Source organism: Pseudomonas putida (genome assembly GCF_002025705.1).
Taxonomy (GTDB): Bacteria; Pseudomonadota; Gammaproteobacteria; order Pseudomonadales; family Pseudomonadaceae; genus Aquipseudomonas; species Aquipseudomonas putida_J.
On record NZ_CP018846.1, the window covers coordinates 115181 to 172570 of the forward strand.

Annotated in this window: 47 protein-coding genes and 1 tRNA gene (2 of these 48 only partly in view); 18 read left to right on the top strand and 30 right to left on the bottom strand. The window is 62.5% G+C overall.

Going from position 1 to position 57390, the window contains the following annotated elements; genetic code table 11:
* Positions 1-1655, top strand: the 3' portion of a protein-coding gene (locus tag BUQ73_RS00530) for a phenylacyl-CoA dehydrogenase (RefSeq protein WP_079226293.1). Its footprint begins 151 nt before the window's first position; the window shows 1655 of its 1806 coding nt (coding positions 152-1806); its start codon lies beyond the left edge, outside the window; it ends in the stop codon at positions 1653-1655.
* On the opposite strand, the gene BUQ73_RS27750 is transcribed toward BUQ73_RS00530, so the two are convergent.
* Entirely contained in the window at positions 1652-1936 is a 285-nt protein-coding gene (locus BUQ73_RS27750; RefSeq protein ID WP_152031490.1) for a hypothetical protein, read from the bottom strand. The two genes, BUQ73_RS00530 and BUQ73_RS27750, sit on opposite strands and share 4 nt — an antisense overlap.
* A gap of 277 nt (positions 1937-2213) precedes the next feature.
* On the opposite strand from BUQ73_RS27750, the gene BUQ73_RS00535 reads away from it, so the two are divergent.
* From BUQ73_RS00535 to BUQ73_RS00545, 3 genes are all read left to right on the top strand, one after another.
* On the top strand, positions 2214-4301 hold the full coding sequence (locus BUQ73_RS00535; RefSeq protein ID WP_079226294.1) for a cytochrome-c peroxidase: 2088 nt from the start codon (positions 2214-2216) through the stop codon (positions 4299-4301).
* Between the two features lie 284 nt (positions 4302-4585).
* Positions 4586-5869, top strand: coding sequence for a sensor domain-containing diguanylate cyclase (locus BUQ73_RS00540; RefSeq protein WP_079226295.1), 1284 nt, complete (start codon positions 4586-4588; stop codon positions 5867-5869).
* 134 nt (positions 5870-6003) lie between these two features.
* A complete protein-coding gene (locus tag BUQ73_RS00545) occupies positions 6004-7782 on the top strand; it encodes an acyl-CoA dehydrogenase C-terminal domain-containing protein (protein WP_079226296.1) in 1779 nt (592 codons plus the stop codon).
* Positions 7783-8072: 290 nt separating this feature from the next.
* Here BUQ73_RS00545 and BUQ73_RS00550 read toward each other — a convergent pair whose 3' ends face one another.
* Positions 8073-8996 (bottom strand): LysR family transcriptional regulator, encoded by a 924-nt coding sequence (locus BUQ73_RS00550; protein ID WP_079226297.1) that lies wholly within the window; start codon positions 8994-8996, stop codon positions 8073-8075.
* Positions 8997-9208: 212 nt separating this feature from the next.
* Between BUQ73_RS00550 and BUQ73_RS00555 the strand changes: the two genes are divergently transcribed.
* On the top strand, positions 9209-10489 hold the full coding sequence (locus BUQ73_RS00555; protein ID WP_079226298.1) for an aspartate aminotransferase family protein: 1281 nt from the start codon (positions 9209-9211) through the stop codon (positions 10487-10489).
* Positions 10490-10628: 139 nt separating this feature from the next.
* Positions 10629-10787, top strand: a complete 159-nt coding sequence (locus BUQ73_RS00560) for a YqaE/Pmp3 family membrane protein (protein ID WP_033696002.1) — start codon at positions 10629-10631, stop codon at positions 10785-10787.
* A gap of 53 nt (positions 10788-10840) precedes the next feature.
* On the opposite strand, the gene BUQ73_RS00565 is transcribed toward BUQ73_RS00560, so the two are convergent.
* From BUQ73_RS00565 to BUQ73_RS00610, 10 genes are all read right to left on the bottom strand, one after another.
* Complete coding sequence (locus tag BUQ73_RS00565; RefSeq protein WP_079226299.1) at positions 10841-12664, bottom strand: S9 family peptidase; 1824 nt, start codon at positions 12662-12664, stop codon at positions 10841-10843.
* Positions 12630-13778: a pyrroloquinoline quinone biosynthesis protein PqqE gene (gene pqqE / locus BUQ73_RS00570; RefSeq protein ID WP_027917492.1), complete on the bottom strand. Its 1149-nt coding sequence runs from the start codon at positions 13776-13778 to the stop codon at positions 12630-12632. The genes BUQ73_RS00565 and pqqE overlap by 35 nt, the downstream gene beginning before the upstream one ends.
* Positions 13750-14025, bottom strand: coding sequence for a pyrroloquinoline quinone biosynthesis peptide chaperone PqqD (pqqD, locus tag BUQ73_RS00575; protein WP_079226300.1), 276 nt, complete (start codon positions 14023-14025; stop codon positions 13750-13752). The genes pqqE and pqqD overlap by 29 nt, the downstream gene beginning before the upstream one ends.
* Positions 14022-14759 carry a pyrroloquinoline-quinone synthase PqqC gene (pqqC, locus tag BUQ73_RS00580; protein WP_192858704.1) on the bottom strand — a complete coding sequence of 246 codons (738 nt, stop codon included), beginning with the start codon at positions 14757-14759 and terminating at the stop codon, positions 14022-14024. The genes pqqD and pqqC overlap by 4 nt, the downstream gene beginning before the upstream one ends.
* 27 nt (positions 14760-14786) lie before the next feature.
* Positions 14787-15698 carry a pyrroloquinoline quinone biosynthesis protein PqqB gene (gene pqqB / locus BUQ73_RS00585; RefSeq protein WP_079226302.1) on the bottom strand — a complete coding sequence of 304 codons (912 nt, stop codon included), beginning with the start codon at positions 15696-15698 and terminating at the stop codon, positions 14787-14789.
* A gap of 80 nt (positions 15699-15778) precedes the next feature.
* A complete protein-coding gene (pqqA, locus tag BUQ73_RS00590) occupies positions 15779-15850 on the bottom strand; it encodes a pyrroloquinoline quinone precursor peptide PqqA (RefSeq protein WP_003243383.1) in 72 nt (23 codons plus the stop codon).
* 169 nt (positions 15851-16019) lie between these two features.
* Positions 16020-18299, bottom strand: coding sequence for a pyrroloquinoline quinone biosynthesis protein PqqF (gene pqqF, locus BUQ73_RS00595; RefSeq protein WP_079226303.1), 2280 nt, complete (start codon positions 18297-18299; stop codon positions 16020-16022).
* 155 nt (positions 18300-18454) lie between these two features.
* The gene (locus tag BUQ73_RS00600) at positions 18455-19249 is read right to left on the bottom strand and encodes a carbon-nitrogen hydrolase family protein (RefSeq protein ID WP_079226304.1); all 795 of its coding nucleotides are present in this window, start codon (positions 19247-19249) and stop codon (positions 18455-18457) included.
* Positions 19250-19264: 15 nt separating this feature from the next.
* The gene (locus BUQ73_RS00605; RefSeq protein WP_079226305.1) at positions 19265-20947 is read right to left on the bottom strand and encodes a flavin monoamine oxidase family protein; all 1683 of its coding nucleotides are present in this window, start codon (positions 20945-20947) and stop codon (positions 19265-19267) included.
* Positions 20948-21140: 193 nt separating this feature from the next.
* The gene (locus BUQ73_RS00610) at positions 21141-21602 is read right to left on the bottom strand and encodes an Lrp/AsnC family transcriptional regulator (RefSeq protein WP_079226306.1); all 462 of its coding nucleotides are present in this window, start codon (positions 21600-21602) and stop codon (positions 21141-21143) included.
* 190 nt (positions 21603-21792) lie between these two features.
* Between BUQ73_RS00610 and BUQ73_RS00615 the strand changes: the two genes are divergently transcribed.
* Positions 21793-22464: a hypothetical protein gene (locus BUQ73_RS00615; protein WP_079226307.1), complete on the top strand. Its 672-nt coding sequence runs from the start codon at positions 21793-21795 to the stop codon at positions 22462-22464.
* A 47-nt stretch (positions 22465-22511) separates the two neighbouring features.
* Here BUQ73_RS00615 and BUQ73_RS00620 read toward each other — a convergent pair.
* The 5 genes from BUQ73_RS00620 to rpsU form a co-directional block, all read right to left on the bottom strand.
* A tRNA-Ile gene (locus BUQ73_RS00620) sits at positions 22512-22588 on the bottom strand.
* Positions 22589-22604: 16 nt separating this feature from the next.
* Positions 22605-26348 (bottom strand): EAL domain-containing protein, encoded by a 3744-nt coding sequence (locus tag BUQ73_RS00625; protein WP_079226308.1) that lies wholly within the window; start codon positions 26346-26348, stop codon positions 22605-22607.
* A gap of 118 nt (positions 26349-26466) precedes the next feature.
* Positions 26467-28317: an RNA polymerase sigma factor RpoD gene (gene rpoD / locus BUQ73_RS00630; protein WP_079226309.1), complete on the bottom strand. Its 1851-nt coding sequence runs from the start codon at positions 28315-28317 to the stop codon at positions 26467-26469.
* 67 nt (positions 28318-28384) lie between these two features.
* A complete protein-coding gene (gene dnaG, locus BUQ73_RS00635; protein ID WP_079226310.1) occupies positions 28385-30367 on the bottom strand; it encodes a DNA primase in 1983 nt (660 codons plus the stop codon).
* Positions 30368-30652: 285 nt separating this feature from the next.
* The gene (rpsU, locus tag BUQ73_RS00640) at positions 30653-30868 is read right to left on the bottom strand and encodes a 30S ribosomal protein S21 (protein ID WP_003255575.1); all 216 of its coding nucleotides are present in this window, start codon (positions 30866-30868) and stop codon (positions 30653-30655) included.
* A 205-nt stretch (positions 30869-31073) separates the two neighbouring features.
* Between rpsU and tsaD the strand changes: the two genes are divergently transcribed.
* Positions 31074-32099 (top strand): tRNA (adenosine(37)-N6)-threonylcarbamoyltransferase complex transferase subunit TsaD, encoded by a 1026-nt coding sequence (gene tsaD, locus BUQ73_RS00645; protein ID WP_079226311.1) that lies wholly within the window; start codon positions 31074-31076, stop codon positions 32097-32099.
* Positions 32100-32114: 15 nt separating this feature from the next.
* On the opposite strand, the gene plsY is transcribed toward tsaD, so the two are convergent.
* Positions 32115-32684: a glycerol-3-phosphate 1-O-acyltransferase PlsY gene (gene plsY / locus BUQ73_RS00650; protein WP_079226312.1), complete on the bottom strand. Its 570-nt coding sequence runs from the start codon at positions 32682-32684 to the stop codon at positions 32115-32117.
* 74 nt (positions 32685-32758) lie between these two features.
* Here plsY and folB point away from each other — a divergent pair, with 74 nt between their 5' ends.
* Together folB and folK are read left to right on the top strand one after the other, a co-directional pair.
* Positions 32759-33115: a dihydroneopterin aldolase gene (gene folB, locus BUQ73_RS00655; protein ID WP_027917471.1), complete on the top strand. Its 357-nt coding sequence runs from the start codon at positions 32759-32761 to the stop codon at positions 33113-33115.
* Positions 33106-33615, top strand: a complete 510-nt coding sequence (gene folK, locus BUQ73_RS00660; RefSeq protein WP_079226313.1) for a 2-amino-4-hydroxy-6-hydroxymethyldihydropteridine diphosphokinase — start codon at positions 33106-33108, stop codon at positions 33613-33615. The genes folB and folK overlap by 10 nt, the downstream gene beginning before the upstream one ends.
* A gap of 109 nt (positions 33616-33724) precedes the next feature.
* Here folK and BUQ73_RS00665 read toward each other — a convergent pair whose 3' ends face one another.
* From BUQ73_RS00665 to BUQ73_RS00715, 11 genes are all read right to left on the bottom strand, one after another.
* A complete protein-coding gene (locus BUQ73_RS00665; protein ID WP_079226314.1) occupies positions 33725-34819 on the bottom strand; it encodes a multifunctional CCA addition/repair protein in 1095 nt (364 codons plus the stop codon).
* Positions 34820-34873: 54 nt separating this feature from the next.
* The gene (locus BUQ73_RS00670; RefSeq protein ID WP_079226315.1) at positions 34874-36442 is read right to left on the bottom strand and encodes a SpoVR family protein; all 1569 of its coding nucleotides are present in this window, start codon (positions 36440-36442) and stop codon (positions 34874-34876) included.
* Positions 36439-37710, bottom strand: coding sequence for a YeaH/YhbH family protein (locus BUQ73_RS00675; RefSeq protein ID WP_079226316.1), 1272 nt, complete (start codon positions 37708-37710; stop codon positions 36439-36441). Before BUQ73_RS00675 ends, BUQ73_RS00670 begins: the two co-directional genes overlap by 4 nt.
* A 141-nt stretch (positions 37711-37851) precedes the next feature.
* The gene (locus BUQ73_RS00680) at positions 37852-39774 is read right to left on the bottom strand and encodes a PrkA family serine protein kinase (RefSeq protein ID WP_060484777.1); all 1923 of its coding nucleotides are present in this window, start codon (positions 39772-39774) and stop codon (positions 37852-37854) included.
* Positions 39775-40056: 282 nt separating this feature from the next.
* Positions 40057-40386, bottom strand: a complete 330-nt coding sequence (gene glpE / locus BUQ73_RS00685; RefSeq protein WP_027917465.1) for a thiosulfate sulfurtransferase GlpE — start codon at positions 40384-40386, stop codon at positions 40057-40059.
* Between the two features lie 41 nt (positions 40387-40427).
* Entirely contained in the window at positions 40428-41267 is an 840-nt protein-coding gene (locus BUQ73_RS00690; protein ID WP_079226317.1) for a symmetrical bis(5'-nucleosyl)-tetraphosphatase, read from the bottom strand.
* Positions 41267-41647, bottom strand: coding sequence for a Co2+/Mg2+ efflux protein ApaG (gene apaG / locus BUQ73_RS00695; RefSeq protein WP_027917463.1), 381 nt, complete (start codon positions 41645-41647; stop codon positions 41267-41269). Before apaG ends, BUQ73_RS00690 begins: the two co-directional genes overlap by 1 nt.
* Positions 41648-41851: 204 nt before the next feature.
* Entirely contained in the window at positions 41852-42652 is an 801-nt protein-coding gene (rsmA, locus tag BUQ73_RS00700) for a 16S rRNA (adenine(1518)-N(6)/adenine(1519)-N(6))-dimethyltransferase RsmA (protein WP_079226318.1), read from the bottom strand.
* Positions 42649-43638 carry a 4-hydroxythreonine-4-phosphate dehydrogenase PdxA gene (pdxA, locus tag BUQ73_RS00705; RefSeq protein ID WP_079226319.1) on the bottom strand — a complete coding sequence of 330 codons (990 nt, stop codon included), beginning with the start codon at positions 43636-43638 and terminating at the stop codon, positions 42649-42651. Before pdxA ends, rsmA begins: the two co-directional genes overlap by 4 nt.
* A complete protein-coding gene (locus BUQ73_RS00710) occupies positions 43635-44954 on the bottom strand; it encodes a peptidylprolyl isomerase (protein ID WP_079226320.1) in 1320 nt (439 codons plus the stop codon). The genes pdxA and BUQ73_RS00710 overlap by 4 nt, the downstream gene beginning before the upstream one ends.
* Positions 44935-47745: an LPS-assembly protein LptD gene (locus tag BUQ73_RS00715; RefSeq protein ID WP_079226321.1), complete on the bottom strand. Its 2811-nt coding sequence runs from the start codon at positions 47743-47745 to the stop codon at positions 44935-44937. The genes BUQ73_RS00710 and BUQ73_RS00715 overlap by 20 nt, the downstream gene beginning before the upstream one ends.
* A 130-nt stretch (positions 47746-47875) precedes the next feature.
* Between BUQ73_RS00715 and BUQ73_RS00720 the strand changes: the two genes are divergently transcribed.
* Genes BUQ73_RS00720 through BUQ73_RS00730 form a run of 3 tightly spaced genes read left to right on the top strand, consistent with a single transcriptional unit; the run spans position 47876 to position 50329 of the window.
* Positions 47876-48895, top strand: a complete 1020-nt coding sequence (locus BUQ73_RS00720; protein ID WP_079226322.1) for an aminoglycoside phosphotransferase family protein — start codon at positions 47876-47878, stop codon at positions 48893-48895.
* Positions 48892-49563 carry an N-acetylmuramate alpha-1-phosphate uridylyltransferase MurU gene (murU, locus tag BUQ73_RS00725; RefSeq protein ID WP_079226323.1) on the top strand — a complete coding sequence of 224 codons (672 nt, stop codon included), beginning with the start codon at positions 48892-48894 and terminating at the stop codon, positions 49561-49563. Before BUQ73_RS00720 ends, murU begins: the two co-directional genes overlap by 4 nt.
* Before the next feature lies 1 nt (position 49564).
* A complete protein-coding gene (locus tag BUQ73_RS00730) occupies positions 49565-50329 on the top strand; it encodes a TerB family tellurite resistance protein (RefSeq protein WP_079226324.1) in 765 nt (254 codons plus the stop codon).
* Positions 50330-50432: 103 nt separating this feature from the next.
* Here the strand turns inward: BUQ73_RS00730 and BUQ73_RS00735 are convergent, their stop codons facing one another.
* Complete coding sequence (locus tag BUQ73_RS00735; protein WP_079226325.1) at positions 50433-51431, bottom strand: alpha/beta hydrolase family protein; 999 nt, start codon at positions 51429-51431, stop codon at positions 50433-50435.
* Positions 51432-51526: 95 nt separating this feature from the next.
* Between BUQ73_RS00735 and BUQ73_RS00740 the strand changes: the two genes are divergently transcribed.
* From BUQ73_RS00740 to BUQ73_RS00760, 5 genes are all read left to right on the top strand, one after another.
* Positions 51527-53914 (top strand): PAS domain S-box protein, encoded by a 2388-nt coding sequence (locus BUQ73_RS00740; RefSeq protein ID WP_079226326.1) that lies wholly within the window; start codon positions 51527-51529, stop codon positions 53912-53914.
* A 10-nt stretch (positions 53915-53924) separates the two neighbouring features.
* Positions 53925-54554, top strand: coding sequence for a response regulator transcription factor (locus BUQ73_RS00745; RefSeq protein ID WP_027917453.1), 630 nt, complete (start codon positions 53925-53927; stop codon positions 54552-54554).
* A 293-nt stretch (positions 54555-54847) separates the two neighbouring features.
* Positions 54848-55972, top strand: coding sequence for an ABC transporter ATP-binding protein (locus BUQ73_RS00750; protein ID WP_079226327.1), 1125 nt, complete (start codon positions 54848-54850; stop codon positions 55970-55972).
* A gap of 40 nt (positions 55973-56012) precedes the next feature.
* Positions 56013-57047, top strand: coding sequence for an ABC transporter substrate-binding protein (locus BUQ73_RS00755; RefSeq protein WP_079226328.1), 1035 nt, complete (start codon positions 56013-56015; stop codon positions 57045-57047).
* Positions 57048-57257: 210 nt separating this feature from the next.
* A protein-coding gene (locus tag BUQ73_RS00760) for an ABC transporter permease (protein WP_027917450.1) crosses the window boundary here: on the top strand, positions 57258-57390 show its beginning. It continues 1115 nt past the right edge of the window; only the first 133 of its 1248 coding nucleotides appear in the window; it begins with the start codon at positions 57258-57260; its stop codon lies off the right edge, out of view.

A 57390-nucleotide genomic window follows, 5' to 3' on the forward strand; every position in this document is an offset into this window, starting at 1 on the left:
AGCAGGTGCTGTCGCCGCTGAACCGTGTCGGTGACCAGGAAGGCTGCACCTGGAGCGAGTCGGGCGTGAAGACCCCGACCGGCTTCAAGGCGGCTTACGAGCAGTTCGTGGAAGGCGGCTGGCCAAGCCTGGCGCATGACGTCGAGCACGGCGGCCAGGGCCTGCCGGAGTCTCTGGGCCTGGCCCTGAGCGAAATGGTCGGCGGTTCGAACTGGTCGTGGGGCATGTACCCGGGCCTGTCCCATGGCGCGATGAACACCATCTCCGCACACGGTACCGCCGAGCAGCAGCACACCTACCTGACCAAGCTGGTGTCCGGCGAGTGGACCGGCACCATGTGCCTGACCGAGCCACATTGCGGTACTGACCTGGGCATGCTGCGCACCAAGGCCGAGCCACAGGCCGACGGCAGCTACAAAGTGTCCGGTACCAAGATTTTCATCTCGGCCGGCGAACACGACATGGCCGACAACATCGTCCACATCGTGCTGGCGCGCCTGCCGGACGCTCCGGCGGGCACCAAAGGTATCTCGCTGTTCATCGTGCCGAAGTTCCTGCCCAACGCCGAAGGCGGTGTGGGTGAGCGCAACGGCGTGAGCTGTGGTTCCATCGAACACAAGATGGGCATCCACGGCAACGCCACTTGCGTGATGAACTTCGACAGCGCCACCGGCTACCTGATCGGCCCGGCCAACAAGGGCCTGAACTGCATGTTCACCTTCATGAACACTGCACGCCTGGGTACCGCGCTGCAAGGCCTGGCCCACGCCGAAGTGGCGTTCCAGGGCGGCCTGAAGTATGCCCGCGAGCGCCTGCAGATGCGTTCCCTGACCGGCCCGAAAGCACCGGACAAAGCCGCTGACCCGATCATCGTCCACCCGGACGTGCGTCGCATGCTGCTGACCATGAAGGCCTTCGCCGAGGGCAACCGTGCGATGGTGTACTTCACCGCCAAGCAGGTCGACATCGTCAAGTACAGCCAGGACGAGGAAGAGCGCAAGAAGGCCGACGCACTGCTGGCCTTCCTGACCCCGATCGCCAAGGCGTTCATGACCGAAGTCGGCTTCGAGGCCGCCAACCACGGTGTGCAGATCTATGGCGGCCACGGCTTCATCGCCGAGTGGGGCATGGAGCAGAACGTGCGCGACAGCCGTATCTCCATGCTGTACGAAGGCACCACCGGCATCCAGGCACTCGACCTGCTCGGTCGCAAGGTACTGATGACCCAGGGCGAAGCACTCAAGGGCTTCACCAAGATCGTGCACAAGTTCTGCCAGGCGCAGGAAGGCAATGATGCGGTCAAGGAGTTCGTCGAGCCATTGGCAGCACTGAACAAGGAGTGGGGCGAGCTGACCATGAAAGTGGGCATGGCCGCGATGAAGGACCGTGAAGAAGTGGGTGCCGCCTCGGTGGATTACCTGATGTATTCCGGTTACGCGTGCCTGGCCTACTTCTGGGCTGACATTGCACGCCTGGCTGCTGAAAAGCTGGCTGCCGGCACCAGCGAAGAAGCCTTCTACACCGCCAAGCTGCAGACCGCGCGCTTCTACTTCCAGCGCATCCTGCCGCGTACCCGCACTCATGTGGCCACCATGCTGTCGGGCGCCAACAACCTGATGGACATGAAAGAGGAAGACTTCTCGCTGGGTTACTAAGCCTGGTTGAGTTGCCGAGTAAAAAGCCGCTCCCCAGGGAGCGGTTTTTTTCGTTTTAATTTTCTTGCGGCCGAGCAACTTCTTTTGTTGGTGGCAGAGGAAAGCGTCAATAACTTGCGCAGCACAACTTTAATGCGCGGGCATTTTTTGTCGGCTTTGGTCAGCCAAGTTTTAAGGGCTCCGCTAAATAACTGGCCCCGCTCATCAAGTATTAGCAAATACACTGCCAATTTTTGCTCAGTGGCGCTCAACCCCTTCTCTGCGGGGTTTTGCGCGGTCATCCAGCAGCCTGGTGGGGAATGGAACCCATAAGTGGGGGTAAGTTAACACCAGAACTGAGTAACTTTTGAGGTCAGCATTTATTGGCATGACTCTCTAAGTAAACTGATATAAAAAATATTGAATGTTTCCCGTCGACATACTTTGTTACAGCTATCGTGGCATTAAGCGCACTCAGTGGCGTGAACGATCAGTCTGTAAACCTGAGCCGTCGGGAAGTCCATCATGGTCAAGTATCCTGGTAACTTGCGAGTCCCCCATCTGGCCTGTGCGGCAGCGATGACCCTCTGCGCTGCCGGCTTGCCTTTCATGAGCGTTCGGGCAGCGGACCCGGCCGAGCCCGCGCCGGTCGTGCCGGATGTGCCCAGCCTGCAGTCACTGCGTGGCATGACGCCGCCGGACCCTTCAGGTACCGAGGGGGGACGCAAGGTCGACCTGATGTCCGATTATGTGATCAACCGCGGTGCGGTGGTGCTGTTGGGCAAGGCCCTGTTCTGGGACATGGCGGTCGGCAGTGATGGCGCCACCGCCTGCGCTTCATGCCACTACCACGCAGGTGTCGATCATCGGATCACCAACCAGATCAACCCTGGCCAGGCCAATACCAATGCCAACGTGGCGTCGATCTTCAACAAGCCGTTCACGGCCGCCGATATTCCTGGCGACGTGCCGAGCTACGCCATGCGCTCCACAGGCAAGGGCGGCCCGAACTACACGTTGAAAAAAGGCGACTTCCCGACCCACGTGCTGGCCAACCCGCTGGATCGCAACTCGGCGATCGTCTATTCGAGCGATGACGTCATTGGCTCACAAGGTGTGTTCGACGCCAACTTCGTCAAACCCCGTCAATCGCGCTTCGACAAATGTACCCAGCAACCGGACGGTATTTTCCAGGTGGGCGGCATCAACGTGCGCCGCGCCACCGGGCGCAATGCGCCGTCGGTGATCAACGCGGCATTCAACGTGCGCAACTTCTGGGATGGCCGGGCCAACAACGTGTTCAACGGCCTGTCGCCGTTCGGTAACCGCGACCCTGACGCGGGGATCTTTGTCACCAAGGATGCCAGCGGCGTGGCGGTGAAGGTACGCCTGGCCCTCAAGGATGCTTCGGCGGCCTCGCAAGCCGTCGGCCCACCCGGCAGTGCCGTGGAAATGTCCTGTGGCGGGCGCACCTTCGCCGACATTGGCCGGCGCATGCTCGACACCATGATGCTCAAGGGGCAGAAAATCTCGCCCACCGACTCGGTACTCGGGCCAGTCTCCAGTGCCCGTCGGCCGACCTACCGCGAACTGATCAGGAACGCCTTCCAGCCACGCCTGTGGAATGCCACGCAACAGGTCTTGCTGGGCGGTGAACCCTACAGTCAGATGGAGGCCAACTTCCCGCTGTTCTTCGGCTTGGCAATTCAGATGTATGAGTCCACGCTGATCTCCGACCAGGCGCCGTTGGATGCCTATCTGCAGGGCGATCACACCGCCATGAATGCTCAGCAGGTGCAAGGCATGCAACTGTTCCTGGGCAAGGGCAAGTGCATCGCCTGCCATGGTGGTGCGGAGTTGACCAACGCCGGCAGCCGGCTGCTGTTCCAGCCGCGTGAGCGCATCGAGCGCATGGTCATGGCCGACGGCCTGACCACGCTCTATGACAACGGCTTCTACAACACCGGTGTACGCCCGACCTCGGAAGACCTGGCGCTGGGCGGTTCGGACGCCTGGGGCAATCCGTTGTCCTTCACCCGCCAGTACAACACCCAACTTCAAGGCGGGAATATTCCTGACCCTCTGGATGTCGATGTGTGCACCTTCGAGGCACCGCTGAGCGCAGCGGTCCCCTGCGACTCGACTCTCAAGCCCAGTGTCGGTTTCCGCGACTCGGTCGATGGCGCCTTCAAGACGCCTACCCTGCGTAACATCGCGTTGACCGGGCCGTACTTCCACAATGGCAGCCGGGCAACGCTGCAACAGGTGATGGAGTTCTACAACCGTGGCGGCGACCGGCGTGGTGAAGATGCAAGCAACACCAGCGGCTTCGAACACCCGGCAGTCAATCAGCACAACGGCTCCAACCTTGACCCAGACATGACCCCGCTGAACCTGACCCCGGATGAGGTGGATGCACTGGTCAAGTTCATGGAGGTCGGCTTGACCGACCCGCGCGTTGCCTGGGAACGGGCACCGTTCGATCACCCGTCATTGGTACTGCCACAGGGTGAGAAGGGGGATGAAAACTCGGTCGGCCAAAAACCGGCCAGTGCACAGATCACATCTCGGCAAGCGCAAGACGCCGAATTCCAGCTCAATGCCGTCGGTGCTTCGGGTCGCTCCACGCTGCAAGGACCGCTGCAGCCATTCAACAACGACCTGTAGCCGCTTCTCTGTGGGAGCGGCCTTGCGTCGCGATAGGGTCGCAGAGCGACCCCTGGATATCAGCCCTGGTGCATGAATCGCCGGGGCTGCTACGCAGCCCTTTCGCGACACAAGGCCGCTCCCACAACGATCGCAGTGGCCCCAAGCCATACGTAGTTACAAGAAAAGCTCAAGCCCTCCACCCTCGCTGCCGTTAACCCACCGGTGTACTCATCTATTCACGTGTGCTGCCGATGAAGTAAAGGCACAATGCTATTATTGATCTGCCGGGTCGGAGATTGCCCTTGTTTCGTCTAAATGCTGTTCGCGCGAGCCATTTCCTGCCTTCGCTGTTTCTGTTGCTGGCTGGGCTTGCGGCGGCTTATGTAAGAGACCTCAGCGTCTTCTTCACGTCACTGTTCAACGTCCTCCCCACGTTGGTTCTGTTGCTGGGTGGTGCCTACTGCGCTGTCTACCGTCGCCAGCGTGAGCTGTTCCTGATGGTCACGGTGTACATCGCCTATTTCCTGCTCGACACGCAGACCGACTACTACCGCGACAACGGCCGTGTGCGTGAGGATGCGGCAGTGATCTTCCACCTGGTATGCCTGTTGCTGCCCGCCCTGTACGGGCTATTCGGTGCATGGCAGGAACGCACTCACCTGGCCCAGGACCTGCTGGCCCGTTTCGCCGTGCTGTTCGCCGTCGGCAGTGTGGCGGTGGCACTGGAGCAAAGCTTCCCCGAGGCGCTGCTGAGCTGGCTGGCAGAGATTCGTTGGCCGTCGCTGCATGGCCAGTGGATGAGCCTGATCCAGATGGTCTACCCGGCGTTCTTCGTGGTGTTCGTCCTGCTGGTGGTGCAATACCTGCGCGAGCCTCGGCCATTGCACGCGGCGCAGCTGATTGGCCTGGTCGGCATCTTCTGGATGCTGCCCAAGACCTTCATCCTGCCGTTCACCCTGAACATCATGTGCAGCCAGGTGATGCTGATGATCGCCGCTGCGGTATCGCACGAGGCCTATCAGATGGCCTTCCGTGACGAGCTTACCGGGCTGCCCGGGCGCCGTGCGTTGAACGAGCGCATGCAGCGCCTGGGGCGCAACTACGTGATCGCCATGACCGACGTAGACCACTTCAAGAAATTCAACGATACCCACGGCCACGATGTCGGCGACCAGGTGTTGCGCCTGGTCGCCAGCCGGTTGTCCAAGGTCACTGGCGGTGGCCGTGCCTATCGCTACGGCGGTGAGGAGTTTGCCCTGGTGTTCGCCGGCAAGACCGCCGAAGAGTGCGTGCCACATGTGGAAGCGGTACGCGAGATGATCGCCAACTACACCATGCACCTGCGGGACCAGAACAGCCGCCCGCAGGACGATACCGCCGGGCGCCAGCGCCGCAGCGGCAGCGCCAGCGGTACGGTATCGGTGACCATCAGCATCGGTGTGGCCGAGCGCCAAATCGACCATCGCAACCCGGAACAAGTGCTCAAGTCCGCCGACCAGGCGCTTTACAGCGCCAAGAGCGCCGGGCGCAACTGTGTCATGGTCTATGGGCAACAATCCCAGCGCGGGGCAGTGCGGATGGCGTGACCAGAATAGACCATGCGGTCGCGTGATGACCCTATGTCTCGCAAAAGTTGTTCGGTTACACTGGTTTCAACTCCGGGTTTCAACCCGTGCCGCGGTCCGTGTGGCCGCCCCGACCCGACCAGCGAGAGGTTGTCATGGCTGACTATAAAGCGCCCCTGCGCGACATGCGCTTCGTACTGAATGAAGTCTTCAACGTGGCCGAGCTGTGGGCGCAACTGCCCGCACTGGCCGAGGCGGTCGACGCGGAAACCGCCATGGCCGTGCTGGAAGAGGCCGGCAAGGTCACCAGCAAAAGCATCGCCCCGCTCAGCCGCGCTGCCGATGAAGAAGGCTGCCACTGGGACAACGGTGCCGTGCGTACGCCCGCCGGTTTCATCGAGGCCTACAACACCTACGCCGAAGGCGGTTGGGTGGGCGTGGGCGGTGACCCGCAATTCGGCGGCATGGGCATGCCCAAGGCGGTCTCGGCCCAGGTTGAGGAAATGGTCAACGCCTCCAGCCTGGCCTTCGGCCTGTATCCGATGCTGACTGCCGGCGCCTGCCTGTCGATCAATGCCCATGCCAGTGAAGAGCTGAAGGAAAAGTATCTGCCGAACATGTACGCCGGTGTCTGGGCCGGCTCCATGTGCCTGACCGAACCGCATGCGGGTACCGACCTGGGCATCATTCGCACCAAGGCCGAGCCCCAGGCCGATGGCAGCTACAAAGTCAGCGGCACCAAGATCTTCATTACCGGTGGCGAGCACGACCTGACCGAGAACATCATCCACCTGGTGCTGGCCAAGCTGCCGGACGCGCCGGCGGGGCCCAAAGGCATCTCGCTGTTCCTGGTGCCGAAATACCTGGTGAATGAAGATGGCAGCCTCGGCGCGCGCAACCCGGCCACTTGTGGCTCGATCGAGCACAAGATGGGCATCCAGGCTTCGGCTACCTGCGTGATGAATTTCGACGAGGCGGTCGGCTACATTGTCGGCGAGCCGAACAAAGGCCTGGCGGCCATGTTCACCATGATGAACTACGAGCGCCTGGGCGTGGGCATCCAGGGCCTGGCGTCGGCCGAGCGCTCCTACCAGAACGCCGTGGAATACGCCCGTGACCGCCTGCAGAGCCGCGCGCCGACCGGGCCGCAGGCCAAGGACAAGGCCGCTGACCCGATCATCGTCCACCCTGATGTGCGGCGCATGCTGCTGACCATGAAGGCGCTGATCGAGGGCGGTCGTGCCTTCTCCACCTATGTGGCGATGCAACTCGACAGCGCCAAGTACAGCGAAGAACCGGCTACGCGCAAACGCAGCGAAGAACTGGTGGCGCTGCTGACTCCGGTGGCCAAGGCGTTCCTTACCGACCTTGGGCTCGAATGCACGGTGCACGGCCAGCAAATTTTTGGTGGCCATGGCTACATTCGCGAGTGGGGCCAGGAGCAACTGGTGCGCGATGTGCGTATCACCCAGATTTACGAAGGCACCAACGGCATCCAGGCGCTGGACCTCATGGGCCGCAAGGTGGTGGCCAGCGGTGGCGCTTACTACAGGCTGTTCTCTGACGAGATTCGCCAGTTCATTGCCAGCGCGGGCGAAGAGCTGAAGGAGTTTGCCGGTCCGCTGGGCGCCTCCCTTGATCAGCTCGACGGGCTGACCGAGTGGGTGCTGGAGCAGGCCAAGGGCAATCCGAATGAAATCGGCGCCGCGTCGGTCGAGTACCTGCATGCCTTTGGCTATGTAGCCTATGCCTACATGTGGGCGTTGATGGCGCGTGCGGCCAAGGCGGGTGAGGGCGATGAGGCGTTCTATTCGGCCAAGCTGGGCACGGCGCGGTTCTACTTCGCGCGCTTGTTGCCGCGGGTGAATTCGCTGGTGGCCTCGGTGAAGGCGGGCAGTGAGTCGTTGTACCTGCTGGATGCCGAGCAGTTCTGACCGATCGCGTGCCCCTCTTCGCGGGTTTACCCGCGAATGGGCTCAAGCCGATGTATCTGGGAATGACTACTTCCTGTAAGCCTTTTCCTACATAACGTGGTGACTTTTCGCCACTGGTGTCAGATTGGATCCACGGTTAATCTTTCTACATGGACGTTGCGCAGGAAGCGCAAAGGACAGAACAGGGACAACGAAGGATTTCCTGCCAGGATGGCGGGGCGATAGGGATGTCACAGGGAAACAGTCTAGAGAACCCCGCTTCGGCGGGGTTTTCTTTGTCTGCGTGTTTTTCAGCCAAGCACATCCAGCGGCGAGGCGCCCAGTTGCCGGGTGTCGGTCTCTTCCTCCAACAGCGTGCGCAGCAGCTCCACCGACGCCTGCTGACGCTGTGCATCACGGAACACCAGGCCAACCTTTAGCGGCACGCGCGGCTCGCTCAGCGGCTTCCACAGCAAGCCCTGGTCATCCTCGGCAGCATCCTTGGCCCGCCCTGGCAGGATGGTCGCCAGCGCCGTGTGTGCCAGGCTGTCGAGGATCCCCGCCATGTTGTTCATCTCGGCCTGAACCTGCGGCCTGCGGCCCTGGGCGGCGAGCTGTTCCTTCCAGATCTGGCGGATCTGGAATTCCTCACCGAGCATCAGCATGGGTAATTCGGCGGCCTGCTTGATGGAGACCTTCTTGAAGTCCTTGAGGGGGTGGGTATCCGGGATGACAACCTGCAACTCGTCTTCGTACAGAAGTGAGCCGTGTAGCCCTGGCTGACGGGGAGGCAGGTAGCTGATGCCGATGTCCAGGTTGCCGTTGAGCAGCCGCCGTTCGATCTCCAGCCCAGACAGTTCGTAGATCTGCACCACCAGATGCGGCTGTGCCTTGCGCACACGCTCCAGCAACTGTGGCACCAGGCTTGGCCGCACGGTCTGCAGCACACCGATGGCCAGCGTGCGAAGTGAATGGCCCTTGAAATTGCGCATGGCCTCATGGGCCCTTTGCAGGCCATCCAGCAGCGGCAGGGCATGGTTGTACAAGGTGTGCGCAGCCAGGGTCGGCAGCAGGCGCTTGTTGCTGCGCTCGAACAGGCTGAGGTCGAGGCTGTGCTCAAGCTGGCGAATCTGCTGCGACAGCGCCGGTTGCGACAGTGAAAGGCGTTCGGCGGCACGGCCGACATGGCCCTCTTCGTACACCGCGACGAAATAACGCAGTTGGCGAAAATCCATAAGTAACACTTATCGAAAAAGCTGGGAAAACGAAATGGCCGAAAACACTGCCGACGCCTAGTCTATCGCCGTATTCCAACGGGTTACAGCGATCATTCAGCTCATTGTTACCGCGTTTGAAAAACACTTTTGATAGGCAAGGCAGAATTATCCAGCGCCGGCAGCAAGACCGGACCCCTGGCCGCCCTTTACCGTGATTGGTTGGAGCCCCGATGAACCTGTTCAACCTGCGCCGTTCGGCCCCTGCCGCGGTTGCCGAGCCCAAACGTGCGCCGGTGATCGTGGCGGATGCGCCGCAGTTGTCCCGCGAGCGCCTGATGCCGAGCACCGAGCGTGCGGCGCAAGTGTTCGTGCGTGGTCAGGGCTCCTGGTTGTGGGACAACGAAGGGCATGCCTACCTGGACTTTACCCAGGGCGGCGCGGTCAACAGCCTCGGGCACAGCCCCACGGCGCTGGTCAAGGCATTGGGTAACCAGGCACAGGCGCTGATCAACCCGGGTGCGGGCTACCACAGCCGCGGCCTGCTGGCGCTGGTCAACCGGTTGTGCCAGAGCACTGGCAGCGACCAGGCCTACCTGCTCAACAGCGGTGCCGAGGCCTGTGAAGGGGCGATCAAGCTGGCGCGCAAGTGGGGCCAGCTGCACCGTAACGGCGCCTACCACATCATCACTGCCAGCCAGGCTTGCCATGGCCGCAGCCTGGGTGCGTTGTCGGCCTCCGACCCGCTGCCGTGCAACCGCTGCGAACCGGGCCTGCCGGGGTTCAGCAAGGTGCCGTTCAACGACCTGGCGGCGCTGCATGCCGAGGTCGATTCGCGCACGGTGGCGATCATGCTCGAACCGGTACAGGGCGAGGCGGGGGTGATCCCGGCTACACGCGAGTACCTGCAAGGTGTGGAAAAGCTCTGCCGGGAGCTGGGCATCCTGCTGATTCTCGACGAAGTGCAGACTGGCATTGGCCGTTGTGGAGCCTTGCTGGCAGAGCAGACCTACGGCGTGCGCGCCGACATCATCACCCTCGGCAAGGGCCTGGGCGGCGGTGTGCCACTGGCCGCGTTGCTGGCTCGCGGGACGGCCTGCTGTGCCGAACCGGGCGAGCTGGAGGGCAGCCATCACGGCAACGCGCTGATGAGCGCCGCTGGCCTGGCCGTGCTGGAGACCGTACTGGAGCAGGGCTTCTTCGAGCAGGTGCAGGACAGTGGTCGTCATCTGCGCGATGGCTTGAGCCGTCTGGCTGGCCGCTACGGTCAGGGGGAAGTGCGCGGCCAAGGCCTACTTTGGGCCCTGCAACTGCATGAGAACCTGGCCGGGGAACTGGTCGAGGCCGCCCTGCACGAAGGCTTGCTGCTGAATGCGCCACAACCCGATGTGGTGCGCTTCTCGCCGGCGCTGACGGTGAGCAAGGGCAACATCGATGAAATGCTCCTGCGCCTGGCCCGGGCCTTTGCCCGCCTGCACGCGCAGCAACAGGCCCGCCGCGAGATGCCGGCCTGATCAAGAATTCAACGAACCGTCTGGCGTTTCTGCGCATCGCCCCGTGCCTGTTTCATTTGGCCCGGGGCGTTTTTTTTGCCTGTGGAACCTCTGCGATGCGCGACTAGTCTCTGATGTAACCCCTTCAGGAGACACCCGCATGGACTTCATTCGCATCATCATCGCCATTATCTTGCCGCCGCTGGGCGTGTTTCTGCAGGTGGGTTTTGCCGGGGCGTTCTGGCTGAATATTCTGCTGACCCTGCTGGGCTACATCCCGGGGATCGTGCATGCGGTGTACATCATCGCCAAGCGCTGAGGATGCCGGGGCGCCGGACCGGTCGGAAAGGGCCGCAAAGCGGCCCCAGGGTCTCAGCCCTCCAGCACCCGGCAGTAAAACCTCCACTCTTCCTCCAACGCATGGGCCAGGTTCTCGGCCTTGCGCAACCCATGCCGTTCCCCTGCATAGAAATGCCCTTCGGCCGCGATGCCATTGGCCTGCAGCGCCTGCAGCATCGAGCGCGTCTGCTCCGGCACCACCACGGCATCCAGCTCGCCCTGGAAGAAGATCACCGGCACCTTGATCCGTGAGGCATGCAGCAGCGGTGTGCGCTGGCGGTAGCGCTCGGCATCCTGTTGCGGGTCACCGATCAGCCAGTCCAGGTAGTCGCCTTCAAACTTGTGCGTGGCCCGGCCCAGGGCAACGGGGTCACTGACCCCGTAAAGGCTGGCGCCGGCGCGGAACACGTCGTGGAACGCCAGGGCGCACAACGTGGTGTAGCCACCGGCACTGCCACCGCGAATGAACGCCTTACCGGGGTCGATCAGCCCTTGCCCGGCCAGATGCTCGACGGCGGCGCAGGCATCCTGCACGTCGCTTTCGCCCCAGCGCAGGTGCAGCGCCTGGCGGTAGGCCCGGCCATAGCCGGTGCTACCCCGGTAGTTCAGGTCGGCGACGGCGAAACCGCGCTGGGTCCAGAACTGGATACGCGGGTCGAGCACCGGGTAGCAGGCTGAGGTCGGGCCGCCGTGTATAAACACCAGCAGAGGCGCAGGGCCCTTGGAACCGTGTGCCGGATAGAAAAAGCCATGGGCAAACGCGCCGCCGCTTTCGTAATGGATCGATTGCGGCAGGCTGATCTGCGCTGCCGGCAGCACTTCGGCGCCGCCGGCCAGCACGCTGACTTCGTGGTTGGCGCGGGCAATGGCGATCACTGCCGGTGGGCTGATTGGCGAGGCAGCGACGGCATAGAGGTGTTCAGCGTCCATGGCCAGGTTGCGGAACCGGGTGTAGGCGCTGGCGAATCGCTCCAATCGGCCACTTTCATCATGCAGGCCCAACTGCCCGATACCGCCTTCGAACCAGGTGGCAAGATACTGTCGGGGGCTTGCTGGCAGCCAGGTGCAGGTGCCCAGTTGCCAAGGCGCGGCGGCATGGTCGGCAGGCTTGGCCGGCAATGCTTGCCAGTGGCCGTCGACCTCGCCCCAGGGCTGCCAGAAGCCATTACGGTCAGACAGGCAATACAAGCGGCCCTCAGCGTCGAAACGCGGTTGTTGCAGCGATTCGTCTGCGGCGGCGATGGGCTGCGCAGGGCCCCAGTCGCCCTTGGCGTCGCGTTCGCGGCACATCAGCCGGGTCAGGGTCCAGGGCTGTGCCGGGCGGTCCCATTCGACCCACGCCAGCCGCTTGCCATCAGCGCTGACCGTTGGCGAGGCATAGAAGTCGGCACCTTCGGCGAGTACCTGGCGGGTGTTTTCACCCAATGCCACCAGGCGATGTTCGACGCCTTCGCCATGGCGCTCTTCGACAGCCAGCACCTTGTCGTGGTGCCACTGCAGATCGCCGTAGCGGCAACCGGCTTCGGCGCTCAGGGCGCGTGGTGCAGTGCCTGCGAGGCTCTGGGTATAGACCTGCTGATCCTCTTCGTTGACGAACAGCAGCCCGTCGCCGCCCAAGCAGAAGCTGCCGCCACCGTATTCGTATACCCGGCTGCGCACGCTGAAGCCATCGGGCGTCAGGCAACGGGCCTGGTGGTCACGCCAATGCCAGATACGGCAGGCACCATCGGCCGGGCGGAACTCGTTCCAGAACAGCCCCTCGGCGCTGACCTTGAGTTCGGCAAAGTCGGTGCCGGCTGCGACGGCCTGTGCGGCGCTGAAGTCAGCCGCGGACGATGACACGGGAGTTGCGCTCATTGCGGAAGGTCATCTCTTCGATGGCGAGCTGGGCGGTTTCCGCTTCCTCGCGGGCTTTGAGGATGATGCCGTGGTCGGCCGACTTGGCGCAGACCGGGTCGGCATTGCTGGCATCGCCGGTGAGCATGAAGGCCTGGCAACGGCAGCCGCCGAAGTCCTTTTCCTTCTCGTCGCACGAACGGCACGGCTCGGGCATCCAGTCGTAACCGCGGAAGCGGTTGAAGCCGAACGAGTCGTACCAGATGTGGTGCAGGTCATGCTCGCGCACGTTGGGGAACTGCACCGGTAGCTGGCGCGCGCCGTGGCAGGGCAGGGCGGTGCCGTCCGGGGTGATGGTCAGGAACAGGCTGCCCCAGCCGTTCATGCAGGCCTTGGGGCGTTCTTCGTAGTAATCCGGGGTGACGAAGATCAGCTTGCACGGGTGGCCCTCGGCCTTGAGTTTTTCCCGGTACTCGTTGGTGATGCGCTCGGCACGTTCGAGTTGCGCGCGGGTCGGCAGCAGGCCCAGTCGGTTGAGGTGCGCCCAGCCGTAGAACTGGCAGGTGGCAAGCTCGACGAAGTCCGCCTCAAGGGCAATGCACAGCTCGATGATGCGGTCGATCTTGTCGATGTTGTGCCGATGGGTGACGAAGTTGAGCACCATCGGGTAACCGTGGGCCTTCACCGCTCGGGCCATCTCCAGCTTCTGGGCGAAGGCTTTCTTCGAGCCGGCGAGCAGGTTGTTGACCTGCTCGTCACTGGCCTGGAAGCTGATCTGGATATGGTCCAGCCCGGCCTCCTTGAAGGCGGCGATGCGCGCTTCGGTCAGGCCAATGCCGGAGGTGATCAGGTTGGTGTAGTAGCCCAGCCGGCGCGCTTCGCCGATCAGCTCGGCGAGGTCCTGGCGCACCAGCGGTTCACCACCGGAAAAACCGATCTGTGCGGCCCCCATCTCGCGGGCTTCGGCCATCACCTTGAACCACTGCGCGGTGCTCAGCTCCTGGCCCTGGGCGGCGAAGTCCAGCGGGTTGGAGCAGTACGGGCACTGCAGCGGGCAGCGGTAGGTCAGCTCGGCCAGCAGCCACAGCGGCAGGCCGACCGGCACCTCAGGCGAGGGTGATCCAGTGTTCGGCACGGGCCACCTCCATGAATTGCTCGATGTCGTCGGCGACTTCGGGCACACCAGGGAATTGCTGTTCAAGTTCGGCGATGATCGCCGCCACGTCGCGCTTGCCGTCGATCAGGCCGCCGATAAGGCTGGCGCTGTCGTTGAGCTTGATCATGCCCTCGGGGTACAGCAGCACATGCCCCTTCTGCGCCGGTTCGTACTGGAAGCGGTAGCCAGGACGCCAGTTCGGCACCTGGTTGCGTTCGAAGCTCATAGGGCGATCCCCTTGTGCCAGGCCCGTTGCTGGGTGACGGAGTGGTAAGGCGGGCGGTTCAGCTCGTAGGCCATGCTCATGGCGTCGAGCATGCTCCAGAGGATATCCAGCTTGAACTGCAGGATTTCCAGCATACGCTCCTGGCCCGCGCGGGTGGTGTAGTGCTGCAGGGTGATTGCCAGACCGTGCTCCACGTCACGCCGGGCCTGGCCCAGGCGAGTGCGGAAGTACTCGTAGCCGGCCGGGTCGATCCACGGGTAGTGCTGCGGCCAGCTGTCCAGGCGCGACTGGTGGATCTGCGGGGCGAACAGCTCGGTCAGCGAGCTGCTGGCCGCTTCCTGCCAGCTGGCGCGGCGGGCGAAGTTGACGTAGGCATCCACTGCAAAGCGCACGCCTGGCAGCACCAGCTCCTGGGAGCGCAGTTGGTCGGGGTCGAGGCCGACTGCCTGGCCCAGGCGTAGCCAGGCTTCGATGCCGCCGTCCTCGCCGGGCGCGCCGTCGTGGTCGAGCAGGCGCTGGATCCACTCGCGGCGTACTTCGCGGTCCGGGCAATTGGCCAGGATCGCGGCATCCTTCATCGGGATGTTGACCTGGTAGTAGAAGCGGTTGGCCACCCAGCCCTGGATCTGCTCGCGGCTGGCGCGGCCTTCGTACATCGCCACATGGTACGGGTGGTGGATGTGGTAATAGGCGCCTTTGGCGCGCAGGGCCTGCTCGAACTCGGCAGGGGACATTGGCAGTGCGTCGCTCACGGGGCCTCCTTACAACTCGATGCTCATGCCGTCGAAGGCGACTTCGACGCCACGGCGCTGGACTTCGGCGCGCTCGGGCGAGTCTTCGTCGAGGATCGGGTTGGTGTTGTTGATGTGGATAAGCACCTTGCGTTGGCGCGGGAAGCCATCAAGCACCTCGAGCATGCCGCCGGGGCCGTTCTGCGCCAGATGGCCCATCTCGCGGCCGGTACGGGTGCCGACACCACGGCGCTGCATTTCATCATCCTCCCACAGCGTGCCGTCGACCAGCAGGCAGTCGGCCCCGTGCATCATCTGCAGCAGTTGCTCGTCGACCTGGCCGAGGCCGGGGGCGTAGAACAGTTTGCCGCCAGTGCGGGTGTCTTCGACCAGCAGGCCGAGGTTGTCGCCCGGGTGAGGGTCGAAGCGGTGCGGCGAATAGGGTGGTGCGGCGCTGCGCAGAGGGAAGGGGGTGAATCTGAGGTTGGGGCAGGCTTCGATGACGAAGCTGCCTTCGAGCTCGATGCGGTTCCACTGCAGGCCGCCGTTCCAGTGGCTGAGCATGTTGAACAGCGGGAAACCGGTGGTCAGGTCCTGGTGGACCATGTCGGTGCACCAGACCTGGTGCGGGCAGCCTTCGCGCAGGCTCAGCAGGCCGGTGGTGTGGTCGATCTGGCTATCGAGCAGGACGATGGCGTTGATGCCGGTATCGCGCAACGCACGCGCAGGCTGCATCGGCGCAAAGGCCTGGAGCTGGGCGCGAATGTCGGGTGAGGCATTGCACAGGATCCAGTGCTCACCGTCGTCGGACAGGGCGATGGACGACTGGGTGCGTGCCGTGGCGCGCAGGCTGCCGTCGCGAAAGCCCTTGCAGTTGACGCAGTTGCAGTTCCACTGCGGGAAACCACCGCCGGCGGCGGAACCGAGAATCTGGATGTACATGGCCACTCCTTCTGCGAAAAGCCGTATCCGAAAAACGACGACGCCCCGGCGGGCCGAGGCGTCATGCCGCAAAGCAGGGCTTAGCGGTTGGCGAAGTACATGGTCACTTCGAAGCCGATACGCAGGTCAGTGTATGCAGGTTTGGTCCACATGGGCGTTCTCCTTCCGGATGGGGTTGGGTTGTGTCAGCTACTGCTTGGGTGCCGCCTGGAGCAGGAGGTTCCATTGGCTGAGATAGCGTTATCTTACAAGAAAATTTTGTACCGAAAGGTTAATTCTTTGATATGCGCCCTTGCAGAAAACGTAACAATCTTCGATTGGTCAGTTCCAGGACGCATCTGGAGCGGCGCTGTTAGCCAAGCAAAGCCAGGCGCAATCGGTACTGAGCAGGTCACGTAACATGTCGTCCAGAGCTGCTTGTTGTGTATTCAGGATAGACCACTGAAGTGCAGGCAGGCTGGCGGGCTGATTGGCCAGGTGTGTCTGCCAAGCCCATTCGGCGGCCTCGGCGTTGGCCATGGCAGGTTCGTCGAATTGCTCGGCCAGTGCTTGTCGGGCGCCGGTGTCGAGTGTGACACCTTGGCTCAGAAGCTCGCGCAGGTGGCTGAGGATTTCGGCGTGACTGGCATGTGGCGTCTGCACGCCGAACAGCAGGCCACCGATGCCCTCGACCTGACGGAAGGTACTGAACACCGCGTAGCCGAGTTGCAGTTCGACTCGCAGGCGTTGGTAAACCGGGCCTTGCAGCAGTTGCGCCAGCAGTCGACCACAGGCCTGCTGCTCGGCAGCCAGTGGGCAGAACAGCAACAGGGCGTTTTCACTGCCCGCCATCTTGGCATGCTGCCAGCGATGGCCAGCCCAGAGGGCGGCAGGCGTGGGCGCAGCGCCTTGCCCTGGGCAGCCTTGCAGCACTGCGCCCAGTGCCTGCGTGGCGCGGGTGTCGAAACCCGTCGCCAGGCCCTGCCAGTGGCTGTGCTGCCAGGCATCGTCGAGTAGTGCCTGGTCGACGGTGCAAGACTCAGGTGCTTCGGGGCAGGTGCCGAGCACTGCGTCAGGTAGTTGCTTGATCAGCGCCCTGATCGGTATCAGGGTAGGCGCCTCAGGTGGCGAAAGCTGCCAGTTGGTGGGCGCCTGCAAAAGCGCCAGGGCTTGGGCTGTGGCGCGTATCAAGGCTGCCGGATGGCCAGCGCAGCGCAACTGCCAGTATTCGCCTGACGTACTGAACTGCAGGTGCACACAGGCCCGCTCGCAACGTACTTGCATGGGGAGCAAGGCGCGCTCAAGTACGCGATACAGATGCTGGCGCAATGCCGATGGCACGTGCCAGCGCAAATAAAGTGCTGCGTATTGCCTGGCTGGCGGAAGCAGGTCGCAGAGGGTGAGCGCAAGTGGCAGCGCTGCCTTTTCAGAAACGGGCAGATCATCGAGCAACAGAGGCTCGGCCGCAGGCAGTTGCCATTGCTCGTATGCGCGGCATGGCAGCTGCTCAAGCAATGCTGCAAGCGCGGCCAGTGCTTGCGAATCCAGGGGTGCAAACGGCTGCCCGGCGCAGTCGCGGCGCGCCAGTTCCAGTGCGCTGGCACTGCGCTCGCGACGCTGCTGCAAGAGGCCGAACGCGCTGTTGAGTTGGGTAAAGTCTGACTGGCGAATGAAGTCGAACCAGCCGTGCAACAGCTCCTGGGCTTCGTCGAAACGCGCATCCGGGCCGAGCTTCAGGTCGATGTGCCACAGTTGTTGCCCGGCGAAGGCGTACAGCTTCTCGACCTTGAACCCTTTGAGCCAGCCACGTCGCTGCAGCGCATCCAGCCAACTGCCGGGGCGGTTATCGCCGAGGCAGGCCATCAGCAGCTCCAGCGCCTGTTCTGCACCTGCAGGCAAGCCTTCGTGAGCGAACAGCAGCGGCTCGTTGGCAGCCAGGGCGGGTGGCAATGCTTGTGGCACAGTTGCGCGCGATTCGAAGATGCCGGCGAATTGCCTGCCGAGATGTTCCAGTTCATCCAGCGGCTGCGGGCCGCACAGGCTCAATGTGATCTGACCGCCCTGGTAGAAGCGCTGGTGAAAACCCGTGAGGGCTTGCTGGAAGGCAATATTGCCTAAAACGAGGGAATAGCGGTTGCCTGCATGAAAGCCGACTAACGGATGATCGCCTGCCACTGACTGCAGCAAGGCAAATTCCTGCTGTGCCTGCGGGTTGCGCGACCAGGCGATGAATTCGGCGTGGATGACCTCCCGCTCGCGGTGCTGGCGCTCGATGCTCAGGTCCGGCTCGGCAAGCATCTGGCACAGGCGCTCCAGCCCACCGGCCAGCGCGGCGGGCGGTACTTCGAAGAAGAAGTCGGTAGTGCGTTCGCGGGTGCTGGCATTGACCTGGCCGCCGAGGGCCTGGACGTAGCGCATCAGGCCGTCTTCCAGTGGGAAGCGTGCGGTGCCGAGGAAGAACAGGTGTTCGAGGAAGTGGGCCAGGCCCGGCCACTGGCGCGGAGCGTCGTGGCTGCCCGCGTGCACTCGCAGGGCTGCAGCCGCGCGCTTCAGGCGCGGGGCGTGACGCAAGGTCAGTTGCAGGCCGTTGGCGAGTGTGAGGTGGCGGGTGGTGTCAGGCATGGGAACTCCGGGCAAGTGTTCATGCTATCCCATTTGTAAGGCAGGCCCGGCCCATTCGCGGGTAAACCCGCTCCCACAGGCGTTGCACAAGACCAAGGCCTGTAAAAATCTGTGGGAGCGGGTTTACCCGCGAATGGGCCGCAAAGCGGCCCCTGTCAGCCCTGACGCAGATGCAGCTCCTGACGCAGATCGGTCAGGTAAGGAAACGCCTCACGCCCCCGCACCACCCGCTCATGTTCCAGCTCTGCCAGCAGCAGGCACTCGTCGTGCCCGGCCACGGCCAGTAGGCTGCCGTCGGGCCCGATGATGCTGCTTTGCCCGCAATACTGGATCTCGTCTTCTGCCCCGCAGTAGTTGGCATACACCAGGTAGCACTGGTTTTCCTGCGCTCGCGAGCGCACGGTCACCTGGCAGACGAAATCGTAAGGTGTCATGTTCGCCGTCGGCACGAGGATCAACTCGGCACCTGCCAGCGCCAGGCGCCGGGCGTTCTCCGGGAACTCGATGTCGTAGCAGATCAACATGCCGACCTTCCAGCCCTCCAGCTCGACCACCGGGAAATGGTCGGCGCCAGGGCTGAACATCGCCCGGTCCAGCTCGCCGAACAGGTGGGTCTTGCGGTAATTGCACAGGCTGCGGCCATGGGCATCGATCAACTGCACGCTGTTGTAGATTGCCCCGTCATCGGCACGCTCCGGGTAGCCATAGACGATGGCGATCCGGTGTACCTGGGCGATCTCCACCACCGCCATGGCCGATGGACCATCGTCGGCTTCGGCCAGCCGTTCGACTTGCGTCAGGCCAATGTTGTAGCCGCTCAGGAACATCTCCGGGCACACCAGCAGCTGCGCGCCACGCTCGGCTGCCAGTTGCGCCTGGTGACGCAGCCGTTGCAGGTTGCCGGGCACGTCCAGCGGGTTGGGTGCGCCCTGGAACAGAGCGATGCGCATGCTGCCTCCTTGGTTTCAGTCGGCCAGGGCGATCGGCCCGATCTCGTCGAACACGTCGCCCGGGCCTGGGTTGTCCGGGTGGGTGTGGCCACCGAAGTGGTTCATGATACCCCACACCGCATTCAGCGACGTCTGTACCGCGCCTTCGACCCAGGCCGGGGTCCACGACACGTCGTCGCCGGCGATGAACATGCCGCGTTGTTCGGCGGGCATATCCTGCTGCATGAAGTGCGCATACATACGCTGGTTGTAGCGGTAGTGGCCCGGCAGAGCGCCCTTGAAGGCGCCGAGGAAGTGCGGGTCGGCTTCCCAGGAAATGGTGATCGGGTCACCGATGATATGCCCGGCGATGTCGGTTTTCGGGTAGATCTTTTTCAGTGCATCCAGAGCCAGCTGCACGCGCTTCTCCACCGGATGCGGCAGCATCTTCAGGGCGTCGCTCATCCAGGCGTAGGACAGGCAGATGACGCCCGGCTTGTCGTCACCATTATCGAACAGGTAGGTACCGCGGGTGAGGCGATCGGTAAGGGTCATGCTCATCAGATCGCGGCCGGTCTGTGGGTCCTTGTCCTTCCAGAACGGCCGGTCGACCATGACAAAGGTTTTCGACGACTGCATGTAGCGGGTGCGGTCCAGGGCCATCCACATCTTCTGTGAGAACAGCGACTCTTCGCAGTCGATCTGGGTGGTCAGCAGCCAGCTCTGGCAGGTGGCGAGCACCGCGCCGTAGTGGCGGGTGTCACCCCAGTTGTCGGTGACTGCCAGGCGCCCATCGGCGGCACGTGCTATGCGTTTCACCCCGGTACGCGGCGCACCGCCATGCAGCGAACTCAGGCTGGTGCCTTGCGGCCAATGTGCGCAGCGCTCCGGCACATGGCGCCAGATACCCTGAGGGACTTGCTCCACGCCGCCGACGACCAGGTGCTGGTGGTCATCGCAGTTGGTCATCACCACGCGGAAGATTTCCAGCATCGAGTTGGGGAAGTCCGAGTCCCAGCCGCCGGTGCCGAAACCGACCTGGCCGAACACTTCGCGGTGCTGGAAGCTCAGCTGGGCAAACGAGCGCGAGGTGGCGACAAAGTCGTAGAAAGTGCGGTCGTCCCACAGCGGCACCAGCTTGTTCCACAACTCTTTCAGCCGAGGTACGTCACGGTCACGGATCGCCTGCTGGATGTCGGCGAACCTGGCACCGCTTTCCAGTGCATCGGCCCACGCGTCGGCCACTTCATGGAACAGCTTGGGCAAGTCACTGGCTTTTTCGGCGTAGTAGGTCTGGCCTTCGAGGTCGATCACCGTGCTGCCCGAGGCAGAGGTTAGCGGGTTGGGGAAGGGCTTGGTTTCCAGGCCCAGCTTGTCGACGTAGTGGTAGAAGGCGGTGGAGGACACCGGGAAGCGCATGCCACCGAGCTCGGCGATGATACCGTCGGTGCCGTTGAAGGCCTGCGAGCGCAAGCGCCCACCGAGCTTCGAGGCCTCGTACACCACAGGCTTGAGGCCCAGCTTCATCAATTCGTAGGCCGCGACCAGGCCGGCAATACCGGCGCCGACAATGGCGACTTCCTCACCATGGCGCTCAGCCGGGATACTGCCCAGGCCAGCCGGGTGTTCCAGCCAGTCGTCGAAGGCGAAGGGAAAATCCGGGCCGAAGATGGTGATGGGTTGTTTGCCGTCGGCGGGGTGGCGGTTTTTCTTGTTCATGAAGTGACCTTGCCAGAGCGGCTGCGCGAAGGGCGGAGCCTGAGTATAGGAGATGGCTGTGGGTCATTTTATGAAGCGGGGTGTTCGTAATTAAGATGCAGAATGATGTCGTAATGTGTGTTGGGTGGTCATATCGACCGATTATCTGGCTATTTTGATGATCATCAGGCAAGGCGCGATCGCGCGAGCACGTTTAGACTGGCTGCCCCCGATCAACCTTGCTGCTCAGGATGATCGACGTGGTGGTCTTTTCCACTCCCTCGACACTGCCAATCTGGTCCAGCAGCTGGTCGAGTTGTTCCGGCGAATCGCTGCGCAGCCAGGCCACGTAATCGAATTCGCCACTCACCGCGCACAGCTGCTGCACCTGCCCCATGGCACTCAGTCGCCGCACCACTTCCTTGCCAGAGCGTGGCTGTACCTTGATCCCGACATAGGCCTGCAGCCCACCGCCAATCAGGCGCTGGCCAAGGCGCACGCCATAGCCGGTGATTACCTTGTTCTTCTCTAGCCGCTCCAGGCGCGAGTTGACCGTGGTGCGGGCGATGCCCAGCTGGCGGGCGAGGGTGGCGACGCTTTCGCGGGCGTTGATCTGCAGCAGGGCGAGCAACTGACGGTCGATTTCGTCGAGGGTGATGGGGCGGGCGTCCGACATGGTGAGTCTCTGCTGTGGGCTCGCTAGCCTACATGGCGTTCGCTGTGCTCAGCCAGTAGTTGCCTGAACATATCGCTTCCCGCCCTTGGTCATGCCCGTTTGCCCTGCATGGACAGGGTAGTAGCTGATTGATATCGTTCGCGCCGCCGCCGACTTTGGCGCTATCTCTGCCATGCAAGGATTCGCACGTATGAACAAGATGACAGTCAGCCCTTGGTTGATGGTTTCTCCGGATGGGCCGCTGACTTGCGCACGTGATGGTCAGTTGGTGCACCTGCGTCAGGGAGGGCTGGATGGCGCTTGCGGCCCTTACAGTGTAGTGATGGCGCTGGTTACGCTCGGTGTCATGAGCTACACAGAAGCGCGAAATATGTACCTCTGGCATGGCAACAGTCGAGAAGGGCGTTTTCGTACTGAAATCCGCAACCTGGGAGCGTTGGTTTCAGAAGGCACTGACTATAAGGACATGCTCAGGCTGGTTGATTGCTTTAGCGGTGTGGGTGTAGGTGCCGAGTACGTTACGGGTAGCAAGAAAGAAGTTGTGCAGCAGGTTCAAGAGGCTGTCGACAGTCAGTGCGCCCCGATTATCGGCGTACGTTGGGCTGGCGGGAGTGGCCATTGGATGATGGTTGTCGGCTATCAAGGCTACGATGACGATGGTGATTTTCAGATCACCCACCTGCTGTGCCTGGATCCCGGCAGCGAAACGCCGCGCACAAGCTTGTGGAATGCGGTCATCGCACTGTTCAACGAAGATGGTAGCTCCGTCGCGAGCGGCCCACTCCCTTCGATCCACTGGGGTTATGACGGTAAACCTGAAAGTTGCCGTGTCGAAGATGCGCTTCTGATCTGCAAGGCATGATCGCGCAGAAACGAAAAAGCCGCGCTGGTGCGCGGCTTTGTCATATCTGGTGGGCCCACACGGACTCGAACCGTGGACCAAAGGATTATGAGTCCTCTGCTCTAACCGACTGAGCTATAGGCCCTCAGTAAGTGCGCGGATTATAACGAGGGTTTTGAAAGCGTGCCATCCGAAAGATCGGACAGTGCTAAACGAAGAAACGCCGCCGCGAATTCATCAGGCGGCAATGGCAGGCTGACGATGTACCCCTGAATCTGCTCGCAGCCCTCGGCCGCAAGGAAACGCTGCTGTGCCTGGTTCTCCACGCCCTCGGCGATGATCGTCAGCTGCATGCTGCGCCCCAGTGCGATGATGGCGCGGGCAATGGCGGCGTCGTGCGGGTCATCCGGCAGGCCACGGATGAACGACTTGTCGATCTTGAGTATGTCCAGCGGCAGGCGCTTGAGGTAGCTCAGCGACGAGTAGCCGGTGCCGAAGTCGTCGATTGCCAGCTGTACGCCCAGGTGCTTGAGCTGGTGCAGCACGGCCAGGGCTTCTTCGGCCTGGCTCATGATGAAGTTTTCGGTGATCTCCAGCTGCAGGTCACCCGCTTTCAGCTGGTAGACCTTCAACAGATGTTCGATACGCTTGGCGAGATTCGGCTGGCGTAGCTGCGCGCCCGCCAGGTTGATCGAAAGCGGGCCAAAGGCTTGGTAGACCTTTTTCCAGCGATGCATCTGCTGGCAAGCCTGCTCCAGCACCCAGTCGCCCAGCTGGAGAATGCTGCCGTTCTCTTCGGCCAGGTGAATGAAATGCTCGGGCGGCACCTCGCCGAATGTTGGGTGGCTCCAGCGAATCAGCGCTTCGGCGCCGACCAGGGTCTGGGTCTTGAGGCTCAGCTTGGGCTGGAAGCTCAGGCTCATTTCGTTACGCTCGATGGCGCGGCGCAGTTCGTGCTCCATGGCGATGCGTTCGCTGGCCTGTACGGTCAGGTCACGGGTGTAGGCCTCCACGCGGTTGCGGCCTTTGGCTTTGGAACGGTACATGGCGGCGTCGGCGTTGCGGATCAACGTGGCGACGTCGGTGCCATCTTGTGGGTACAGGCTGATGCCGATACTGGCGCTGGTGAAGAACTCGTGTTCGCCGGCCTGGAACGGGGCGATGAAGCAGGCCAGCAATTTGTTGGCGATGGCATGGGCATCGCTGGGCTTGTGCAGGCCAGGCAGCAGGATGATGAACTCGTCACCACCCAGGCGGGCCACGGTGTCGACGTCGCGCACCTGTTCCTTGAGGCGTTGGGCGATGCCTTTGAGCAACAGGTCGCCGACCGGGTGGCCGAGGCTGTCATTGATGTGTTTGAAACGGTCCAGGTCGAGGAACAACACGGCGCCCTGGCGGTTGGACACCTGCGAGCAGGTCAGCACGGCCTGCAGCCGGTTTTCGAAGAGGGCGCGGTTGGGCAGGCCAGTGAGCGGGTCGTGGTGAGCCTGGTAGTCGAGTTTGGCCTGGGCGTGCTTGAGGCTGGAGATGTCGGCGAATACGGCGACGAAGTGGGTGATTTCGCGTTCGTTGTTGCGCACGGCGCTGATGGTCAGCCAGCCCGGATACAGCTCGCCATTCTTGCGCTTGTTGTAGATCTCGCCTTGCCAGTGGCCTTCGGCAGTCAGCTGATGCCACATCGCGGCGTAGAAGGCGCTGTCATGCTGACCGGAGGCGAGCAGGCGGGGAGTTTGGCCCAGCGCTTCGATCTCGCTGTAGCCAGTGATCTCGCTGAAGGCGCGGTTCACTGCGCTGATGCGCTGGTCGGTGTCGGTGATCAATACCCCTTCGGCGGTATTTTCGAATACGGTGGCAGCCAGTTGCAGTTTTTCCTGCATCAGGTGGCGTTCGGTGATGTCGCGGGCGATGGTCAGCATGCAGTCGACACCACCGATCGGCAGTGGCCGTGCCGACAGCTCGCAGAGGCGAATCTGCCCGTCGCTGCGGCGCAGGTGGCAACTGAAGTCACGCACGAAACCATCGCGACCAAGCTGGTCGATCAGGCGCTTGCGCTCGTTCAGGTCGACCCAGATCCCCAGGTCGAATGAGGTCTGGTCGATAGGCGCGTTGAACTCGTAACCGGTCAGGCGGCAGAAGCCCTCGTTGACCTCCAGCAGCAGGCCATCGCTCTGACGCGACAGCAGCAAGCCGTCAGGCGAGGCGTGGAAGGCCTTGGCGAATTTTTCCTCAGAGGTTTGCAGCTGTTGCTGGGTTTGCTTGAGCTGGCTGATGTCGCGCACAGCCACCACCAGCGCCGGGGTGCCGTCGAGTTCGAAGGTTTCGGCCGAGGTCAGGCCGGTGAACAGCTCGCCGTTGCTGCGGCGGAAGGTCATTTCCAGGTTGCGGATGCCGCCTTGGTGCAGGCGTTCGAGCAGCTTCGGGCCTATGCCTTCGATGCCCCACAAGTTGAGCTCTGTGGCGGTGCGGCCGATCACTTCGCCGGGCGTCAGGCCGATCTGTGCTTCGAAAGCCTCGTTGACTTCGAGCAACACGCCATCGCTATGCCGTGCGATCAACAGAATGTCCGGGCACTGCTCGAACACCGAGGCGAATTTCTGTTCCGACAGGCGCAGGGCGTCCTCCGTGCGCTTGGTCTCGCTGATGTCGATCATCAGGCCGCGCATCACCGGGCGGTGGCCGTGTTCGATCATGCTGACGATGTTGCGCACCCAAAGCGGCTGGCCATCGGCGCGCATCACCCGGTAGTCGAGGCTGTGATCACGCCCGGCGGCGGTTTCGCTCTCGCAGAAGGCCTGGGCCCAGAGCGCATCCTCGGGGTGCAGAATGCTGCGCCAGAAGCCGGGCTTGAGCCAGTCGTGCAGAGGGTAGCCCAGCAGGTCTTCGGCGTGCGGCGAGACATAGCTGTAGGTGAAGTCGTTGGCGTCGGCTTCCCAGGCGATTGCCGACAGGCTTTCGATCAGGCCGCGGTAGTGATATTCGCTGCTGCGCAGTTCCTGTTCCAGGGCGATGCGCCGGGAAATTTCCGAACTGAGCCGGCGATTGATGCGGATGACCACGGCGAGAATTGCGATCAGCAGCAAGACGGCGGGCAGGCCATAGATCAGGGTGTCATGCCAGAAGCTGCGCTGGTCGACCACATTGCCGACCCAGCGTTGCTGGATATGGCTGATCTCATCGCTGGACATGTCGGCCATCACCTTGTCGAGAATGCCGATCAGTACTTGCTGGTCACGGGGCGCCGCCATTGCCAATTGATAGCGATAGGGCGTTTCGCCGCTCACATACAGCCCTTCGAGCTTGAGCTGGCGCAGGCTCCAGATGCTCGAGGCGAGGTCGCCGACCACGGCATCCACCGCATCGGTGGCCAGCGCCTGCAGGGTCGAGCTGACATTAGGCATCGCCACCAGGTTGAGGTCCGGGTGGTGAGTGCGCAGCAGTTCATGGGGTGCGTAGTTCTCCACCACGGCGACCTTCAGCCCGTACAAGTCCTTGAGCGTGCGCGGTTGCGGGCCGCCGTCGTGGGCCAGGATGACAATGGGGAAATCGAGGTAGGGGCGGGTGAACGCAAGGTAGCCTTGGCGTTCCGGGGTGGACATGATGCCAGGCAGCAGATCGATGCGGCCTTCGCGCGCTTGCTGCAGCACTTCGGTCCAGCTGCTGGGCTCGACCGGTTTCAGTGTTACTCCCAGGCGATCCTGGAGCAACGCGATGTAATCGGCGGCCAATCCCTGGTACCGGCCCTCCTGGTCACGAAATTCGAATGGTGGCCAGGAGGCGTCGACGCCCAGCTTCAGCTGCGGGTGGGCAGTGAGCCAGGTTTTTTCCTCGTCTGTCAGGGTCAGGGCGCCGGCCGTCGAGTTCCACAGGATCAGGAACAACAACAGAATGGCCGGCATCGGCAGCATAGCGGCCTCGCACTCAGTTGGTCTGAAGTCGAGTGTAGACTGGCATTCAGCCAGCCGAGCAGCCGATCACAACTATTTGTCGGATAAGAAAAACCCCGGCCTGGGCCGGGGTTTGTCATCACTCGTCGAGGAAGGAGCGCAGATGCTCGCTGCGAGTAGGGTGGCGCAGCTTGCGCAACGCCTTCGCTTCGATCTGACGGATCCGCTCACGGGTCACGTCGAACTGCTTGCCCACCTCTTCGAGGGTGTGGTCGGTGTTCATGTCGATACCGAAGCGCATGCGCAGCACCTTGGCTTCGCGTGCGGTCAGGCCCGAGAGCACGTCGCGGGTTGCTTCCTTGAGGCTTTCGACCGTAGCCACGTCGATCGGGGACTGCATGGTCGAGTCCTCGATGAAGTCACCCAGGTGCGAATCTTCGTCATCACCGATCGGGGTTTCCATGGAGATCGGCTCTTTGGCGATCTTCAGTACCTTGCGGATCTTGTCCTCAGGCATTTCCATGCGTTCACCGAGCTCTTCCGGGGTCGGTTCACGGCCCATTTCCTGCAGCATCTGGCGGGAAATACGGTTGAGCTTGTTGATCGTCTCGATCATGTGCACCGGAATACGGATGGTGCGCGCCTGGTCGGCGATCGAGCGGGTGATCGCCTGGCGGATCCACCAGGTGGCATAGGTCGAGAACTTGTAACCGCGACGGTACTCGAACTTGTCCACTGCCTTCATCAGGCCGATGTTGCCTTCCTGGATCAGGTCGAGGAACTGCAGGCCACGGTTGGTGTACTTCTTGGCGATGGAGATCACCAGACGCAGGTTCGCCTCGACCATTTCTTTCTTGGCGCGGCGGGCTTTCGCCTCACCGATGGACATGCGACGGTTGATTTCCTTGATCTCGGCGACGGTCAGGCCGGTCTCGGTCTCGAGGTCGATCAGCTTCTGCTGGCAAGCAACGATGGCGGCGTCCTTTTCACCCAGGGCAGCAGCCCATTTGGTGCTGCGCTTGGCCAGGTCACCGGACCAGGTCTGGTCGGTTTCGTTGCTCGGGAACAGGCGCAGGAAGTCGGCACGCGGCATACGGGCGTCACGCACGCACAGCTGCATGATCGCACGCTCTTGCTGACGCAGGCGGTTCAGGGCATCGCGCACGCGCTCTACCAGAACGTCGAACTGCTTGGGCACCAGCTTGATCGGCATGAACAGGTCAGCCAGGGCCTGCAGGGCCTCGATGCTTTCCTTGACGTTGCGGCCGCCCTTCTTCAGGACCTTGTTGGTGGCCTGGAGCTGATCGGCAACGGCGCCGAAACGCTGGGCTGCAACGACCGGATCAGGACCGCTTTCGGTCTCTTCCTCGTCGTCACTGCCTTCACTTTCTTCGTCTTCGTCGTCCGACTCTTCCTTGGCCGCAGGCGCCTTGGCGCCAGGTACCGGTACTTCTTCGGTCGGTGCGGCGATGTTGTCGTCAGGGTCGATGTAACCGCTGAGAACGTCGGACAGGCGGCCGCCTTCGGCGGTAACGCGGTCGTATTCGCCGAGGATGTAGTCGACAGTACCCGGGAAGTGAGCGATGGCGCCCATGACTTCACGGATGCCTTCCTCGATCCGCTTGGCGATTTCGATCTCGCCTTCACGGGTCAGCAGCTCGACAGTACCCATTTCGCGCATGTACATGCGCACCGGGTCGGTCGTGCGGCCGATATCGGTTTCAACTGCCGCCAACGCAGCAGCGGCTTCTTCGGCCGCGGCTTCGTCGGTGTCGGCTTCCGCCAACAGAAGGGCATCCGCATCCGGAGCACTCTCGAATACGTTGATCCCCATGTCGTTGATCATGCGGATGATGTCTTCCACCTGTTCCGGATCTGAAATATCCTCAGGCAGGTGGTCGTTGACCTCCGCGTAAGTCAGGTAGCCCTGCTCACGACCGCGGGTGATCAACTCTTTGATACGAGACTGCTGTTGCGCTTTTCCGGACATAACACCCTATCCACTGAAGGTCTTGGCGGGCAAAAAACAAGCCGAGGATTATACCCGAGCATGGGCCTCACGCGCCAGATGAGGTCGGCGTTTGTGCGGGAACATTCCGGCTCAGCAGGGCGAGGAGCTGTGATTTTTCCTCGCTGGTCAATTCGCTTTGACGTGATTTCCTGAGCAGTTGTTCCAGGCTGCGCTCGCGTTGGCGGGCGGACAAGCTAGTTATAGTGTCGAAAAACTGTTGTTCAAGGTTGTCGGCAACGATCAACCATTCCTTTTCTGCCAGGGCCCGCAGCAGGCGGCCTTGTTCGGTACCGTGCCAGCGTGCGATCAGCTGCATTGAGCTTAGCCCAGGATTCTTCTGCGCAGCTTCGATCAGTGCCACCAGCAGTTGGCTGTACAGGTGTTCTTCGTCGGCGAAGTGGCTGGCATCCTCGACCTTGCCGGCCAGCAGCGGGTGGTGCAGCAAGGTGCGCAGGGCGGCCAGGGTCGGTGGTTCGACTGGTGCCGGCACGCGCGGCGGCGCTTCGTCGCGTTGCTGCCAAGGTTTGCCGCCCTTGCGGTTCTTGTCCCAGGGCTTGTCGTTCCACTGTTTTTTTCCTCCCCCCTTGTTCGGCTTCCACTCCTGCTCCTGGTGGGCGGGCGCGTAGTCGTGCTGCGGCATGTCGCCGTAGTCGGGGGTGTAGCTGGCCATGGCATCGTAGTCGTAGCCAGGGTCGTAGTCCGGCACATTGCTGGTCGCCGGCGCTTGCTGTGCCAGTTGCTCGACCTGCTGCGGGTCGAGGCCGGTGATTTCCTTCAGGCGGTTGCGCATCAACTGGCGCAGGTTGGCGCCAGGGATCTTTTCGATCAACGGTGCGGCCAGGGTCGCCATGTGTGCCTTGCCTTCCAGCGAGCGTGGGTCAGCTTCGTTGCTCAACTGCTCGAAGAAATAGTCGGCCAGCGGTTGTGCGTGCTGGTTGATTCGGGCCATGAAGGCGTCGGTGCCTTCGGCGCGTACCAGGCTGTCCGGGTCTTCGCCTTCTGGCAGGAACAGGAAACGCGCCCGGCGGCCGTCCTGCAGCGCCGAGAGGGTCGATTCCAGTGCGCGCCATGCGGCCTTGCGCCCGGCCTGGTCGCCATCGAAACAGAACAGCACGCTGGGTACCACGCGGAACAGGCGCTTGAGGTGCTCTTCGCTGGTAGCGGTGCCGAGGGTGGCGACGGCGTTGCGCAGGCCTTGCTGGGCCAGGGCGATCACGTCCATGTAGCCCTCGACGACGATGATCTCGTCGAGGTTGCGGTTGTGCTTGCGTGCCTCGTACAGCCCGTAGAGTTCCTGGCCTTTGTGGAACACCGGGGTTTCCGGGGAGTTGAGGTATTTGGGCTTGTCGTCGCCCAGTACCCGGCCGCCAAAAGCGATGATGCGCCCGCGGCTGTCGCGAATCGGGAACATCACCCGGTCGCGGAAGCGGTCATAGCGTTTTCCGCTTTCGGCGTTCTCGATCAGCAGGCCGGCGTCGATCATTACCTTTTGTTGCAAGGTGTCGGCGCCCAGATGCTTGAGCAGGTTGTCCCAGCCCGGAGGCGCGAAGCCCAAACCGAAGTCCCGGGCGATTTCGCCCGACAGGCCACGGCCTTTGAGGTAGTCCACCGCTGCCTTGCGGGTCGGGTGGCTGCGCAGGGCCTGGCGGTAGAACTCCGAGGCGGCGTCCAGCAAAGGGTACAGCGGCGAATCGGTCGGCTGGCGCGGTTTGTTGTCGCGACGGCCTTGTTCTCTGGGCACTTCCATGCCGGCAGCGCGGGCCAGTTCTTCGACGGCCTGGGGGAAGTCCAGGTTGTCGTGGTCCATGACGAAGCCAAGGGCGTTGCCGCCGGCACCGCAGCCGAAGCAGTAGTAGAACTGCTTGTCGGGGCTGACCGTGAAGGAAGGGGTCTTTTCCTTGTGGAACGGGCAACAGGCGGAGTAGTTCTTGCCGGTCTTTTTCAGCTGAACGCGCGAACTCACCACATCGACAATGTCGAGGCGGTTGATCAGGTCGTCGATGAAGCTTTGGGGAATTAGCCCGGCCATGGCAGTCTCGTCATCTGGCAACTGGCAAGTCTAAACGCTAACGGGGCGAGTGCTGCTAGGGGAAGTGCGAGGGGGGTGTGCTCGTCGCCAGCCTCCAGGTTCACTGAGGGCTCGTCAGACAGGACGTGCACGCCTGGTCGAAACCAGATCTGACGTTTTCAAACCATTTGCCCGCTGCAAGTTGCGACAGGCACCTTGGGCTAGCTGCTCAAGGTCAAGCAAGCCTCTGCCATCGGCCCGGCGGTAAGCCGGGCAGGGCAGAAGCTCTAGCGTAGAACGTCTGTATTAGTACAGACGAACGGCGCGGCGCTGTTCGCGCTGAACTTTCTTGGCGTGACGCTTAACAGCAGCAGCTGCTTTGCGCTTACGCTCTGCGGTCGGCTTCTCGTAAAACTCGCGGCTACGAACTTCAGCCAGTACACCGGCTTTTTCGCAGGAGCGCTTGAAACGACGCAGAGCTACGTCGAAGGGTTCGTTCTCTTTAACTTTGACGGCTGGCATCCAGGGCTACCTTAATTCATTACCGGGGTAGACGTGCTCCTGGCAAAACAAAAGGTGTGCTGGAGAACGTCGGTTTTCAAGGGTTGCGGATGTTAACCCTTAGTACGCCGGAATGCAAAGCCTCTGATCGAAAACCGCTGGTCGGCACCCGGCACGGGGACTATCATGCGCGGCTTCGAATTCAGCCCCCACAAGGGACGAACCCATGCTAGTACTGGGATTGGAAACATCCTGCGACGAAACCGGCGTCGCATTATACGACAGCGAACGCGGTTTGTTAGCCGACGCGCTGTTCAGTCAGATCGACCTGCACCGCGTGTTCGGTGGTGTGGTGCCCGAGCTCGCCTCGCGTGACCACGTCAAGCGCATGCTGCCACTCATCCGCCAGGTGTTGGAGGAGGCCGGCTGCGTTGCCACCGAGATCGACGCCATCGCCTACACCGCGGGCCCTGGCCTGGTCGGTGCGCTGCTGGTAGGGGCCTCGTGCGCCCAGGCCTTGGCCTTCGCCTGGGATATCCCGGCGATCGGCGTGCACCACATGGAAGGCCATCTGCTGGCACCGATGCTGGAAGAAAACCCGCCTGAGTTCCCGTTCGTCGCTTTGTTGGTTTCCGGCGGCCATACCCAGTTGGTGCGGGTGGATGGCATCGGCCAATACGAGTTGCTGGGCGAGAGCCTCGACGATGCTGCCGGCGAAGCGTTCGACAAGACCGCCAAGCTGATCGGCCTCAATTACCCAGGTGGCCCGGAAATCGCCCGCCTGGCCGAACAGGGTGTGCCAGGGCGCTTCGTCTTCCCGCGGCCGATGACCGATCGTCCGGGCCTCGAGTTCAGCTTTAGCGGCCTCAAGACCTTTGCCCTGAATACCTGGCAGCAATGCAAGAATGCTGGCGACGACAGCGAGCAAACCCGTTGCGACCTGTCGCTGGCGTTCCAGCAGGCGGTGGTGGAGACTCTGACCATCAAGTGCAAGCGCGCCCTCAAGCAGACCGGTCTCAAGCGCCTGGTCATCGCGGGTGGCGTGAGTGCCAACAAGGCGTTGCGCGCCTCGCTGGAAGACATGCTGGCCGGACTCAAGGGTAACGTGTACTACGCGCGTCCGCAGTTCTGCACCGACAACGGCGCGATGATCGCCTACGCCGGTTGCCAGCGTCTGTTGGCCGGGCAGCAGCAGGACCTGGCGATCAGCGTGCAGGCACGCTGGCCGATGGAGCAGTTGCCGCCGCTGTGAATGGCTGTGGAAGTGTCAGAAATGCCTTTCGCGCCCGGCAAACAGATCGCGCAGGTTGTTGCGGTGACGCCAGACAATCATCACCGTCAGCACGGCGATCGGCAGCAGCGCCTCCGGCTCGCGCCAGGCCAGTAATGGCAAGGTCAGTGGGGTCGCGACAAGCGCTGCCAGCGAGCTGGTGCGGGTGAGGTAGAAGGTCAGTAGCCAGGCGCCGATGGCCAGCAATGCGGCCGGGAAATACAGGCCCATGAGCATGCCGGCGGCGGTAGCGACGCCTTTGCCGCCGCGAAAGCGGAAGTACAGCGGGAACAGGTGGCCGAGCACTGCGCACACGCCGACCCAGGCTTGCTCCTGCAGGCCAAGGCCGGCAGCGCGGGCAAGCAATACCGGCAACAAGCCCTTGCACAGGTCGCCCAGCAGGGTCAGGATCGCCATTTTACGGCCCGCCAGGCGTAGCATGTTGGTGGCGCCGGCGTTGCCCGAACCGCTGGAACGCGGGTCCGGGCTGCCTGAAAGGCGGCTTAGGACGATGGCGAAGGACAGCGAGCCGAGCAGGTAGGCGAGCAGCGCCAATAACCAAAACATGCTAACTATTCCGGGCGAGGACGCCCTGATTCTAACGGCGCCCGTCGCCCTTGTCGTGCTGTGGAGAGAAGTGCTTGGACAGAGTGTTCATCGAAGGCCTGGAAGTCGATACCGTCATCGGTGCCTATGACTGGGAACGGGATATTCGCCAGTGCCTGCGCCTGGACCTGAGTTTCGCCTGGGACAACCGCCCGGCGGCGGCCGGCGATGACCTGAACCTGGCGCTGGACTACGCCAGTGTTTCGGCGCGGGTCCAGGCATTTGCCGAGCAGGCGCGCTTCGAACTGGTGGAAACCTTTGCCGAGCGCCTGGTGGCGACGCTGATGGAAGAATTCCACATCCCTTGGGTGCGGTTGAAACTGACCAAGCCGGGCGCCGTTCCTGCTGCTCGGGGCGGTGTTGGCGTGGAGATCGAGCGCGGATGTCTCTGAGCACGGTTTACCTGGGCCTTGGCAGCAACATCGATCGCCACCAGCACCTGTGTGCGGGGCTCGATGCGTTGGCGGCCATTCTCAGCGACATGCAATGTTCCCCGGCGTTCGAGAGCCAGGCGGTGGGCATCAAGAGCGGGCCATTCATCAACTTTGTGGTTACCGGCAAGACCGATCTGCCGTTGATGGAGCTGGATCGCCGGCTCAAGTTCATCGAGGCGGACAATGGCCGCTATGCGCCGGATCGCAAGGGCTTGCCGCTGGATATCGATGTGCTCATGTATGACGGCCTGCATGGCACGTTCGATGGGCTGGTACTGCCCCGGGCGGAGATCCTGAAGAATGCCTTTGTGCTGTGGCCGTTGTCGCTGCTGGCACCGGAGCTTATTCACCCCGGGGTGGAAAAAAGCATGGCGCAGTTGTGGCAGGAGGCGCAGATCGATCAGGTGTTGGCACCGGTCAACTTCGAGTGGCGGGGGCTGCAGCTGACCCCGGCGTAAACCTGTACCGGCCCCTTCGCGGCTAAAGCCGCTCCCACAGGGGCCGCATAAGCCTTGGCATCATGCGGCCCCTGTGGGAGCGGCTTTAGCCGCGAAGGGGCCGGTGTGGTCAGCCCGCCTTGTAAGCCTCTAGCGCTTTAAGCCGCTCACCCTTGAGCGCCTCGCCCAGGCCTTGCCCGGTCAACCCGGCTTCCACCAGTGGCTTCACATCCACCGAGCGGGCTGCAGCCGCTGCTCCACGCAGATAATCGCCCTGTGGATAACTTTCACAGGTGGCCATCTCACACGCCGCAATGAAATCCTCGAAGCGCTGCGGCCGCCGATAAACGTCGAACTTCTGCAGCATTTCCAGCAATTTTGTAGGCGTTAGCTGCAAAGCTTTGTCGGCGTGCCCAGCAAATTCCCCCACCAGCAAGGCCAATTCCTGGCATTCACGCGGCGCCTTGAAACGCTGATTGAGCGCTTTGATCGCTGCTGGCTCCAGGCCGCGCAACAAGCAAGCCCAGCGCACCGCCAGCGTTTGCTGATGCTGAGCCGCCCGCTGTAGTGCCGCCAGCGTATCTGCGCCATGCTCCAGCTCCGGCATCAATTCGTTCAGGGCGCCACATGCGCGCAGCACCTGGATGAATACCTGCGGCTGGCTTTCCATCAGCGCCCGCTCGATTTCCTTCCAGCTACGCTCAGCCGTAAGCGCCTCCAGTTCGCCCGATTCGGCGATCTGGCGCATCAGTGCCAATGTTTCATCGGCCACACGAAAGCCCAGTGGCGCATAGCGCGCGGCAAAGCGGGCAACGCGCAGCACACGCAAGGGGTCTTCGGCGAACGCCGGGGAAACATGGCGCAGGATGCGTTGCTCGAGATCAGCCTGGCCGTGGTATGGATCGTAAACCATGCCCTGATCATCCTCGGCCATCGCATTGATGGTCAGGTCGCGGCGGATCAGGTCTTCTTCCAGTGTCACGTCCGGGCTTGCGTGAAAAGTGAACCCGCCATAACCGCGCCCGCTCTTGCGCTCGGTGCGCGCCAAAGCATATTCCTCGCCTGTCTTCGGATGCAGGAAAACCGGGAAATCGGCGCCGACCGGGCGAAAGCCCCTGTCGTGCATTTCTTCGACCGTGGCGCCGACCACCAGCCAGTCGATATCGCTGACCGGGCGCCCTAGCAGGCGGTCGCGTACAGCGCCGCCGACTTTGTAGATGTGCATGTGCAGCCTCCATTACTGCCCACAGGATACCCTGTCGGCAGTAATGGCGGTGCATCAGAGGTGATGTATGACGGCGAGGTCCATGCGCCCGTAGTCGCCGCTTTCGGCATGCTCCCCGCGCGGCGGCATGTGATGAGTCTTGACTACCTGGTCGCCCTGTACGGTCTCCAGGTGGATATCGAAGCCCCACAGACGATGTAGGTGCTTGAGTACTTCATCGGTGGAATCGCCTAGCGGTTTGCGGTTGTGTTGCTGGTGACGCAGGGTCAGCGAGCGATCGCCACGGCGGTCGATGCTCCAGATCTGCACGTTGGGTTCGCGGTTGCCGAGGTTGTACTGGGCTGCCAGTTGCTCGCGAATGATCCGGTAACCGGCCTCGTCATGGATTGCCGGCACCAGCAGGTCGTCGCGCTGGTCGTCATCGAGGATGCTGAACAGCTTCAGGTCGCGCATCACCTTGGGTGAAAGGTACTGCAGGATGAAGCTCTCGTCCTTGAAGCTGCTCATGGCGAACTTGATGGTAGAAAGCCAGTCGCTGCCTGCAATGTCGGGGAACCAGTGGCGATCTTCCTCTGTTGGGTTCTCGCACATGCGGCGGATATCGGTGTACATGGCAAAGCCTAGCGCGTACGGGTTGATGCCGCTGTAGTACGGGCTGTCGAAGCCGGGCTGGAACACCACACTGGTGTGCGACTGCAGGAACTCCATCATGAAGCCTTCGGTGATCAGGCCCTCGTCGTACAGGTCGTTCATCAGGGTGTAGTGCCAGAAGGTCGCCCAGCCTTCGTTCATCACCTGGGTCTGGCGCTGCGGGTAGAAGTACTGGGCGATCTTGCGCACGATGCGCACCACTTCGCGCTGCCAGGGTTCCAGCAGCGGGGCGTTTTTCTCGATGAAGTAGAGGATGTTTTCCTGAGGCTCCGAGGGGAAGCGTGCATCGTCGCGCTCACCACCTTTTTCGGCGCTCTTGGGAATCGTGCGCCAAAGGTCGTTGATCTGCCGTTGCAGGTGCTCTTCACGGTCTTTCTGGCGCCGGCGCTCTTCTTCGGCGGAGATCGGATAGGGGCGTTTGTAGCGATCGACGCCATAGTTCATCAGGGCGTGGCAGGAGTCGATCAGGTCTTCCACGGCATCGATGCCGTGGCGTTCCTCGCACTGGGCGATGTACTGCTTGGCGAACACCAGGTAGTCGATGATCGAGGTGGCATCGGTCCAGGTGCGGAACAGGTAGTTACCCTTGAAGAAGCTGTTGTGGCCATAGCAGGCGTGGGCAATCACCAGTGCCTGCATGCACATGGTGTTTTCTTCCATCAGGTAGGCGATGCACGGATCGGAGTTGATCACGATTTCGTAGGCCAGGCCCATCTGCCCCCGGCTGTAGGACTTCTCGGTACTGAGGAACTGCTTGCCGTAGGACCAGTGGTGATAACCCAGCGGCATGCCGACGGAGGCGTAGGCGTCCATCATCTGCTCGGCGGTGATCACCTCGATCTGATTGGGGTAGGTGTCCAGGGCGTAACGCTCGGCCAGCCGGCTGATTTCCCGATCGTAGGTCTGGATCAGCTCGAACGTCCACTCGGACCCGGTGGAAATGGGTTGGCGTCTCTGTGCTCTGGCGGTCATGTGGCTAACCTGCGCTGGAAGAGTTCACGGAAGACCGGGTAGATGTCGCCGGCCGATACCAACTGCTGCTGGGCGAATGTGTCGGGGAAAGCCTCGCCGATTCGCTCGTACTCGTACCACAACGCCTGGTGCTCACGCGGGGTGATCTCAACGTAAGTGTAGTACTGCACATGCGGCATGATCTGCTTGGACAGGATGTCGCGGCAGATCGGCGAGTCGTCGTTCCAGTTGTCGCCGTCAGAGGCCTGGGCGGCATAGATGTTCCAGTCAGCGGCCGGGTAACGTTCGGCCATGATCTCCTGCATCATCTTCAGCGCGCTGGAGACGATGGTGCCGCCGGTTTCCCGAGAGTAGAAAAACTCTTCCTCGTCGACTTCGCGGGCGCTGGTGTGGTGGCGGATGAACACCACCTCGATGCGGTCGTAGTTACGCTTGAGGAACAGGTACAGCAGGATGAAGAAGCGTTTGGCGATGTCCTTGGTGGCCTGGGTCATCGAGCCGGACACGTCCATCAGGCAGAACATCACCGCCTTGGAGCTGGGGTTGGGCTGCTTGACCAGCAGGTTGTACTTGAGGTCGAAGGTGTCGAGGAAGGGCAGGCGGTTGATGCGCGCCTTGAGCCGTTCGATTTCCTGTTCGGTTTCCTGGATATCGGTGAAGTTGTCTGGCTCCTCGACTTTCAGCCGGTCCAGTTCCTTCTGTGCCTCGCGCAGCAGCGCACGGCTGCTGCCGGTCAGGGCGATACGCCGGGCATGGGCCGAGCGCAAGGTGCGGACAATGTTGATGCGTGACGGGTTACCCTCGTTGGCGATACCGGCACGCACGGTCTTGAAGGTGTCGGCGCCAGTCAGGTGGCGTTTGACCAGGTTGGGCAGTTCGAGGTCTTCGAACATGAATTCGAGGAACTCTTCCTGGGTGATCTGGAAGACGAAGTCGTCCATGCCATCGCCGGAGTTACCGGCTTTGCCGCGGCCACCGCCACCCCCGCCGCCCTGAGGCCTGGGGATATGCTCGCCGGCGGTGAATTCCTTGTTGCCTGGGTGCACGATGGTCTGCTTCCCGCCACGCCCATGGTGCAGCACCGGTTCATCGATGTCCCGTCCCGGAATGCTGATCTGCTCGCCGTGTTCCATGTCCATGATGGAACGGCGGCTTACGGCCTCTTCGACGGCCTTCTTGATGTGCTCACGGTAACGCCGCAGGAAGCGCTGGCGGTTGACCGTGCTCTTGTTCTTGCCGTTCAGGCGTCGGTCGATAACGTAGCTCATGGTCCCTCCGGTGACTGGATGCAGCTGCAAGCCACAAGCTTCAAACTGCAAGAAAGAGCAGCCACCGCTGCTGCAAGCTGCGACGCAGGCCGGAGCACTGACGCCGAGCAGCTTGCAGCTTGCGGCTAGAAGCTTGCCGCTTTATTGCGATTTCCTGACCCGCAGGTACCATTCCGACAGCAGGCGCACCTGTTTGTCGGTGTAGCCGCGCTCCACCATCCGCGTGACGAAGTCGTTGTGCTTCTGTTGATCCTCCTTGCTGGCCTTGGCGTTGAAGCTGATGACCGGCAGCAGGTCTTCGGTGTTGGAGAACATTTTCTTCTCGATCACCACCCGCAGCTTCTCGTAGCTGAGCCAGCTCGGATTCTTGCCGTTGTTGTTGGCGCGGGCACGCAGCACGAAGTTGACGATCTCGTTGCGGAAGTCCTTCGGATTGCTGATGCCTGCCGGTTTCTCGATCTTCTCCAGCTCTTCGTTGAGGGCAATACGATTGAGGATCTCGCCGGTTTCCGGGTCGCGGTATTCCTGGTCCTGGATCCAGAAGTCGGCGTACAGCACATAGCGGTCGAAGATGTTCTGGCCGTATTCGCTGTAGGACTCGAGGTAGGCGGTCTGGATTTCCTTGCCGATGAACTCGATGTAGCGCGGTGCCAGGTATTCCTTCAGGTAGCGCAGGTAGCGCTCGCGCACCTCGGCAGGGAACTGTTCCTGCTCGATCTGTTGCTCCAGCACATACAGCAGGTGCACCGGGTTGGCCGCCACTTCATGCGGGTCGAAGTTAAACACCTTGGAGAGAATCTTGAAGGCGAAGCGGGTCGACAGGCCGTTCATGCCTTCGTCAACGCCCGCAGCATCGCGGTACTCCTGGATCGACTTGGCTTTCGGGTCGGTATCCTTGAGGTTTTCGCCGTCGTAGACGCGCATCTTCGAGTAGATGTTGGAGTTTTCCGGCTCCTTGAGGCGCGAGAGCACGGTGAACTGGGCGAGCATCTTGAGGGTATCCGGCGCGCAATGGGCCTTGGCCAGCGAGCTGTTGACCAGCAGCTTGTCGTAGATCTTGATTTCATCGCTGACGCGCAGGCAGTAGGGCACCTTGACGATGTAGATCCGGTCGATGAACGCCTCGTTGTTCTTGTTGTTGCGGAAGGTGTGCCACTCCGATTCGTTGGAGTGGGCCAGCAGGATACCGGTGTAGGGAATGGCGCCAAGGCCTTCGGTACTGTTGTAGTTGCCTTCCTGGGTGGCGGTGAGCAAAGGGTGCAGGACCTTGATCGGCGCCTTGAACATTTCGACGAATTCCATCAGGCCCTGGTTGGCCCGGCACAGCGCGCCCGAGTAGCTGTAGGCATCGGCGTCGTTCTGCGGGAATTCTTCGAGTTTGCGGATATCCACCTTGCCGACCAGGGCAGAGATGTCCTGGTTGTTTTCGTCTCCCGGCTCGGTCTTGGCGATAGCGATCTGGTTGAGGATCGAAGGGTACAGCTTCACCACCCTGAACTTGCTGATATCGCCGCCGAATTCCTGCAGGCGCTTGGTGGCCCAAGGCGACATGATGGTGTTCAGGTAGCGCCGCGAGATGCCGTACTCTTCCTCGAGAATGGCCCCGTCTTCGGTGGCGTTGAACAAGCCCAGTGGGGACTCGAATACCGGCGAGCCCTTGATTGCGTAGAAGGGCACCTTTTCCATCAGCTGCTTGAGTTTCTCGGCCAGCGACGATTTACCACCGCCTACCGGGCCCAGCAGATAGAGGATCTGTTTCTTCTCTTCCAGGCCTTGGGCGGCGTGGCGGAAGTATGAAACGATCTGGTCGATGCACTCTTCCATGCCATGGAAGTCGGCAAAGGCCGGATACCGGCGAATAACCTTGTTGGAGAAGATTCGCGACAGCCTGGAGTTGCTGGAGGTGTCGATCAGTTCTGGCTCACCGATGGCCAGCAATAGCCGTTCAGCCGCCGATGCGTAGGCACTGCGATCCTCTTTGCACAGCTCGAGGTACTCCTGCAGCGAGAGTTCTTCCTGGCGCGTAGACTCGAAGCGTTGTTGGAAGTGGCTAAAAATACTCATGACGTCACCTCGCTCGATACGTGGAGACGACGCCGGATCAGTCAGCTGATGCTGGCATGCAACCGGGTTCGCCGATTGCTGTATACCCCCCAGAACACCCTGAAACGCTACCGATGACCCGCACGCCGGTGTACCGGCTCTCCCCTTTTTTTGGATGGCCTGCGCTTAAGAATAGTTGGTTATCCGCAAGGTCAAGGGCGTGCGGTGGAGAAGTTGCGAACGACCGTTCGTCAGGTAGGCTGCAAGCCCGCGTGGGGCGCGGGCTGCAGTAAAAATGAAAAATTATTCGGCAGCGCCCTGGGCGGTCTCGGCCGGGTAGGTGGTGCGCCAAAGTTCGAAGCCGCCATCGACGCTGTACACGTCGGAGAAGCCCTGGCCGACCAGGTAGGCGGCTGCGCTCTGGCTGGAATTGCCGTGGTAGCAGACCACCAGGGTCGGGGCATCCAGGTCGGCGTTGCGGATGAACTCGGCGACCGAATGGTTATCCAGATGCCTGGCACCTGTGATGTGGCCGGCGGCAAAGGCTTGCGAGTCGCGAATGTCGACGACTACCGCACCTTGCGCGCGCAGGGCCAGGGCCTGCTCGGGAGGGATGCGCTTGAATTCGCTCATGGGTACGGCTTCCTTCAGGGGTGATCGTTGAGTGTAGGTGTTTAGGCGGGGAGGCGTAAGTTGCCGTCGTCGGCGCAGTCGCAGCGGTGGTATTCGCCGCTGTCGACGTTGTACAGGGTCATGGCACCGCCCCACACGCAGCCAGTGTCGAGGGCGATGATGCCGGGCTTGTCGACCTGGCCCTGTAGCGCGGCCCAGTGGCCGAAGATGATCTTCACGTGGCGCGAGCGGCGCTCCTTGTGCGCAAACCAGGGCTTGTAGCCTTTGGGAGCGGTGTCCAGGCCTTCCTTGCTCTTGAGGTCGAGCTTGCCTGCCGCTGTGCAGAACCGCATGCGCGTGAGGTAATTGGTGATTACCCGCAGGCGCTCGACGCCAGTGAGGCTTTTGCTCCACTTGTTCGGCTCGTTGCCGTACATGCCGTCCAGGTAGGGTTGCAGGCGGTTGTCGTCGCGCAGCACTTGCTCGACTTCTTCTGCCAGTTGCAGCGCCTGGCCGAGTGTCCATTGTGGTGGGATGCCGGCATGGACGAGGGCGATGCCACGGGGTTCGTCGTAATGCAGCAGTTTTTGCTGGCGCAACCAGTCGAGCAGCCGGTCGGCGTCCGGCGCCTCGATGATCTCGCGCAGGGTGTCGCTTTTCTTCAGGCGTTCGACGTTGTGCCAGGCGGCCAGCAAGTGCAGGTCATGGTTGCCCAGCACGCACACTAGCGACTGGCGGATCGAATAGAGATATCGCAGGGTTTCGAGCGACTCGGGGCCGCGGTTGACCAGGTCGCCGACCAGCCACAGGCGGTCGACCGCCGGGTTGAAGTCGACCCGTGCGAGCAGGCACTTGAGCGGTTCCAGGCAGCCTTGCAGGTCTCCGACGGCGTAAGTGGCCATCAGTGCAGCGCCCCGGGGACCGCGAGACGAAAGGGTGCGATGTCGGCTTCGAAGCGCTTGCCGTCTTCGGCGAACATCTCATAGCTGCCCTGCATGGTGCCGACGCGCGTGCTGATTACCGCACCACTGCTGTAGGTATGGCTCTGGCCGGGTTCGATGGTCGGCTGCTGGCCGACTACACCGGCGCCGCGTACCTCCTCGACTTCGCCATCACCGTTGGTGATCAGCCAGTGGCGCGACAGCAGCTTGGCTTTGACCGAGCCGTTGTTTTGCACGGTGATGGTGTAGGCGAAGGCGAAGCGACTGCTTTCGGGGTCGGATTGGTCTTTCAGGTAACGGGTCACGACGCTGACGTCGATCTGATAGCGAGGGTCGGACATGCAAGGGCCTTGGGCGAACTGACGCAATAATGCAGTCTAGGCCATTGGGAGGGGGGAGAGCCAGCGGTCTGGGGATCGGGGATTTGCCTGGTCAGTGCCGGTATGTTCGCGGGCAAGCCGGCTCCCAAAGGATCCACCACATTTGAGGTGGGTGGCGTACCAGAGGGAGCAAGCTTGCCCGCGAAAGGGCCGGTACAGGCTGAATCAGCCTTGCTGAGCAGCCAACTGGTCGGCCAGGCGCACGAAGGCTGCCAGGTCCAGCTGTTCAGGGCGCAGGCTGCCATCAACGCCGGCGGCCTCGATGGCTGCGCTGTCGAGCAGGCCTTTCATGGTATTGCGCAGGGTCTTGCGACGCTGGTTGAACGCTTCGCGCACCACCTGTTCCAGCAACTTCGCATCCTTGGCCGGATGTGGCAGTACTTCGTGCGGCACCAGGCGCACGATCGCCGAATCGACCTTCGGCGGCGGGTTGAACGCGCCTGGGCCAACGTTGAACAGGTGTTCCACACGGCAGTGGTACTGCACCATGATCGACAGGCGGCCCCAATCGCCACCGCCTGGGCCGGCAGCCATGCGCTCGACCACTTCCTTCTGCAGCATGAAGTGCATGTCACGGATCAGCCCGGCGTGGCTGAGCAGGTGGAAGATCAGCGGGGTAGAGATGTTGTAGGGCAGGTTGCCGACCACCTTGAGGCTGCGTGGCGGCACGCCTAGCTGGTTGAAGTCGAACTTCAGGGCATCGCCCTGGTGCAGGCGGAAGTTGTCGCGCCCGGCGAACTTGTGCTGCAGGATCGGCACCAGGTCCTTGTCCAGCTCGACCACGTCCAGCTGTGCGCCGCTGCCCAGCAGGCCCTCGGTCAGGGCACCCTGGCCCGGGCCGATCTCCAGCAGGTGTTCGCCGGCCTTGGCGTTGATGGCACGCAGGATGCGGTCGATGATGCCGGCGTCGTGCAGGAAGTTCTGGCCAAAGCGCTTGCGCGCCTTGTGTTGGTATTGCTCGTTCATGGTCGGTTCTCGGCCATCTGGTAGGCGGTTTCCAGGGCGACGCGCAGGCTGCCGGTGTCGACCTTGCCGCTGCCGGCAAGGTCCAAAGCAGTGCCGTGGTCAACCGATGTGCGGATGATCGGCAGGCCCAAGGTCACGTTGACTGCGGCGCCAAAGCCCTTGTACTTGAGTACGGGCAGGCCCTGGTCGTGGTACATCGCCAGCACCGCGTCGCAGTGCTCCAGATATTTGGGGGTAAACAGGGTATCGGCCGGCAGTGGGCCGCGCAGGTCCATGCCTTCGGTACGCAGGCGGGCCAGCGTCGGCTCGATGATGTCGATTTCTTCGCGGCCAAGATGGCCGCCTTCCCCGGCATGCGGGTTGAGGCCGCAAACCAGGATGCGCGGGTTGGCAATGCCGAACTTGTCACGCATGTCGGCGTGCAGGATGCGGGTGACCCGCTCCACGCGCTCGGCAGTGATGGCGTCGGCAATGTCCCGCAGGGGCAGGTGCGTGGTCACCAGGGCTACACGCAGGCCGCGGGTGGCCAGCATCATCACTACCTGGGCGGTGTGGGTCAGGTCGGCAAGGAATTCGGTATGGCCGGAGAAGGCAATACCGCTTTCATTGATCACGCCCTTGTGTACGGGTGCGGTGATCATCCCGGCGAATTGCCCGTCAAGGCAACCTTGGCCAGCACGGGTCAGCGTTTCCAGTACGAATGCTGCGTTGGCCTTGTCCAGCTGGCCTGGCAACACTGGTGCTGCCAAAGGTGTGTCCCACACGTACAAACTGCCAGCAGGTGCCGGCTGGTCGGGCCATTGGCCCGGCACTACCGGCAGCAGGTTGACAGCCAGCCCCAGCTGCGTGGCCCGCTCGGCGAGCAGGTCACGGCTGGTGATGGCGATCAGGGGATGGGGCTGGGCGTCTGCGGCGAGCAGCAGGCACAGGTCGGGGCCTATGCCGGCTGGTTCGCCGGGGGTGACGGCGAAGCGCAGGGGCTTCACTGTGCGGCCTGGTCAGCGCCAGGCAGCTTGATTTCAACGTAGGCTTCGTCGCGGATCTGGCGCAGCCAGGTCTGCAGCTCTTCGTCGTACTTGCGGTTGCGCAGCACGTTCATGGCCTGTTGCTCACGCGCCTGCTCGGTGCTGTCGGTGGCACGGCGGCCCAGCACTTCCAGAACGTGCCAGCCGTACTGGGTCTTGAACGGTTTGGTCACAACACCTTGCTGGGCGTTGGCCATCTGCTCGCGGAACTCCGGTACCAGGCTGTTCGGGTCGACCCAGTTGAGATCGCCGCCGTTGAGTGCGGAACCCGGGTCTTCCGAGAAGCTCTTCGCCAGCTCGCCGAAGTCCTCACCGTTCTGGATGCGGTCGTACAGGCGCTCGGCCAGCTGCTTGGTGGCCGCTTCGCTGCGGATTTCGCTCGGCTTGATCAGGATGTGGCGAACATGCACTTCGTCACGCAGCACGTTCTCGCCGCCACCACGCTTCTCCTCGAGCTTGAGCAGGATGAAGCCGTTAGGGATGCGGATTGGCTGGGTGATGTCGCCTACCGCCATGCTGCTGAGCATCTTGGCGAAGTCCGGTGGCAGCTGGGCGGCTTTACGCCAGCCCATTTCACCACCCTCAAGGGCGTTTTCGCTGGCCGAGTTGGCAATCGCCACCTGGCCGAAGTCCGCGCCCTGGCGCAGTTGCTGGTAGAGGTCGCCGACCTTGCGCGCAGCTTTCTGGATGTCGTCCGAATTGGCGGCTTCCGGGGTCGGGATGAGGATGTTGGCCAGGCGGTACTCTTCCGACATCTGCATCTTGCCCATGTCCGAGTTGAGGAAGTTCTTCACTTCCTGCTCGGAGACCTGGATGCGCTCGGCAACGCGGCGCTGGCGCACGCGGCTGATGATCATCTCGCGCTTGACCTGCTCACGGGCATCATCGAACGACAGGCCGTCGTGGGCGAGGGCGGCGCGGAACTGCTCCAGGGACATGCCATTGCGCTGGGCAATGGTGCCGATGGCCTGGTTCAGCTCTTCGTCGGTGATGCGAATGCCCGAACGTTCGCCAATCTGCAACTGCAGGTTCTCGACGATCAGGCGTTCCAGTACCTGCTGCTCCAGTGCGCCGGTCGGCGGCACGCCGCCGCCGCGCTTGGCGATGGTTTGCTGCACCTCGTGGACACGCTGGTCCAGTTGGCTCTGCATGACCACGTCGTTGTCGACGATGGCCACTACGCGGTCCAGGGGTTGTACCGCGGCATGCACCGCGCCACTCAGCAATGCAGCGCCCAGCAACACCGGGCGCAGTCGATCAATAAGCTTGTTCTTCACGAGTACGATAGCCTTGAATGCCTTGGTCGAGGAACGATTCGACTTTATTGCCCACTACACCACCTAGGCCTTTCAGCACGACCTGCAGGAAGATGCCGTGGTCACCTTTTTCGTTTTGCGGTGTTGCCTGGCTGAAGTCGTCGCTGTCGACCCAGTAACGGTTGATCAGGCGCAGCTTCCAGCAGCAGTTGTCGTACTCGAAGCCGCCCATGGCTTCCAGGGTACGGTTGCGGTTGTAGTCATGCTGCCAGCGGGCAATTACGCTCCATTGCGGCACGATCGGCCAGATGACCGAGAAGTCGTGCTGCTGGATCTTGTAGTAATCCTTGATGAAATTGTCGGTGCCAGGTGTGCCATAGTCGCCGCCGCCCACTTTCCAGGTACCGGTGGTGGAGTCATAGGCAATGGTGTCGTTGCGGTAGCGATAGCCGAAGTTGACCACCTTGTTCGGGTTGTCTTCAGGCTGGTAATGGAACATCGCGCTGCCCGAGCGGGTGCTGCGGCTGTCCGGGTCCCAGTTGAAGTCCGAATTGAAGCGCCAGTCGCGGTTGAAGTAGTAGTTGTACAGCAACGCGTATGGCGATACATCCGACTGCGAGTCCTTGCGGGTACGGTAGTCGATGCCTGGCAGCTGGACCTTGCGGTCCTTGAAGTAGTAAGCCTGACCGATGCTGAAGTTCTGGCGTTCGAAGCCATTATCTTCGATCCAACGGGTAGTCACACCCAGCGACAGCTTGTTCTCGTCGCCGATGCGGTCGCTACCGCTGAAACGGTTGTCACGGAACAGGGAGTCATAGCTGAACAGCGTTTCACCTGAGTCGAACAGAGGGATATCCGTCTGGTCCTTGTACGGGACATAGAGGTAGTAGAGTCGCGGTTCGAGGGTCTGGCGGTAATTGGTTCCGAACAGCGAAGTATTGCGGTCGAAGTACAGGCCGCTGTCCACGCTGAGGATCGGGATGTCGCGATTCTGGTTGCTCTTGAAGTCGCCAAACAGATCACGGGTGGCGTCGCTGCTGTTGGCAACGTCACTTTTGCCCTTGCCATCCAGATCCAGATCGTAATGGGTGTACATGTACTTCAGCTTCGGCGTGATGTAGCCGTAGCTGGCGTTCATCGGCAAGCTGATCGACGGCGCGACGTTCAGGCGGGTACCGTTGGCACGGGCGACGCCGAAGACGTTCTCATCGAGTCGACGGCCAGCGGCACCTGCGCTGAGGTCCGGATTGCCATCTTTATCAGTGACGAAGTCGTTCTTCAGGTCACGATCAAAGCGTACAGCCTCGGTCTCATAGCCAAAGTTCAAGCCGCCTGGCTGGAATGGCAATGTACCTTTGAAGGTGATCTGCGGCAGCTTGTCGTACGGGGTGATTTGCGACAAGGTCGCCATCTCGTACGCTTGTGCATTCAAGCGAGCGGTGTAGGTGTCGCCACGCCAGGTCAGGGCACCTTGCTGATTGACCACGTCCTGGCTCTTTACGCCGATCTGGTCGGTTTCCAGGTCCTGGAAGTAGAACGGATCGCTGATGTCGGTGTAGTCGACTTCAGTCAGCAGGCGCTCGTCCAGGCCACCTTTGTGCTGCCAGTTGACCATCCAGCGTTCTTTCTTGTAGTCCGTCTGCAGCTTGCGGTCGTCGTCCTCGTCGTTGAGGTACGCGCCACCGAACTGACCTTCGCTGGACTTGGTCAGGTAGCGGAACTCGCCTTCCATCAGCATGCCGCGCTTGGTCATGTAGCGCGGGTACAACGTGGCATCGTAGTTCGGCGCCAGGTTGAAGTAGTAAGGCGTGACCAGCATGAAGCCGGTATCGCTGGTGCTGCTGAACGACGGCGGCAGGAAGCCGGACTGGCGACGGTCGTCGATCGGGAAGTAGATGTACGGTGTGTAGAGCACCGGGAAATCTTTGACCCGCAGGGTGACGTTGGTCGCGGTACCGAAACCGGTTGCCGGGTTCAGGGTGATGTTGTTGCCCTTCAGCTGCCAGGCGTTGCTGCCCGGTTCGCAGGTGGTGTACGTACCGTCCTTGAGACGGATGATGGCGTTTTCGCCACGCTTGGCGTACAGGGCGTTGCCGCGAATGTGCGACTTGTGCATCACGTATTCGGCGTTGTCGACCTGGGCTTCGCCGGTGTCGAGCTGGATCTGGGCCTCGTCACCGACCACCAGCGAGCCATTGTCGCGAATCTTGACGTTGCCCTTGAGCTCGCCACGGTTCTCGGCCTGGTACAGGTTGGCCTCGTCGGCTTCGGCCTGCATGCTGCCCTGGCGCATCACCACGTCACCGGCGAGGGTAGCGATCTGCTGCTCCTGCTGGTATTTGGATACCTTGGCGTTGATGTAGGTCGGCGACTCATCCTTGGGGGTGGAGTCGGCCATGCCTGGGCGAGTGGGCTCGATGTACGCGCCACCGCAGTACGGGCCGGTTTCAGCCAGCTGCGCTGCAGTGAGCTTTTCGCGTGGAACCCAGTCAAGGTGGCTGTAGTCTTCGCTGCGCGACTTCAGGCCGCGGCCCTTGGCCTCGGTGACCAGCATGGGCTTGTCTGCACTTTCGGCCTCGGCCGGCTCGGCTTCAGTGCCGGAAGTGAGCGCGGCACCTTCATGCACCGGGCGCGGAGGCAGGTTGTTGACTGGGGTCTTGGGCTTGCAGTCCCAACCACCGGAGGCGGACACTTGGCAGTCGAACTGCTCGGCTGCCACCACATAAGAGGTGGCCAGAGGTTGCATGGCCAGCAGACCGCCGGTTACCAGCAACGGAAACTTTCTACGAAATGCGGGGGATTTCAATGCCATCTTATTAGTCCGGGCTTCCTGCGTGCCATCTGCCCGCGTGTGGGGCCGCACGCCTCTCGATGGTCTGAAAAAGATGCTGGATAATAAAGCATGACCCGCTTGACGGCTAGGGCCGTCGGAGACCCTTGTAATGCCTGAACACGATGTACGCCTGCAACAACTGACTGTCTGGCTCCATGAGCAGCTCGATCAACTTTTCCGCGAAAACGCCTGGGGCGAGGTGCCCGAGGGCAGCCTGACCGCCGCCAGCAGCGATGCCAGCTTCCGCCGTTACTTCCGCTGGCAGGGTGCAGGCCACAGTTTCGTGATCATGGACGCGCCGCCGCCTCAGGAAAACTGCCGACCATTCGTCGCCATCGACCATCTGCTGGCCGGTGCCGGCGTGCATGTGCCGCAGATCCATGCGCAGGACCTGGAGCGCGGTTTTCTGTTGCTGGGTGACCTGGGTCACCAGACATACCTTGACATCATTAATGGCGACAACGCCGATGCATTGTTCGCCGATGCGATAGACGCGCTGCTGGCCTTCCAGCGCCTGCCGATGGATGCGCCACTGCCCAGCTACGATGACGCCTTGCTGCGCCGTGAAGTCGAGCTGTTCCCGGAATGGTACGTAGGTCGTGAGCTCGGCCTGGTCTTCAGCGATGCGCAGAAGGCCAGCTGGCAACGTATCAGCCAGTTGCTGATCGACAGCGCCCTGGCCCAGCCCAAAGTGCTGGTGCACCGTGACTACATGCCGCGCAACCTGATGCAGAGCACGCCCAACCCAGGCGTGCTGGACTTCCAGGACGCGGTTTACGGCCCGGTTACCTACGACATCACTTGCCTGTTCAAGGACGCTTTCCTCAGTTGGCCGCAAGCCCAGGTCGAAGGCTGGCTGCGCCGCTACTGGGACCAGGCGCGCGCCGCGGGCATTGCGGTGCAGCCGGTGTTCGACGACTTCCAGCGTGCCAGTGACCTGATGGGCGTGCAGCGCCACCTCAAGGTGATCGGTATTTTCGCGCGAATTTGCCACCGTGATGGAAAACCGCGTTATCTGGCCGACGTCCCGCGATTCTTCGCCTATATAGATGAAGTGGTCAGCCGTCGCCCGGAGCTTGCCGAACTGGGCCAGCTGATCGCCGATTTGCAAGCCGGAGCGCGTGCATGAAGGCGATGATTCTTGCAGCAGGCAAAGGCGAGCGCATGCGCCCGCTGACCCTGCATACCCCAAAACCGCTGGTACCAGTCGCGGGTCAGCCACTGATCGAGTATCACCTGCGCGCGCTGGCGGCGGCCGGGTTTACCGAGGTGGTGATCAACCACGCCTGGCTTGGCCAGCAGATCGAAGACCATCTTGGCGATGGCAGCCGGTTCGGCTTGCACATCCGCTACTCGGCCGAAGGTGAGCCGCTGGAAACCGGCGGCGGAATCTTCAAGGCCTTGCCATTGCTGGGGAACGAGCCATTCGCCCTGATCAATGGCGATGTCTGGACCGACTATGACCTTGCCCGCTTGCGCGCGCCGCTGCACGGGCTGGCGCATCTGGTTCTGGTCGATAACCCAGGCCATCACGGCCGAGGCGACTTCCGCCTGGACGGCGAACGGGTGGTCGATGGTGACGAGGCTCCCGGCACGCTGACCTTCAGCGGCCTTTCGGTGTTGCACCCGGCATTGTTCGATGGCTGCCAGGCGGGCGCTTTCAAGCTGGCACCGTTGCTGCGCCAGGCAATGGCGTCGGGCCAGGTGAGTGGCGAGCACTACTGTGGCCACTGGGTGGATGTCGGCACCCTGGAGCGCCTGGCCGAGGCCGAGCGCTTGATCGGCGAGCGCGCCTGACATGTGGTGGCCAGGCACGGTAATCGGGTTGGGCGCAGGCTTTGCGGTCGCCAGTATTCCCGGCGCGTTGCTCGGTGCCTTGCTGGGCCAGGCGATGGACCGACGCATCCGCCTTCAGGGTTGGGAAGACATGCGCGAGCGCTTGGGGGGGCGCCCGGCCCTGCCAGACGATGAGTTGCTGTTCGTGCTGCTCGGGCGGCTGGCCAAGAGCGATGGCCGTGTGGCCGAGCAGCACATCCAGCAGGCGCGCCAGGAAATGGTCCGCCTGGACATGACCGAGGCCGCGCGTTTGCGGGCAATTGCCGCGTTCAACCGGGGCAAGGCCGGCAAGGAGCGGTTGGCCGGCCACCTGCGCCGCATCCGGCTGCAGCCGCATGCCGCCGAAGGCACCTTGCGTGCTTGCTGGCGCATGGCCTGGGCCGATGGCAAAGCCGGGCGGCACGAGCGCGAACTGCTGCTGGAATGGGGGCACAAGCTTGGCCTCAGCCGGCGTCAGGTGCAGGCGATGTCGCTGGAGTATGAGCCGCGCAAGGCACCGGTGTCGGGCGCAGTGATGAACTATGCGTCAGCCCTGCGCTTGCTGGGCGTCGAGGCCGACACTGAGGGCGATCAGGTCAAGCAGGCTTACCGGCGCCTGGTCAGCAAGCATCACCCGGACAAGCTGGCGGGCAGCGGGGCAAGCGAGGCGCAAGTGCGCGAGGCGACCGAGCGGACTCGCGAACTGCACCAGGCCTACGCCATCGTTCGCAAGCGGCGCGGGTTCTAAAGGCCCGTTCGCGGCGGGCCGCCGCAACTGCAAGCCCGCTTCCACAGGCATTGCATGCGATCCTGTGGGGGCGGGCTTGCTCGCGAACAGGGCCCTGGCAGGCTTACTGTTGCGGGTTCATCCAGCCCCGAACCCTGCGGAACAGCTGCTCCTGCTCACCGTCCTTGTTGGCCGGCATGGCAATCAGCGACAGCTGCTTGTACTGGCTGTCCTTCTGCCGCTTGCTGGCCTGCAGGCGCTGCGCTGCAGCATTGCGGTCGCCGGTACGCGTGGCGTAGTAAAGGTCGGCCGTTGGCACCTTCAGGGTTGGCGTCAGGCTTTCCAGGTCATGCTCGACCCGGGCCGGCGTCTGAGCGGCAACCATCACCAGCTTCTGCACCTGTGGCGGTTGCTTCTCGCTCAGGTAGCGCGCGGCCCAATAGGCGCCGCTGCCGTGGCCGATCAACACGATGCTGCGTGAGCTGTGCTGCTGGGCATAGGCCACGGCGGCATCCAGGCGAGCGAAGATGCGTTCGGCGTCGGCCACGTCGTTCTGCTCGTCGGCTTGCTCGGCGTCGGTGCTTTCCGCGGTGTCGGCGTCGGCGGCGGTGGCTTGGGCGACGTTGGCGTTGGCGTCGGCGGGGGTGTCCTTGGATGGAGCTGTTTCGCCCGCTTTCTTCTCGGGCTCTGCCGCTGGCTTGGCCTCGACCCGTGCCTGGGGGGCGTCGGCGAGCAGGTCGGGCAGGCTCACGCTCAGGCTGTGCCAGCCGATATCCGGGAACTTGCGCCGCAGCGGGCCGACCACATTGGGCCAGTCGGCGTTTTCGCCAGCGCCAGGGACGATGATCACGGCACCCTGCGGATCACTGTCGTTGGCCGGCTTCCACAAGGCCAGGAAGCTGTCCGCTCCGGCCTGCAGGGTCTGTTGTTCGGCCTTCGGTGCCAGGCGTTCCAGGGCTTGCGCATCTTCCTGGCTGCGCTCCAGCAGGGGCGGGCGTGGCGCCGGAGCGGCGGGCGCTTCGGCCGTCGCCTCCGGTTTTGTGGCGTCAGCGGCCAGGGCGCCGAGTGGTAAGAGCGAGGCCAGGCAGCACATTGCCAGCGTCGTGCGATAAAGTGTGGACATGAATCAACCCAAGGCCAGAATGATACCGGCAGCCTAATAGTATTTGCCCGCGACGGCCATGCTGCATGGCCGTCCTTGCCAAGACGAGCGTGTAGATGAAGCGATTGCGTCGCCTGTTGGTTATCGGCTGGTTGTGCCTGCCCTTGACCGCGTTGGCACGGCCGGACGTGCTACCGGCGGTAGCACTGGAGCCTGCCCAGCAGCAATGGCTCGATAGCCACCGCAGCCTGCGTGTCGGCCTGGTGCTGCAGGCGCCCTACGCGCAGTTTGATCGCCGCCTGCAGCAGCTTTATGGCGCCAACGTCGAGTTGGTGAACGGGTTGGGGCAGGCACTGGGCCTTGATCTGACCTGGCGCAACTTCGCTGACCAGGCCAGCCTTGAACATGCGCTGCAGGCGGGTGAGATCGATTTTGCCCCAGGCCTGACGCAAACACCTGCAACCCTGCGCCTGTGGCTGTTCAGCGACCCTTACATGCGGGTGCCGCAGCTGGTGGTGGGGCCACGTACCGGGGCGATGGCCGTGGAGCTGGAAAAGCTCGATGCTGAGAGCCGGGTCGCGGTGCGTATGCCCAGCGCCTTGGCCGACTACCTGCGCGGCAATTACAGTGGCCTCAACCTGCAGGGCGTGCCCAGTGAGCGCGAGGCCTTGCAGTTGGTGGTCGGTGGCCAGGCCAGTTACGCCGTGCTAGATGAAGCACAACTGAGCCGGCTGTCACGCGAGAGCGAGTTCGCCGAACTGGTGGTGGTGGGCGATATCGGCTTGCCGCAGTTGCTGCGGGTGGGTTCGCGACGTGATTGGCCGGTGCTTGCCGATGTGCTCGAACGCGGGTTGCAGGCCATGCCGGCCAAGGAGCTGGAACAGCTTCACCAGCGCTGGTTGCAGCCTAAATACCCGCGCTTGAGCGAGTCGCCTGGTTTCTGGCAGAACCTGGCCTTGTTGTTCGGCCTGTTGCTGCTGTGTGCCCTGGCCACGCTGATATGGCAGCGTCGGCAGCAGCGCCAGCTGGAACGTAGCCTGCTGGCCGCGCGGGAAAGCCTGACCGAGCGGCAGGGGCGCGAAGAGGCGCTGCGCCTGAGCCAGTTCGCCATCGATCAGAGCACGGTGGGTATCCTCTGGGTCAACTGGGACAGCCATGTGCGTTACGCCAACCATGCGGTGGAGGGCATGCTCGGCTATGCCGAGGCCCAGTTGCTGGAGCGCCCGCTGATCGATTTCGAGCCGAACCTGACCATGGATCGCTGGCTCGAACTGTGGAAGGGGGCGCGCGCCGGCGATGGCGGTGCGCGGCAGTTCGAAACCCAGTGCCGGCGCGCCGATGGCAGCTTGTTGCCGGTGGAGTTGTCGCTCAGTTTCCTGCGCTTTCGCGATGCCGAATACCTGGTGGTGTACCTCGCCGATGTCACCGAGCGCCATCGCGCCCTGGCGGCATTGCGCGAAAGTGAAGCGCGGCTCAAGGGCATCGCAGGCAACGTGCCAGGCCTGGTGTTCCGCCTCGAGCCTGCGCCTGCCGAAGGTGAGCCGGAATTCCCTTACATCAGCGAGGGCAGCGAAGCACTGGTCGGCTACACCCCCGCGCAGATCCAGCACCCGCTGATGGGGCTGCGCAACCTCGTTCATCCAGACGATCGGGCGAACTATCACCAGGTACAGGATCTGGCTATCGCCGGCGATCAGGACTGGTCGTGGCAGGGGCGTATTCTTACCCGCCAGGGCGAGCAACGCTGGGCCGACATCAAGGCCAGTGCGCGCCGTTTGCCCAATGGCCGTGTGGCCTGGGACGGTGTCGTCTGGGACATCACCCAAGGCAAGCGTGCCGAGATGGCGTTGGCCCAGTCGCAGGAACAGCTGCGCGAACTGTCGGCGCACCTTGAAAGCGTGCGCGAAGAAGAGAAGGCCCGCATCGCCCGTGAAGTGCATGACGAGCTGGGGCAGATGTTGACCGTGCTCAAGCTGGAAGTGTCGATGTGCGAGCTGGCCTTCGCCGAACTCGACCCCGGGTTGCACGAACGCCTGGGCAGCATGAAGCGCCTGATTGCCCAGCTGTTCCAGCTGGTGCGCGACGTTGCCACCGCGCTGCGCCCACCGATCCTCGACGCGGGCATCGCCTCGGCCATCGAATGGCAGGCGCGGCGCTTCGAAGCGCGCACGCAGATACCCTGCCTGGTGCAGGTACCGGATAATCTGCCAGCATTGAGCGATGCCAAAGCCACCGGCCTGTTTCGCATCTTGCAGGAGGCGCTGACCAATGTGATGCGCCATGCCCAGGCGCACAGTGTGGAAATCGAGCTGGTGCGTGAGGGCGGGCAACTGCGCATGACCGTCAGCGACGATGGCTCCGGGTTCTGCCGTGACCAGCCCAGGCCCACATCGTTCGGCCTGGTCGGCGTGCGTGAGCGGGTGCTGATGCTCGGTGGCAGCATGGCGTTGGACAGTGAACCAGGCGAGGGCACCAGCCTGAGCGTGGCCATTCCCTTGGAGTAGGAGAGCAAGCGTGATTCGAGTGCTGGTGGCCGAAGACCACACCATTGTCCGGGAAGGCATCAAACAGCTGATTGGCCTGGCCAAGGACATGCAGGTGGCAGGGGAGGCCGGAAATGGCGAGCAGTTGCTCGAGACGTTGCGCCACACACCCTGCGAGGTGGTGTTGCTGGATATCTCCATGCCGGGGGTGAGCGGCCTGGAGGCGATCCCGCGTATTCGTGCGCTGCACGATGCCCCGGCGATCCTGATGCTGTCGATGCACGACGAGGCGCAGATGGCTGCCCGTGCGCTGAAGGCCGGCGCCGCCGGTTATGCGACCAAGGACAGCGACCCGGCCCTGCTGCTGACGGCCATTCGCCGGGTCGCGAGCGGTGGGCGTTACATCGACCCGGCGCTGGCGGACCGGATGGTCTTCGAGGTAGGCCTGACCGAAACCCGGCCGCTGCATACGTTGCTCTCCGAGCGTGAATTCTCGGTGTTCGAGCGCCTGGCCCAAGGGGCCAATGTCAACGACATCGCCCAGCAACTGGCGCTGTCGAGCAAGACCATCAGCACCCACAAGGCCAGGCTGATGCAGAAGCTCAAGGTCAATTCGCTGGCGGAGCTGGTGAAGTACGCCATGGAGCACAAGCTGGTCTGAGTGTTCTGATCGCGACAGCTGCCATATCCGGCACAGTGGTGAACCCTGTGGGAGCGGTTTTCCCCGCGAAAGGGCCGGGCCTGCCATCTGCGGCGTCTGGGCTGGCCTCTTCGCGGGTAAACCCGCTCCCACAGGGACTCATGTCTGTGCTGAAAGCGCCGTGCTTGTAGGGCAATCCCTACAGGAAATCTTCCAGCCGGATGATGGCATTCTCTCAGTACCGCCGATTTCCGGGCGCTTGCGGCTCTTCTACTCTTTTGCCTACGCAGTCATTCCAACAAGAAGGTGCAGGCATGAGCGAGGCGAATTCGAACGCTGCCACCAGCGAGACGCTGGTCAGCTTCCGTGGTGTGCAGAAGAGCTACGACGGCGAATCGCTGATCGTCAAAGACCTCAACCTGGACATTCGCAAGGGTGAATTCCTCACCCTGCTCGGCCCCTCCGGTTCGGGCAAGACCACCAGCCTGATGATGCTGGCTGGTTTCGAAACCCCCACCGCCGGTGAAATCCAGCTGGCCGGGCGCTCGATCAACAACGTGCCGCCGCACAAGCGCGACATCGGCATGGTGTTCCAGAACTACGCATTGTTCCCACACATGACCGTGGCCGAAAACCTGGCCTTCCCGCTGACCGTGCGCGGTCTGAGCAAGACCGACATCAGCGAACGGGTCAAGCGTGTGCTGAACATGGTCCAGCTCGATGCCTTCGCCAAGCGCTATCCGGGCCAGCTTTCCGGTGGTCAGCAACAGCGTGTGGCGCTGGCCCGGGCGCTGGTGTTCGAGCCACAGCTGGTGCTGATGGACGAACCGCTGGGCGCCCTCGACAAGCAACTGCGTGAACACATGCAGATGGAGATCAAGCACATTCACCAGCGCCTGGGCGTGACGGTGGTCTACGTGACCCACGACCAGGGCGAGGCGCTGACCATGTCCGACCGCGTGGCGGTGTTCCATCAGGGCGAGATCCAGCAGATCGCCGACCCGCGCACCCTCTATGAAGAACCGTGCAATACCTTTGTCGCCAACTTCATCGGCGAGAACAACCGCATCAACGGCACCCTGCTGGCCAGCGATGGCAAGCGTTGCCAGGTGCAGCTGGCACGCGGCGAGCGGGTCGAGGCGCTGGCGGTGAATGTTGGCCAGGCCGGCGAACCAGTGACCCTGTCGGTACGCCCCGAGCGCGTGCGCCTCAATGGCCACAGCGAAAGCTGCGTCAACCGCTTCTCCGGCCGTGTGGCCGAGTTCATCTACCTGGGCGACCACGTACGGGTGCGCCTGGAAGTCTGCGGCAAGGCCGACTTCTTCGTGAAGCAGCCGATCGCCGAGCTCGACCCGGCGCTGGCCGTGGGCGATGTGGTACCGCTGGGCTGGGAGGTGGAGCACGCCCGCGCGCTCGATCCGATTGCCGAAGCCCACTGATGGATTGCTTCACCAACCCTGTACTGTGGAGAGAATAATAATGCGCAAGCAGTTGAAACTGACCGCACTGGCCCTCGGCCTGTGCGCCGCCGGCCAGAGCATGGCAGCGGACCTGACCGTGGTCTCCTTCGGCGGTGCCAACAAGGCGGCCCAGGTCAAGGCGTTCTATGAGCCATGGGAGAAGGCCGGCAAGGGCAAGATCGTCGCGGGCGAGTACAACGGTGAAATGGCCAAGGTCAAAGCCATGGTCGACACCAACAGCGTGTCGTGGAACCTGGTGGAGGTGGAATCGCCAGAGCTGGCGCGTGGCTGCGACGAAGGCATGTTCGAAGAGCTCGACCCGGCACTGTTCGGCAACGAGTCCGATTACGTGAAGGGCGCCATCCAGCCATGCGGCGTGGGCTTCTTCGTCTGGTCGACGGTGCTGGCCTACAACGCCGACAAGCTCAAGACCGCACCCACCAGCTGGGCCGACTTCTGGGACACCAAGAAATTCCCAGGCAAGCGTGGCCTGCGCAAGGGCGCCAAGTACACCCTTGAATTCGCCCTGATGGCCGACGGCGTTGCGCCGAAGGACGTATATCAGGTGCTGGCCACCAAGGAAGGCGTGGACCGTGCCTTCAAGAAGCTCGACGAACTCAAACCGAGCATCCAGTGGTGGGAAGCTGGCGCCCAGCCGCCACAGTACCTGGCGTCGGGTGACGTGGTCATGAGTTCCGCCTACAACGGCCGCATCGCCGCTGTGCAGAAAGAGAGCAACCTCAAAGTGGTGTGGAACGGCGGCATCTACGACTTCGACGCCTGGGCGATCCCGAAAGGTGCCAAGGATGTGGAAGAAGCGAAGAAGTTCATCGCCTACACCGTGCAGCCGGAACAGCAGAAGACTTACTCCGAGAACATCGCCTACGGCCCGGCCAACTCAAAGGCCGTGCCACTGCTGGCCGATGCGGTGAAAAAAGACATGCCGACCACGCCTGAGAACATTGCCAATCAGGTACAGATCGACGTGGCCTTCTGGGCCGACAACAGCGAACAGCTGGAGCAACGCTTCAACGCCTGGGCGGCGAAGAAGTAAACGACCAGCGTTAGGGGCCGCGTTGCGGCCCATCGCTGGCAAGCCAGCTCCCACAGGGACCGCACCATCTCTGAAGTCGGTGCGCCACCTGTGAAAGAGATTCCACAGGGATCAGAAGCTTCCAAGCCAGTGCAGTACCTGTGGGAGCCGGGCTAGCCGGCGATGGGCTGCGCAGCAGCCCCAATTTCAGCCTGTATCGCGGAGTTCGCCATGGCCATTGCAGTGCCCCTCAACGAAGGCGCAGGTCCAAGTCTCAAGCAGCGCCTCAAGCGTGCCGAGCGGGTCAACCGCTGGAAGGCGCAGGCGTTGATCGCGCCGCTGGCGCTGTTTCTCTTGCTGGTGT

Coding starts and splice junctions, on each gene's coding strand:
- BUQ73_RS00665 (WP_079226314.1), bottom strand. CDS start 34,819: ATGCACATCTACAAAGTCGGCGGCGCTGTACGCGACCGCCTGCTAGGG.
- folK (WP_079226313.1), top strand. CDS start 33,106: ATGTCTCTGAGCACGGTTTACCTGGGCCTTGGCAGCAACATCGATCGC.
- glpE (WP_027917465.1), bottom strand. CDS start 40,386: ATGAGCGAATTCAAGCGCATCCCTCCCGAGCAGGCCCTGGCCCTGCGC.
- BUQ73_RS00715 (WP_079226321.1), bottom strand. CDS start 47,745: ATGGCATTGAAATCCCCCGCATTTCGTAGAAAGTTTCCGTTGCTGGTA.
- BUQ73_RS00565 (WP_079226299.1), bottom strand. CDS start 12,664: ATGAGCGCAACTCCCGTGTCATCGTCCGCGGCTGACTTCAGCGCCGCA.
- BUQ73_RS00675 (WP_079226316.1), bottom strand. CDS start 37,710: ATGAGCTACGTTATCGACCGACGCCTGAACGGCAAGAACAAGAGCACG.
- BUQ73_RS00555 (WP_079226298.1), top strand. CDS start 9,209: ATGAACCTGTTCAACCTGCGCCGTTCGGCCCCTGCCGCGGTTGCCGAG.
- BUQ73_RS00535 (WP_079226294.1), top strand. CDS start 2,214: ATGACCCTCTGCGCTGCCGGCTTGCCTTTCATGAGCGTTCGGGCAGCG.
- BUQ73_RS00690 (WP_079226317.1), bottom strand. CDS start 41,267: ATGGCCACTTACGCCGTCGGAGACCTGCAAGGCTGCCTGGAACCGCTC.
- BUQ73_RS00625 (WP_079226308.1), bottom strand. CDS start 26,348: ATGCTGCCGATGCCGGCCATTCTGTTGTTGTTCCTGATCCTGTGGAAC.
- BUQ73_RS00720 (WP_079226322.1), top strand. CDS start 47,876: ATGCCTGAACACGATGTACGCCTGCAACAACTGACTGTCTGGCTCCAT.
- rpsU (WP_003255575.1), bottom strand. CDS start 30,868: ATGCCAGCCGTCAAAGTTAAAGAGAACGAACCCTTCGACGTAGCTCTG.
- tsaD (WP_079226311.1), top strand. CDS start 31,074: ATGCTAGTACTGGGATTGGAAACATCCTGCGACGAAACCGGCGTCGCA.
- BUQ73_RS00740 (WP_079226326.1), top strand. CDS start 51,527: ATGAAGCGATTGCGTCGCCTGTTGGTTATCGGCTGGTTGTGCCTGCCC.
- BUQ73_RS27750 (WP_152031490.1), bottom strand. CDS start 1,936: ATGACCGCGCAAAACCCCGCAGAGAAGGGGTTGAGCGCCACTGAGCAA.
- BUQ73_RS00545 (WP_079226296.1), top strand. CDS start 6,004: ATGGCTGACTATAAAGCGCCCCTGCGCGACATGCGCTTCGTACTGAAT.
- dnaG (WP_079226310.1), bottom strand. CDS start 30,367: ATGGCCGGGCTAATTCCCCAAAGCTTCATCGACGACCTGATCAACCGC.
- BUQ73_RS00670 (WP_079226315.1), bottom strand. CDS start 36,442: ATGACCGCCAGAGCACAGAGACGCCAACCCATTTCCACCGGGTCCGAG.
- rsmA (WP_079226318.1), bottom strand. CDS start 42,652: ATGAACGAGCAATACCAACACAAGGCGCGCAAGCGCTTTGGCCAGAAC.
- rpoD (WP_079226309.1), bottom strand. CDS start 28,317: ATGTCCGGAAAAGCGCAACAGCAGTCTCGTATCAAAGAGTTGATCACC.
- BUQ73_RS00755 (WP_079226328.1), top strand. CDS start 56,013: ATGCGCAAGCAGTTGAAACTGACCGCACTGGCCCTCGGCCTGTGCGCC.
- pqqF (WP_079226303.1), bottom strand. CDS start 18,299: ATGCCTGACACCACCCGCCACCTCACACTCGCCAACGGCCTGCAACTG.
- BUQ73_RS00605 (WP_079226305.1), bottom strand. CDS start 20,947: ATGAACAAGAAAAACCGCCACCCCGCCGACGGCAAACAACCCATCACC.
- BUQ73_RS00550 (WP_079226297.1), bottom strand. CDS start 8,996: ATGGATTTTCGCCAACTGCGTTATTTCGTCGCGGTGTACGAAGAGGGC.
- BUQ73_RS00680 (WP_060484777.1), bottom strand. CDS start 39,774: ATGAGTATTTTTAGCCACTTCCAACAACGCTTCGAGTCTACGCGCCAG.
- BUQ73_RS00610 (WP_079226306.1), bottom strand. CDS start 21,602: ATGTCGGACGCCCGCCCCATCACCCTCGACGAAATCGACCGTCAGTTG.
- murU (WP_079226323.1), top strand. CDS start 48,892: ATGAAGGCGATGATTCTTGCAGCAGGCAAAGGCGAGCGCATGCGCCCG.
- BUQ73_RS00750 (WP_079226327.1), top strand. CDS start 54,848: ATGAGCGAGGCGAATTCGAACGCTGCCACCAGCGAGACGCTGGTCAGC.
- apaG (WP_027917463.1), bottom strand. CDS start 41,647: ATGTCCGACCCTCGCTATCAGATCGACGTCAGCGTCGTGACCCGTTAC.
- BUQ73_RS00560 (WP_033696002.1), top strand. CDS start 10,629: ATGGACTTCATTCGCATCATCATCGCCATTATCTTGCCGCCGCTGGGC.
- pqqD (WP_079226300.1), bottom strand. CDS start 14,025: ATGAGCTTCGAACGCAACCAGGTGCCGAACTGGCGTCCTGGCTACCGC.
- BUQ73_RS00615 (WP_079226307.1), top strand. CDS start 21,793: ATGAACAAGATGACAGTCAGCCCTTGGTTGATGGTTTCTCCGGATGGG.
- pqqB (WP_079226302.1), bottom strand. CDS start 15,698: ATGTACATCCAGATTCTCGGTTCCGCCGCCGGCGGTGGTTTCCCGCAG.
- pqqC (WP_192858704.1), bottom strand. CDS start 14,759: ATGTCCCCTGCCGAGTTCGAGCAGGCCCTGCGCGCCAAAGGCGCCTAT.
- BUQ73_RS00600 (WP_079226304.1), bottom strand. CDS start 19,249: ATGCGCATCGCTCTGTTCCAGGGCGCACCCAACCCGCTGGACGTGCCC.
- BUQ73_RS00735 (WP_079226325.1), bottom strand. CDS start 51,431: ATGTCCACACTTTATCGCACGACGCTGGCAATGTGCTGCCTGGCCTCG.
- plsY (WP_079226312.1), bottom strand. CDS start 32,684: ATGTTTTGGTTATTGGCGCTGCTCGCCTACCTGCTCGGCTCGCTGTCC.
- BUQ73_RS00730 (WP_079226324.1), top strand. CDS start 49,565: ATGTGGTGGCCAGGCACGGTAATCGGGTTGGGCGCAGGCTTTGCGGTC.